This is a genomic window from Bordetella sp. BOR01 (assembly GCF_019218885.1).
Classification (GTDB): domain Bacteria; phylum Pseudomonadota; class Gammaproteobacteria; order Burkholderiales; family Burkholderiaceae_B; genus Bordetella_A.
Genome location: NZ_JAHUWT010000004.1, coordinates 734,828 through 790,026, shown reverse-complemented (window position 1 = coordinate 790,026; position 55,199 = coordinate 734,828). Strand labels below are relative to the sequence as shown.

Genomic DNA, 55,199 nt, shown 5'->3' with positions numbered 1-55,199 from the left:
TTTACCTCGCGGCCACGCTCGCCGATCAGGCCCACCACGATCACGTCGGCGCGCGTATAGCGCGCCATCATGCCCAGCAGCACGCTCTTGCCCACGCCAGACCCGGCGAACAAGCCCATGCGCTGGCCGCGGCCGACGGTCAGCAAACCATTGATGGCGCGCACGCCCACGTCCAGCACGGTGTCGATCGGGGCGCGCGACAAGGGGTTGATGGGCAGCGCCGACAGGGGCGCCAGCTCGGCGCCAGTCAGGGGGCCCAGGCTGTCCAGCGGCCGGCCGGCACCGTCGAGCACGCGGCCCAGCAGGGCATTGCCCACCGGCAGATGGCGGCCCAGCTGGGGCTTGGCATTGCCGTTGAGTTCCGGCTTGCGCGGCAAGGGAATGGCGCGTTGTAAGGGCGGTTCGCCGGGCACCACGCGCGCGCCCGGCGGCAGGCCCGAAATATCGGCTTGCGGCATCAGGTACAGCGTGTGGCCGTCGAAGCCCACGACTTCGGCATCGGCCCAGTGGTCATGGCCGCGTGCGATCTCGATGCGGCAGGCGGCGCCCACGGGCAGGCGCAGTCCGGTGGCATGCAGCACCAGGCCGGTGGCACGGGTAATGCGGCCGCTGGCCAGCCACGGCTCGGTCGAACCGGCGCGTATCGATCCGATGCGCAGCTGGGTTGCCCAGCGCTCGATCACTGGCGCGGTTGCGGCGGCGGTGCTCATGCCTCGGGCTCCCATGCGGCGCTGCGCCCCAGCGAGGCCGCGATGCGGCGCCAGCGCGTCTGCAGCGTCGCGTCGATATCGCCATACGGTGTCTCGGCACGGCAGCCGCCGCGCGCAATGGATTCGTCTGCCAGCACGCGCCAGTGGCCTTCGCGCAATTCTTCGGCCAGGTGCAGGCGCACCAGATCGAGATCGGCGGGATGCACCCACAGCCGCATGGCGCCGCTTGCGGCAGGGTTGATGTGCAGTACTTCGCGCACGGCGGCCAGCATGGTCTCGGGCTGCCCGGCCAGCGTGGTGCGCAGGACCTGTCCGGCGATATCCAGTGCCAGCGTCAACAGCGCCTGGCCCATCTGCGCCTCCAGCGCCGCCAGCGAGGCGCCGCATGCATCGGCCAGGGCATGCAGTTGCAGCGCTTCCTGGCGCGCCTGCTCGCGGCCCTGGGCCAATCCTTCCTGGTAGCCAGCCTCGCGGCCAGCGGCCAGGCCTTCTTCGTGGCCGGCCTGGCGGCCTTCGAGCAGGCCTTGCTCGCGGCCTTGCTCCAGCCCCTCGCGGCGGCCGCTGGCCTGGGCCTGCGCACGCGCTTCGCGCAGCAGTATCTCGGGGTCCGGCCCGGGTTCGGGCTCGGGTTGGGGCATGACTTCGACGGCATCTTCCACCGGCAGGTCGAACGACGACATCTGCCAGCGCCGCCAGGCGGTGCGGGGCAGGGCGTCCGGCACGACCCGGCGGGGGTCAGACATAAGCGTCGTCTCCCTGGTTGCCCAGCACGATCTGGCCGCTTTCGGCCAGTCGACGTGCGATCTGCAGGATCTTCTTCTGCTCGGACTCGACCTTGGACATGCGGATCGGGCCCTGCGCTTCCAGGTCTTCGCGCAGGATGTCGGCGGCGCGGCTGGACATATTGCGCAGGAACTTGTTGCGCAGTTCCTCCGAAGCGCCCTTCAGGGCCACCATCAGGCTGTCGTTGTCGATTTCCTTCAGGATCAGTTGCAGCGCGCGATCTTCCACGTCGACCAGGTTGTCGAACACGAACATCTCGTCGATGATCTTCTGCGCCAGGTCGTTGTCGCGCTCGCGCAGGCTTTCCACCACGGCTTCTTCGTCGGCCGAACTCATCATGTTCAGGATCTCGGCCGCGGTGCGCACGCCGCCCATCTTGCTGCGCTTGGCACCCTGGCCGGCCAGCACCGAATTGAGCACGTCGGTCAGTTCCGACAGTGCCGCCGGCTGCACGCCGCCGAAAGTGGCGATGCGCAGCATGACGTCGTTGCGCAAGCGGTCGGTCAGCAGGGCCAGCACGCCGGCCGCGCGGTCGCGTTCCAGGTGTACCAGGATGGTGGCAATGATCTGCGGATGTTCGTCGCCGATCAGTTCGGCCACGGTGTGCGGGTCGAGCCAGTTCAGGGCATCGATGCCGCTGGCGCCTTCACCGGCCTCCAGGATGTCTTCGATCAGGCCGGCGGCGCGATCGCTGCCCAGGGCCTTGGTGAGCACGGTGCGGATGTATTCGTCCGATCCCAGCGTGACGGCCATGAACTGGTCGGCTTCCTGGCGGAATTCCTCCAGCACCACGGCAACGTCGCCGCGCGTGACCTGCTTCAGGTTGGCCATCGAGGCGCCCACCTGCTGCACTTCGCGCGCCGTCAGGTACTTGAAGACTTCTGCCGCGGCGTCCTCGCCCAGCGACAGCATCAGGACCGCGCTGCGTGTGACCCCGTCCAGCGGCTTTCCGTCATTTCTCATCTTTGGTCATCCAGGCACGCATCACCATGGCGACAGCGCGCGGGTCTTTGTTGGCCATGTCGCGGGCGCGCTGCATATTGTCTTCGTAGCGGTCGACTTCCTTGGCGCGGGCGGCTGCCTGGGCTTCGCGCTGCGCGTCCTGGCGGCGTGCCTCCACTTCCTCGGGGTCGACCGGCGGGTACAGGTAATTGACCACCGCGGGCCGCAGCCTGCGGTACAGCCACAGGGCCAGCGCCAGGCCCAGCACCCAGGCCAGCACGGTCTTGACCAGGTCGATCAGCTCGGGGTCGCGGTAGAAGGGCGGCTGCACGGGCTGGTCGTTGAATTGGCTGTTGACCAGGTTCAGCGAGTCGCCGCGCGATTCCGAATAGCCCATGGCTTCGCGCACCAGATTGGTCAGTTTGGTCAGTTCTTCTTCCGGCAGGGGTTGCAGGTCACCGCTGGCGTCGGGCAGATAGTTCACCACCACGGCTACTGACAGGCGCTTGAGCAGGCCCACCGGTTGCTTCACATGGCTGATGGTGCGGTCGACCTCGTAGTTGATGGTGGCGTCGCTGCGATTGTTGCTGGGCAACTGCGTTGCGGCCTGGCTGGTCGTGGCCTGAGCGGCGCTCTGGCCCGCTTGGCCAGCCTGGGCCGCCTGGGGCGCGGCCGGCGGGTTGACGATGGGCGCCTGGGCGGCCGCGGGCGGCTGGTTGCTGAGCGCGCCGGGCACGCCTTGGGCAGGATCGACGCCGGTCTGCAGCGAATCGCTGGTTTGCTTGCTGCGCACGGCTGCCTGGCCGGGGTCCTGGTTGGGACGATAAACTTCCGAGGTTTGCTCGCGCCGCGCGAAATCTACCTCGGCACTGGCCTGGGCCTGGACGTTGCCGGGCCCGACCAGGGGATTCAGAATCGTGAGAATGCGTTCGACGGTGCGTTGCTCGATGTCGCGCCGCAAGCGCGACTGGTCGGCGTCCATGCCCCGTCCTTCGCCCAACGGCGCCGATAGCAGGCGGCCATTCTGGTCGACGACGGAAATGTTCTCGGCGGTCAGGTCCGGTACGCTGGATGCCACCAGCCAGGCCACCGCGGCCACTTGCGCGTCGCTGAGGCTGCGGCCGGGATACAGGTGCAGCAGCACCGAGGCCGTGGGTGCCTGGCGATCGCGCACGAAAAGCGACTGGCGCGGCAGCGCCAGGTGCACGCGGGCGCTCTGCACTGTGTTCATGGCCTCGATCGAGCGGGCCAGTTCTCCCTCCAGGCCCCGCTGGTAATTGACCTGCTCGGCGAACTGGCTGGCGCCGAAGCGGGTATTGTCCAGTAATTCGAAGCCCACCGAGCCGCCGCGCGGCAGGCCCTGGCTGGCCAATTGCATGCGGATGTCGTACACGCGGTCGGCCGGGACCAGCAGGGCCCGCCCGTCGCCGCTGAACTGGTACGGTACGTTCATCTGGCCCAGCGCGCTGACGATGGCGCCGCCATCGCGGTCGTCCAGGTTGGCGAACAGCACTTTGTACTCGGGGCCGCGGCTCCACATTGCCAGCACGACCACGATTGCCACCAGCGCGGCAGCGGCACCCAGCAACAATGGCTTGGGCAGCGCGCGCACTTTTTCCAGCATCGGGAACTTGGCCAGCAATGACGTGCTCAGGGTGGCCTGCTGGTTCATCGGGGGCTCCGGCAAGCTTCGCGGAGCATCAAGGCGTACAACATGGGCAGAAGAGGCAAGTTACGCATGCAACATGCTTGGTATCGGGGGAGCGTGAATTATGGCGGCCGCCCCGGGCTTCCCAATCGATGAAAACAGCCGGTTTTTGGCGTTACTTGTTCCCTATGTGTCGCGCGTTTCCGGGCCGTTCGGCGCCGGGGTGCCGGCTGATGGGCATGCGGCGAACTGTCGGGTGTTTTGCCGGCTATTGCAGGCTATGGATGCGCGTGTCCGCGCGTAGTCTTGCAGCCTTATCGTGTTCTGGACGCAAGGAAGCTAGGCCATGGCGGTGTCGGGTTTGTCGGGTATTGAAAGCATGCTGCAGCAGATGCGCGCCGTCGTGCATGCCGCGCAGAACAATGGCGCCAGTGTCAGTGACCTGGCGCCCGCGCACACCAGCTTTGCCGCCGAGCTGCACCGCTCGGTGCAGCGCATTTCGGCAACCCAGACCGCCGCCAGCAACCAGGCCAAGGCCTACGAACTGGGCGCGCCGGACATTTCGCTCAACAACGTGATGATCGACCTGCAGAAGAGTGCGATCGCCTTCCAGACCGCCGTGCAGGTACGCAACCGCCTGGTGGCGGCCTACAAAGAGATTTCTTCCATGGCCGTGTAGCCGCGCCGCCCTAGATATCGGCCGGCGCGGACACCCCCTGGTACCAGATCATGTCTGGAAAACCGGACAGCATGGCGGCGCTGCTGTCGGCAAAGTGCATGACCAGCGGGCGCGATACCCGGAAGCGGATGTCGTCGCCGTCCGGCGTGGTGGCCGTGAAATCAAGCATGACCCCATGCAGGGCGGGACTGGCGCGCAAGTGGGCCTCGAAGACATCGAGCTCGTGCGGCCGCCAGAAAAAATGCCGCAGTTGCCAATCGGGGCCCAGTATGCGTGCTTCGCAGGAATGATGGTCTTGCCCTGCGCTGGTGGCGCAGACGAGCACGCGGCTGTCCGGATGCATCAGTTCCCGCAACACCGAACGGATTTCGTCGGTGCGGTTGATCAACGCGCCGGTGGTTACGGACTTCATGGCGGAATCGGCGTCTCAGGGCGTTGCTGGCGCGACGGGCGAGCCATTGCCATCCGGCGATACGCCGGCTTCCAGGCGATAAAGCCAGGCCAGCAACTCGGCCACGGCAGCATAAAGCTGCGGCGGAATGTGCGCATCCAGATCCACCTGCATCAGCAGTCCTACAAGTTCGCGCGACTCGTGCACATACAGGCCGTGTTCGCGCGCGGTACGCACGATGGTGTCGGCGATCTGGCCGTATCCCTTGGCCACGACGCGCGGCGCCGTGTCGTGCTCACCGTAGCTTAGCGCAACCGCAGCGCCGCGGTGCGGATTGGCGGCATCCGGATCGTTGCGAGTCATGGATGTGCGTCGCCTGGTTGCGGCGCGACCGCGCCCACCGACAGGTGGCTGAGCGTCAGGCCCGCGCGCTGCAGGCCGTCGCGCAGGGCCTGGGCCGCGCCGTTGATCTCGCGTGCGCTGCGGGGCGCGACCAGTTGCATGACCAGTTCGTCGCCGGCCAGGCTCAGACGCGCCTCGACCAGACCCAGGCGAGGCAGCTCCAGCTTCAGGCGCGTGGCCCAATGCGTCTCGGCTTCGGCGGCGCCTTCGCGGGCGTCGCGGCGGACTTCCCATTCCATTGGCGTGCCGGGCCAGGCCTCGCCCTGCCAGGCCAGCGCCTGGTTGGCCAGAATGTCGAGCTGCTGGCGTACCAGCGGCGCAGCGTCGGGATGTATCCCTGCGGGTGCGGACAAGTGCGTGCCGGCCGAGCTTGCGCCATGGCTGCTGCCGGCGCCGGGCATTTCGCCCGCTGCCGACGCCGCCGGGGCTGCCTGGCCCGACCGGTTCTCGAAGGCCGTCGGCGTGGCGGGTGGGCGCGGCAGCGAGGCCTGGGGTTCGCTGCGGACCTGGTCGACCGTGCGTTGGCCGAATGCCAGGTCGCCAAGGTGCGATTCATAGAACAGGCCGCTGCCTTGCAGCGCCTGGCGCAAGGCGCCCGCCAGCATGGCGGCAGGGGGCATTGGCAGGGCATGGCTTCCCGCGCGTGCGGCCTGTGCCATGGCTTGCGGCTCGGCGCGGCTTGCCGTGGTCGGATCGGCACGCGTGCCCATGGCGGGCGCGGGGCGGGTGGCGTCACCTGTGCCCGGCCGCGCCGTCGCCGGGGTGTCGGGCTGGGGCGCGGGCTGCCAGAGCGGGGCTTTGCCTTGGGCGGCTGGCGCCTGGTCGGGATAAAGCGCCAGCAAGGCCAGGATGGTGCGCGCGGTCTGGCCCAGCGTAGTGGGCGCCGACGTGGTCGTGTCGCTGCGCGTCACCAGCGTGCGCGCGGCGCGCTCCAGCGCGTCGGCATTCTTGGCGTCGGGAACGGTGTTGCCGCGCTCGCCGCCAGCCCCGGCCGGGTCGACCGGCTGGCGCGGCGCGCGGCCGGCGGCGTCGGTCTGGCCGGGGCGCACCGCTTCGCCGGGCTGCATCACCGCGTTCGCGCGCGCGCCGGTAATCAGGTTGGCGTGCGCCGCCATCGTCGTGCCTAGCACGGCATCCAACCGCTGCACCAATACGGTACCCAGCGCCGAGGGGCCGACGCTCATGCGTGCTGTCCTTCAGTGGCCCGGGGGCTGCGCGCCGGCTTCATGCCGCCGAGGCCCGTGCGCCGTATGTGGACAGCAGCGATTGCTGGCGTTTCATGCGTCCCAGCAGGTCCGTCAGGCGCGCCATCTGGGGAACGGCCAGGTCGCGCGTGGCGGCATCGTTTTGCAGGATGCGCACCAGCAGTTCGTACTTGGCTTCGCGGCCCGCATTGTCCAGCGGCATCATGGAGTCGATGCGGCGCAACTGCTCGACCCATTCGCAATAGCGTTGGCCCAGGACCAAGACGGCGCTCCAATCGCCCGCCTGGGCGGCCGCGAGCATTTCGCCGGTCAGGTTGGCGATTTCCCGGTAGATATCCAGGACAGGAGAGGGCCGGGGAGCGGACGTCATAGGGGTAAGGTCTCGCGCAAGAGGCGATACGGCTGCGATGCGGCCGTGAGTCAGGGTCAGGCCGGCACGGGGACGGCGGGAGGATCGTTGGCCGCTTGCCATGCTTGGGCCAGTTCGGCCAGCAGGCGATCGGCGGTATCCAACTGCGCCACATCGCCTTTCAGGTTCGCCAACAGCAGGGTGCGGACAATGTAGTCATACAAGTTGGCCAGGTTGGCCGCCATTTCGCCGCCGGCCTCCAGGTTCAGGCCGGTTTTCAGGCCTTCATCCACGATGCGGGTAGCCTTGGAGATGGCCGCGCCGCGCTCGGCTATCCGGCCGGCCTGCAAATGCAGGCGGGCCTGGGCAATGGCTGCGCGGGCGCCATCGAACAACAGCGTGATCAGTCGTTGCGGGCTGGCGCTCAAGACTTGCGTCTCGAGGCCGATATCGGTGTAAGAGCGGGCGGAATGGCCCGCGGGGCGGCGAGCGGCGTAAGTCATGGTCTACAGCCTGCGTATATGGTGGAATCAGCTTTGCTTGGACATGGCTTCGAACTGCTGCGTCAGGTAGCTGCTGATGCCGTTCATCTGCGCTACCAGCGCATCGAGTCGCGTGAATTGCGCACGATAGTTGTCCATGGTTGCCTGGATGGATATTTTGGTGCGGTCGTATTGGTCTTGCAGCGAATCGACGGTGTCCTGCAGGCCGTCGGTGCGTGCCTTGATCGCGCCGTCGCTGCCCAGGATGTTGTCGGTGGCGGCCTTCATTTTTTCCGCCAGACCGCCGGCACCGCCAAACAGGCGCGACACATCGGCCGGATTGTCGGCCAGGGCCTTGTCCAGCTTGGTCTGGTCGAGTTCCAGCTTGCCCGTGGTGGGGTTGGTGGTGATGCCGATCTGGCTCAGCGTACGCACCGTGCCTTCGCCGCCCACGACCCTCAATGCGGCTGCCATGGTGGATTGAATGTTGCGGGTCGTGCCGTCGCCGGTCAGCGCGCTTTGCGATTCCGTGCTGACATCGAAGGCCGTCAGGTCGACGATGGTCGACTGCAGGCTGTTGTAGGCATCCACGAACGACTTCGCGGCCTTGGACAGCACCGATGGGTCGTTGGTGACCGACACGTTGATGAACTTGTCGGGTTCGGTGGTGGCAGTGAGCTCCAGCGTGATGCCATCGATGGCATCGCTGATGGTGTTGGACTGGCTTTCCACCGTGATGCCGTTGATGGTGATCAGGGCATTCCGGGCAGGCTCCTGTTCGCTCATGGGCGAGGCGCTGCCTGCCTGGTAGCCCACCACATCCTGGACCGCGCCGTTGTCCGAGGTGATGCTGCGTATCGCCGCGTCTTCGCCAGTGGTCTTGCTGGTCAGCATCAGGTAGCTTTCGCCATTGCCATCGGTAATGATGGTGGCGCGCACCCCCGCCTGGTCGTTGCTGTTGATGGCCTTGGCCACGCCGTTCAGCGAGGTATCCGACCCCAGCTCGATGCTGACGGTTTCATTTTCGTCGCCTTCCAGCGTGATCTGGATACTGCCGCCAGTGCCCATCTTTTCGGTGCGGTCGCTCACGGCTCCCGATTTCAGGGTCTGCGCGGCGGCCAGCTCGGTAATACTTATCTTGTAGTTGCCGGCTACCGCGCCGGCGGCGGTCTTTGCCGTCAGCCCTTCGCCGCTGACCGAGCTCTTGACCGCGCCCAGCGTGGCCGAATCGCCCAGTGCCGCGGCCGCCTTCTGCACGGCTTCCACGGCGCTCTGGATCTTGCTGTAGGCAGAGATGCGCGTCTTGAAGCTGGACTGCCGGGTGGTGATCTGCGTCAGCCGGGTCTCTTCAGCCTTCTGCAACTGGTCAAGCATGTCTTCCAGGTTGGTCAAGCCAGACCCGGAACCGAGCGAAGTGATAGAGGCCATGGTGTGTTCCTTACGAGCTATGCGATTCTGTCAAAACGCCGTACTGCGCGATTGGCCGGGCAAGGGCACAACGGCGGCCTACTTTGCCGCTTTCAGGCTGTGGTCTGTACGGCATTGCCCTGCATTTGCACGATCATCCGGGCGATACGCAACAGCGCTTCGGACGGAATGGTGCGGATCTTGTCTCCTGTTTCCGAGTCGACGATGCTGACCACCACCTGGTGGACGTCCGGGTCGATCTCGAACTGCAACTGGGTTTTCCAGGCGCGCAATTGCTGGTTGATTTCTTGCAGCGCGCGTTCCAGCGGCAGGGGCGGCTGGCCGGTGCCCGCCGCCGCATCTTGCGCGCCGCCGCTATCGGTCGATGGAGCCGCTGGGGTCACGGCCACAGCCGGCTCTGGCGGAGCCGGCGCGACGGCCACGGCGGGCAGCGCAAGAGGGGCGGGGGCGAGCGGGCTGACAGCCATGGTCACTCCTGTCGAATGAACGCCAGGGGCGCTCGAGCGAGGGTTTGCGGGAATTTCTCAGCTACCATAACGGCACCCCCGGGCGAAACTTTAGGTATACGCCCGTGCAACGGTTCTTGCCTTTCACCTAGCCCCGAGCCCATGAGCGTCAAGACGGCCCTGCGAGTCATCGAAATCATCGAGACCTACGCCCGCGAACGGCGCGCCTTGCCGTTGTCCGAACTGGCGCGGCTGCTCGAAGTACCCGTTTCCAGTTGCCTGGCGCTGATCCGTACCTTGTCCGACCTGGGTTATCTGTACGAGACCGGCCGGCGCCAGGGGTACTATCCCACCGGGCGCCTCTTGGCCATGGCGCAGCGTATTGCCCGCGCCGATCCGGTGCTGGACCGGGTTTATCCCAGCCTGGTCGAATTGCGCGACGCCACCCAGGAAACCGTGGTGTTCGGCAAGCTCAGTGGCGAGGGCCGGGTGGTGTACCTGGAAGTGCTCGATTCTCCTCACACCATCCGGTATGCGCCGGTGGCGGGCGAATTCCGCGAGCTGCATGCCAATTCGCTGGGCAAGGCCCTGATTTCGATGCTGGACCCCGACGCCCGCCACGCCTTGCTGGCCCGCCGTGCGCTGACCCGCCACAACGAACGTACGCTGGACTCGCCCCAGGCGGTCGACGCCGACCTTGAATTGTCGCGCCAGCGAGGCTGGTTCATGAACCTGGGCGAGTCCATTCCCGATGTCTGTGCCATTGCCTGGCCCGTGACGCTATCGGGGGAAATCTATGCCATCTCGGTGGGCGGCCCCATCTACCGCATCGAGCCCCAACAAGAAGAATACGCCCGCATCTTGCGGGCGGCTTGTACCGCGCTTGAGCAGCGGGGGTGAATCGGTGGCGGTTGTCGGGCAAGGTGTAGGCCGCCCTGCGCGGCCTTGCACGTGAAGCCGAACCAGCCACCAGGCCCCCGGCCCGACGGCAGAAAAACCATGCCTTCCAGCAACAAAAGCGCTGAATGAGCCCGAGCTAGTAAGACTTGGGCAAGCCAAGCACCTTCTCGGCAATGAAGCACATGATCAATTGCGGGCTGACCGGCGCAATCCGCGGGATATAGCTTTCTCGCAACAGCCGTTCCACGTGATATTCCTTGGCATACCCCATGCCCCCCAGGGTCAGCACGGCGGTCTGGCAGGCGTTGTGGCCGGCCTCGGCGCCCAGGTATTTGGCGCTGTTGGCGTAAGGCCCGCAGGACAGGCCGGCGTCATACAGGCTGGCGGCCTTGAATACCATCAAGTCGGCTGCCTCGAGTTGCATCCAGGCCTGTGCCAGCGGATGCTGGATGCCTTGGTTCTGGCCGATGGGGCGGCCGAATACCGTGCGTTCGCCGGCGTACTGTACTGCCCGGTCCAGTGCCGCGCGGCCCATGCCCACCGCTTCGGCGGCGATCAGGATGCGCTCGGGATTCAAGCCATGCAGTATGTACTCGAAGCCACGGCCCTCTTCGCCGATACGGTCGGCCACCGGGATGCGCAGCCCGTCGATGAACAGCATGTTCGAGTCGACCGCCTTGCGGCCCATTTTCTCGATCTCGCGCACCTCGACCTTGTTGCGGTCCAGGTCGGTATAGAAGAGCGACAGGCCCTGGGTGGGCTTGGCCACGTCGGCCAGTGGCGTGGTGCGTGCCAACAGCAGCATCTTGTGGGCAACTTGCGCGGTGGATATCCAGATCTTGCGGCCCTGCACCACGTATTCATCGCCGTGGCGCTCGGCCCGGGTCGAGAGCTTGGTGGTGTCCAGGCCGGCATCGGGTTCGGTGACCGCGAAGCAGGCTTTCTCGCGGCCGGCGATCAGGGGTTCCAGCCAGCGGCCGCGCTGCTCGTCGGTACCGAATACCACCACCGGGTTCAGGCCGAAAATATTCATGTGCACTGCCGAGGCGCCGGTGAACCCGGCCCCCGAGGCGGCGACGGTTTGCATCATCAGGGCCGCTTCGGTCATGCCCAGCCCGGCACCGCCATATTCCTGGGGCATGGCAATGCCCAGCCAGCCGTCGTTGGCCAGGGCGGCATGAAAGTCGTGCGGAAAGCCGCCGTCGCGATCGCGCTCCAGCCAGTATTCGTCGGGGAATCGTTCGCAAACGCGGCCTATGGCGTCGCGCAAGGCCAATTGGTCGGATGAAAATTCGAAATCCATCAAGAGGCTCCTTCTTGGGTGGCGCGCGCGGCGATCAGTGCGTCGATCTCGGCATCGGTGCAGCCCGCTTCGCGCAAGATTTCGCGGCTGTGCTCGCCCAGGCGCGGTGCCGGGTGGCGTATGGCCGTGGGCGTGCCGTCGTAGCGCCCCAGCGGCGCTGGCGTGCGCAAGCGGCCCTCGGTGGGGTGTTCCAGCGTGTGCACGAAGCCGGTGGCTTGCAGATGCTCGTCTTCAACCAGATCGTCCACGGAATACAGGCGTGCCGCGGGAATGTCGGCGCGCGCCAGGTCGGCCAGCCAGCCGGCGCTGCTGCGCGTGCGCATGACTTCGGCGACGAACGCATAGGCCTCGTCGATGTGGTGCGCACGCGCCGTGTGCGTGCAGAAACGCGGGTCGTGTTCCAGCTCGGGGCGGCCGATCAGGGTAAAGAAATTGCGCCAGTGCTTGTCGTTGTAGATCAGCAGGCACAGATAACCGTCGGCCGTGGCGTAGGGCCGGCGGTGCGCCGCCAGCAGGCGGGTATAGCCGGTGGGGCCCAGCGGCGGATCGAACGTGGCGCCGCCCAGGTGGTCGCCCAGCACCATATGCGCCATGCCCTCGAACATGGGAATCTCGACTGCCTGGCCGCGCCCGTGGCCGCGGGCATGCAGCACCGCCGACACCAGCGCGATGGCCACATGCAGGCCCACGGCGCGGTCGGCCAGCGTCAAAGGCGCATAGCGGGGCACGTCGCCGCTTTGGCGGCTGAACAGGTCGGCGATGCCGGTCTGCCCCTGGATCAGGTCGTCATAGGCCGGGCGCCCGGCGTAGGGCCCGGCTTCGCCGAAACCATAGGCGCCTATATAGACCAGTCGCGGATTGCGCGCGGCCACGGCCTGGTACGACAGCCCCAGCCGCGCCATGGCTTGCGGCCGTATGTTGTACAGCAGCGCGTCGCAGCCTTCGGCCAGCTTCAGGCAGGCTTCGCGGCCGCCCGCGGTTTTCAGGTCCAGCACGATCGAGCGCTTGTTGCGGTTCAGGTGCAGGTACAGGTGGCCCATGCCGGCGTTGCGCATGGGCCCCACCGCCCGCATATTGTCGCCGGCGGGGGATTCGACCTTGATGATGTCGGCCCCCAGGTCGCCCAATACCTGCGTGGCATAAGGCCCCATGACGACTGAACTCAGGTCCAGGATACGTACGCCGGCCAGCGGGCCGGCGGTCTCGGCAATTGCGGTCATTGTGGCTGGATACCTGCGTCCTTGATCAGCTTGCCCCACAAGTCCCGCTGTTCGCTGACAAAGGTGGCGAAGCTCTCGGGCGTGCCGCTGAAGGCATCAAAGCCCAGGCCGGCCAGGCGCTTGCGCACGTCGGGGTTGGACACGATCTGGTTGATGGCGGCATTGAGCTTGGCCACGATCTCGGGCGGCAGGCCGGCCGGGCCGAAATAGCCGTTCCACGAGTTCAGGTCGAAGTCCGCCACGCCCGCCTCGCGCATCGACGGCAGGTCGGGCACGATGCTGCTGCGTTCGGCCGTCGATACTGCCAGCGCGCGCAATTGGCCCGACTGCACGAACGGCAGGCCCGATGCCAGGTCGGTAAACATGAAGTCCACCTGGCCGCCGACCAGGTCGGTCAGCGCCTGGGGCGTGCCCTTATAGGGCACATGCAGGATGTCGATGTCCGCGCGGCGCGCCAGCGTGCCGCCAGCCACGATGCCGGTGCTGTTGCCGGTGGCATAGGTGACGCGGCCGGGGTTCTTGCGCGCGTAGTCCACCAGTTCCTGCACGCTCTTGTACGGGCGCTGCGGGTTGACCACCAACAAGAACGGCAGGTTGCCGCCGCGCGCGATGGGCGTGAAATCTTTCACCGGGTCGTAAGGCACGTTCTTCATCAAGAAGGGCGCTGCCGAATGCGAGGTGTTGGTGGTGACGAACAGCGTGTAGCCATCGGGCTTGGCGCGGGCCACGTAGTTGGCGGCAATGGTGGCGTTGGCGCCGGGCTTGTTTTCCACGACGACTTGCTGGCCCAGGATATTGCCCAGTTCGGCCGCGAAAATGCGGCCTACCGCGTCGGTGCCCGAGCCCGCCGGAAACGGCACCACCAGGTTGATCGGCTTGTCGGGATAGGCGGCGTGCGCGGGGCCGGCGGCGGCCAGCGCGGCGCCGGCCAGGGCGGCGGCGCGCAGAGAGCGTAAGAACATGGGTGTGTCTCCTGGTAGTGCGGCGGCGTCTGTCGGCCGCCTGGTCGGGAAAGGGTGGCCCGCTCAGGCGGGCGCCGTGGATGCCGCGAAGCCGCGTATGACGCGATCGGACGATTCTTCGTAGGGGGGCGAGTAAATGACCAGCAGCCGCGCGGGCGCGTCGCTGGTCACGGTAAACACATGCGGGATATCGGGTGGAAAATAGCAGCAGTCGCCAGCCACCATGTCAGCCGATTCATCGCCGACCTGGGCGCGTGCGGTGCCGGCCAGCAAGTAGCAAACCTGCTCGATGCCGGGGTGGGCGTGGGGCAGGGCGCCTTGCCCCTTCTCGATCACGCCCAGCAGCATTTCCACATGGCGGGCACCGACGGTTTCGGCGCCGATCAGGCGCCGGTTAAGCGTGCCGGTATGGTTCGCGGGGTGGTAGCCGGGCACATCGGCCTCGCGCACCAGCCAGCGGGGGGAATGCGACATGCGGTGTCTCCTGGATTTCCTGTCTGTGAAATTATTTTCATACATGCGAAAAAAACAGGCAAGTGGATTTTCCCTGATAGCACTGCAGCGGGGTGGGGTATCGGCGTGGGCCACGGGGCCGGCTGCTAAACTGCCGCCTCTGTCATTTGTGTGTGCCTTCATGCCTGCCCCCCGTCTCGATGCCGCTACCCCGTTGCCGCAGTGGCTGCAGTATCTCGAGTCTATTCATGGCAAGGCCATCGACCTGGGCCTGGACCGGGTCAGGCAAGTCGCCGAGCGACTGGCGCTGCAGCTGGACGGCATCAAGTTCGTCGTGGGCGGCACCAATGGCAAGGGGTCTACCTGTGCCATGCTCGAAGCCATCCTGTTGGCAGCTGGCTACCGGGTGGGGCTGTATACCTCGCCGCACCTGATCGATTTCAATGAACGGGCCCGCATCAACGGCGAGATCGCCAGCGATGCCGCACTGACCGAACAATTCGCCGCGGTCGAAGCCGCCCGCGGTGCGGTCACGCTGACCTATTTCGAATTCACCACACTGGCCATCCTGCGCCTGTTCTCGCAGTCGAAGCTGGACGCCGTGGTGCTCGAGGTCGGCCTGGGTGGCCGGCTCGACGCTGTCAATATTGTGGATGCCGACTGCGCCGTCATCACCAGCGTAGACCTCGACCATACCGACTACCTGGGCGACACGCGCGAACAGATCGGCCTGGAAAAAGCCCATATCTATCGCGCTGGCCGCCCCGCCATCTGCAGCGACCCGCAGCCGCCGCAGACCTTGCTGGACCACGCGCAGGCCATAGGCGCCGACTTGTGGCGCTTTGGCCAGGACTTCAATTATTCCGGCGATCGCCAGCAGTGGGCGTATGGCGGCCGCGCCCAGCGGCGCAATGCGCTGGCCTATCCGGCGCTGCGCGGCGCCAACCAGTTGCTCAATGCCGCGGCCGCGCTGGCCGCGCTGGAATCCGTGCGCGACCGGCTGCCGGTGCCGCAGCAGGCCGTGCGCGTCGGCCTGCTGCAGGCTTCGCTGCCGGGCCGGTTCCAGATCCTGCCCGGCCAGCCGGCGGTGATCCTGGACGTGGCGCACAATCCGCACGCGGCGGCGGTACTGGCCCAGAATCTCGACAACATGGGCTTTCATCCTTATACCTATGCCGTGTTCGGCATGCTCAACGACAAAGATGTCGACGGCGTCATCGCCAAGCTGGGCAGCCGTATCGACCACTGGTACTGCGCCGGGCTGCCGGGGCCGCGCGGCGGGTCGGGCCAGGATCTGGCCCGGCGCGTATCGGCCGCCCTGCCGCCTGCGCCGGCCGGGGGAGAGGCCCCTACGGTGCGGGCCTGCACGGACCCCGTCGCCGCCTATGCCGCGGTCCGCGAACAGGCGGGCGAGGGTGATAGAATCGTGGTGTTCGGCTCATTTCTCACCGTTGCCTCGGTTTTGCAGTCGTTGGGCCGCAAAGCATAGGTCTCGGGCAGGCGGGGCGCCGGCCCCGCCCAGGTCGCAAGGAATTCCTGTCCATGGGATTGTTCACTCGCAAAGATTCCGCCTCGCAGGCATCGCCCTCCAGGCCGCGTCCATCGGTCTCCAGCGAAGCCCAAGCGGCGGAACTTCGTGCGCGCGCCCGTCGCCGGTTGGCCGGGGCGGTAGCGCTGGTGCTGGCAGCCGTCATCGTGCTGCCCATGGTGCTCGATTCCGAGCCCGTGCCGGTGGCTGACGATATCCCCATCCGCATCCCCGACCGAAACACGCCTTACCAGCCTTCGGTGTCGCCGCCGGCCACGGCCGAGTCCGGCGCCACGGGTACGCCGGAAACCACGGCGCCGGCCCAGCCGCCAGATGCGCAGGCCCCGGCCACGCCACCCACCCCGCCCGACCTTTCCACGCCGCCCGCGCAACAGCCGCCGGCCACGGCGCAGGCCGAGCGCCCCGATCCCGCTGCCGCGCCACAACCGCCGGCCGCCAAGCCGCCGGCGCAGCCGGCCAAGCCGCCGCGCGATGAAGATGGCGAGCGCGCCCTGGCGCTGCTGGAAGGCCGCAGCTCGAACGCGGCCAATCCGCCCGCGGCCAAGCCGCCGGCGCCGGCCGCCAAGGGCAATTTCGTATTGCAGATCGCGTCCTATAGCAGCCAGGCCGACGCGCAGTCGCGGCGCACCAAGCTGCATCAGGCCGGTGTCACCAATGCCTTCGTCGAACAGGCCGCGGTGAGCGGCAAGCAGCAGTACCGCCTGCGCGTGGGGCCGTTCCCGTCGCGCGATGCCGCTCAGGCGGCCCAGGCGCGGTTGCGCACGCTGGGCTACGACAACGGCTTCATCGCCAGCCAGTGACCGGCTTCGATTTCGTCGTGATGGCGATCCTGGCGGTGTCGGGCCTGCTGGGCCTGCTGCGCGGCCTGCTGAAAGAAGTGTTGTCGCTGATGGCGTTCGTACTGGCGTTCATTGCTGCGATCTGGTGGGGGCCTACGGTATATGGCTGGCTGGAAGCCTATATCGAGACTGCCATGCTGCGCATGGGCGTGGCCTACGCGGCGGTGTTCATCGTGGTGCTGTTGGGCGTGGGGCTGGTCAACATGACCTTGGCGGCCCTGATCCGCACCACTGGCCTGACGCCCGCCGACCATGGCCTGGGAGCCATTTTCGGGCTGGCGCGCGGGCTGCTGATCGTGCTGGTACTGGTGGCGCTGGGCGGCTATACGCCGCTGCCGCAAGAACCCTGGTGGCAGGACGCCATGTTTTCGCATTCGGCCACCGAGGCCGTCAAGCAGGTCAAGTTGTGGCTGCCTCCGTCGCTGGCGACGTGGCTGCCCTACTAAGTTTCGTTTAACGGGAAATCACCATGTGTGGAATCGTAGGGGTCGTCGGGCGCGGGCCGGTCAACCAATTGCTCTATGACAGCCTGCTGCTGTTGCAGCATCGCGGCCAGGATGCCGCCGGCATCGCCACGTCGCAAGGCAGCCATTTCAATATGTTCAAGGCGCATGGCCTGGTGCGCGACGTTTTCCGTACCCGCAACATGCGCTCGCTGCCGGGTGTCAGCGGCATCGGCCATGTGCGCTATCCCACGGCCGGCTCCAGCGCCAGCGAAGAAGAGGCCCAGCCGTTCTACGTGAACGCCCCGTTTGGCATCACCTTCGCGCACAACGGCAACCTGACCAACTGGCGCGAACTGCGCGAATCGCTGTACCGCGTCGATCGGCGCCATATCAATACCAACTCCGATTCCGAAGTATTGCTCAATGTGCTGGCGCACGAACTGCAATCGGCCGCCAACGGGGTCTCGCTCGACGACGACACGATCTTCCGCGCCGTTGCCGCCCTGCACAAGCGGGTGCGTGGCGCCTATGCGGTGGTGGCGCAGATTTCCGGCTACGGCCTGCTGGCTTTCCGCGATCCGCATGGCATCCGGCCGCTGTGCATCGGCCGCCAGGAAACCGAAGAGGGCGTCGAATGGATGGCGGCATCCGAATCGGTGGCCCTGGAAGGCAGCGGCTTTGTCTTCGTGCGCGATGTCGAGCCCGGCGAGGCCGTGTTCGTCGACCTGGACGGCCGCATGGTCAGCCGTCAGTGCGCCGACAACCCGCAATTGGTGCCGTGTATTTTCGAATATGTGTACTTCGCCCGGCCCGATTCGCTGATCAATGGCGTGTCGGTGTACGACGCGCGGCTGCGCATGGGCGAGTACCTGGCCGATAAGGTCGCGCGCAATATGCGCCTGGGCGATATCGACGTGGTGATGCCCATTCCCGATTCGTCGCGGCCGGCCGCTATGCAACTGGCCGCGCGCCTGAACCTGGATTACCGCGAGGGCCTGATCAAGAACCGCTACGTGGGCCGCACTTTCATCATGCCGGGCCAGGCGGTGCGCCGCAAGTCGGTGCGCCAGAAGCTCAATGCCATCGGCATGGAATTCAAGGGCAAGAACGTGTTGCTGGTCGACGATTCCATCGTGCGTGGCACGACCAGCCGCGAGATCGTCGACATGGCCCGAGCGGCCGGCGCCAACAAGGTGTATTTCGCTTCGGCCGCGCCACCGGTGCGCTTTCCCAATGTGTACGGCATCGACATGCCTACGCAAAGCGAACTCATCGCCACCGGCCGGTCCGACGAGGAAATCGCCCAGACTATCGGTGCCGATGGGCTTATCTACCAAGACCTGCAAGATATGCAGCAGTCGGTCACCGATATGAATCCGGCGCTCAAGCGCTTCGAGGCCTCGTGCTTCGACGGCCAATACATCACCGGCGATATCACTGCCGAATACCTCGAGCGCCTGGGCCAGTCGCGCCGCAGCTCGAGCGACGAAGAGTCGTCCGGCGGATTGCAGTTCAACATGGGATACGGGTCCAACGACGCCTGAGCCCGTCGTTCATTCGATGCCGGGCCGCCGCGCGGTCCGGCTGCCCAACGGCCTGCCTACCTGCCTAACTGTCACATCCGGTCCACGCCATGCATTCATCCCGCCAACGCTTGTTATTGCTGATAGCTGTTCTTTGTTTCGCCGCCGTGGGGTTGGCGCTCGTTTCCCAGCATTTCTACGACCTGCCGCCCTGCGCATGGTGTGTGCTGCAGCGCCTGATCTACCTGGCGATCGGCGTGGTCGCCCTGGTTGGCGCGTTTGCCGGCGCGATCGCGCGCGTTTGCTCGGCCCTGTGCGTCTTGCTGGGGGTGGGCGGCATCACCGCGGCTTGGTACCAATACGATGTGGCGGCGCAGATGTTCTCGTGCGACCAGACCTTTGCCGACCGCTTCATGAGCGGCTCGGGCCTGGATGGCGGCATGCCCTGGCTGTTCGGGATCTATGCCACCTGCATGGACGCCACGGTCGAGGTGATGGGCGTGGAATACGTGCTGTGGAGCCTGGCGCTGTTTGCCGTGCTGGTGATCCTGAGCCTGCGGGCCTTGCTGCTGCGCCGCTGACCCGCACCCGCGGTGCCGCGGCGCCTACGCGGCGCGGTGCTGCAGCGTGTAGGCGGCGCGGTCGTCCTGCGCCAGCAGCCGCTTCAGCACCGGCATGGATTCTTTCAAGGCCGCGTGCAGCGTCCAGGGCGGATTCACCATGAACATGCCGCTGCCATGCAGCCCGAACCCGTCGCTGGCGGGTTTTTTTACGGCCAGCGACACGTGCAGCCAGTTCTTCACTTGCAGGTTTTCCAGGTGCCGGGGCAGTTCGGTGGCCTCGCGACGCTGCACCAGCGGGTACCACACGGCATACGTGCCGGTGGCAAAGCGTTTGATGCCTTCTTTCACGGCATTCAGGGCGCGCTTGTAATCCTGCTTGTCTTCGTATGACGGGTCGATCAGTACCAGGCCGCGACGCGGCGGGGGAGGCAGCAGCGCCTTCATGCCCTCGAAGCCGTCGGTAGCGTAGATGGTGGTCTGGCGCAGGGCGGTCTTGTCCAGTTGTTCCAGGTTGCCTACCAGTACGTCCGACTCGGTGGGGTGCATTTCAAACAGGCGCAGCCGGTCGCGTTCGCGCAGGGCATCCAGGATCAACCACGGAGAGCCCGGGTAATGACGCAGGCGGCCATTGGGGTTGTAGCGCTGCACCCGCGTCATGTAGTCGGCCAGCAGCGGCGGCAGGTCGTTGCGCTGCCACAGGCGGCCGATACCGTCGGCGAACTCGGCGTTCTGGGCGGCCCAGTCGCTGTCCAGGGCATACAGCCCGGCGCCCGCATGGGTATCCACCACCCAGTAGGGGGCGTCCTTGCGGTTCAGGTAGTCCAGCGTATGGACCAGCAATGCGTGCTTGAGAACGTCGGCATGATTGCCGGCATGGAAGGCGTGTCGGTAACTGAACAAAGCGGGGTCCTGCGTTCAGGCGGGCGGGCCGATGTCGGCCAGCTCGTCGGTGAAAAGGGCATCCAGGCCCCAGGATAGCAATAATCGGGCGCGCGCCGGGTCGTTGATCGTCCAGGCGGCGATGCGGTAGCCGGCGGCGTGCACGGCCTCGATCAGTTCGCGGCTGGCGTCGCGATGGTTGATGTTCAGTGCCGCGCACCCGTAGCGTGCCAGACGGTCGGCCCAGTCGGTGGGCACCTGCTCCACCAGCAAGGCGCGCGGCAGCTCGGGCGCCGCCGCCTGGGCGGCGGCCAGGGCCGCTTCGGAAAACGACGACAACAGCGGTGCCGGCAGCGCGTCTTGCCAGAACTCGCGCGCAGCCAGGGCGATGGCAGTGCCGGTTTCGACGTCCTGGCCAGGGCTGGGCTTGATCTCGACGTTGCACGCTATGCCATTGGCAATGGCGTAGCGGGCGACACTCTGGAAGCTGGGTACGGGCTCGCCGGCGTAGGCGGGCGAATGCCAGCTGCCGGCATCCAGGCGGGCCAGGTCAGCGTAAGACTGCGCCGCCACCGGGCCATGGCCATCGGTGGTGCGCTCCAGCGTGGCGTCGTGCAGCAGGACGGCAACCTTGTCCTGGCTGAGTTTGACGTCGAACTCGAACATGCGGAAGCGGTGCTGGGCGCCGACCCGCATGGCGGCCAGGGTATTTTCGGGGGCCAGGCGGCCGCCGCCGCGATGGGCAATATGGGAAGGATAGGGCCAGGGAGCGGGCATGCCGGGGAAGCACCAGACAAATTCACGGAGGGAAGCATGCAAGGATACTCCTTTGGCCCGGCCGCCCGGCGTCGGCGCGGGCGCCGCCCTGGGGCGACCGTAGTGGGTGCGGCTGTGGCGTACGGGGCGAAAATGGTAAACTCCGGCGGCTTACCGGGTTCGATTCCGGCACCTGGCAAGGGCGGAGCAAGGGCGAATCGGGTTCGCCCTTTTTTATGCGTTTTTTTGCGGCGCGGCGTCCATGTTCGTCGGGCGCGCCGCGTACGGCAAACAGGGAATTCATGTTCGAACTACTACGCAATCATCGCCGCTGGATGCAGTTCATTCTGCTGATCCTGATCGTGCCGTCATTCTTCCTGGTCGGTATCCAGGGCTACGACAGCTTCATCAGCCGCGAACCCGAGCTCGCCACGGTGGCTGGCCAGCCCGTCACGCGCGGTGAATTCGACATGGCCCACCGCAACCAGCTCGAGCAGTTCCGCCAGCGCCTGGGCAGCCAGTTCGATCCCGCCCAGGTCGATACGCCCGCCATGCGCGAGCAATTGCTCAACCAGTTGATCGACCAGCGCCTGCTGGCCCAAGTGGCCTCCGAGAACCGCTTTTCGGTGTCCGATGGCACGCTGCGCAACACCATCGCCGCGATTCCCCAGGTGCAGGACAATGGCCGCTTCTCGCCCGAGCGTTATCGCCAGGTGCTGGCTGCGCAGGGCATGACGCCCACCTCGTTCGAAGCCGGCTTGCGCCGCGACCTGGCGGTGGGCCGCGTGCTCGAACCCGTTACCCAGTCGGCCACGGTGCCGGCTGCGGTTACCGCGAACCTGGAATCCGCCCTGACGCAGCAGCGCACGGTGCAATTGCGCCGCTTCGCCGCGGCCGATCATCGTGCGCAGGTGTCGGTGTCGCCGCAAGACATCCAGGCCTGGTACGACGCCAACAAGCAGCAGCTGGTCGTGCCCGAGCAGGTCAGCGCGCAATACCTGGTGCTGGACGAGGCCGCCGCCACGCAAGAGGTGCAGGTCAAAGACGAAGACATCGCCAGCTACTACGAACAGAACAAGAACCGCTTTGGCCAGCCCGAACGCCGGCGCGCCAGCCACATCATGATCGAAGTGCCCGCGGGCGCCTCGGACGAGGCCCGCAAGGCCGCGCACGCCAAGGCCGAATCGCTGGCCAAAGAGGCCGCTGCCGATCCGGCCAAATTCGCCGACCTGGCACGCGCCAACTCGCAAGACGCCGGCTCGGCCGACAAGGGTGGCGACCTGGGTTGGCTGGCGCCCGGCATGCTGACCGGGCCGCTGGAAAAAGCCGTGTTCAGCCTTTCCAAGGACCAGGTGTCCGGCGTGGTCGAAAGCCCCTCGGGCCTGCACATCGTCAAGATCACCGAGGTGCAGCCGGCTGCCGTCAAGCCGCTGGCCGAAGTGCGCGACGAGATCGCCGCCGAGATCCGCAAGCAGGTCGCCGCCACCCGCTTCTCGGAAATGGCCACCAAGCTGACCGAAACCGTCTACGACCAGCGCGACAGCCTGCAGCCCGCCGCCGACGCGCTGGGCCTGAAGCTGCGCAGCGCCACCGGCATCACGCGCGAAGGGTTGTTGCCGGCCGAGCAGGCCGGTGCCCAGGCGGCAGCCGCCAGCCCCGATGCCCAATTGCTGGACAACCCGCGCGTGCGCCAGGCCTTGTTTTCGCCCGATGTACTGCGCGACAAGCAGAATTCCGGCGTCATCGAGCTCTCGCCGGACACCATGCTGGCGGTGCGCGTGACGCAGGTCCAGCCCGAACACGTTCCGCCGCTGGAAAAAGTCAGCGATTCGATCCGCGAGCGCCTGCTCGACGAGCGTGCCGCCGAGGCCGCCCGCAAGGCGGCCACTACGGCCCTGGAAGGCTGGAAGGCCGATCCGGCCACGCTGCCTGAAGGTTTTGGCGCGACTACCGTGGTGTCACGCCAGCAGCCGCGGCAATTGTCGCAGGCGGTGCTGGACGCCGCCATGCGCTTGCCGGCCCAGCCGCTGCCCGGCTACGCCGGGGTGGCCGATGGCAACGACTATGTGGTGGTGCGGCTGGACAAGATCGAGCCCGGCGCCGCCGACGAATCCGCCCGCGACATGCTGGCGCGCCAGTTGGGCGCGGCCTGGGGCCAGGCCGAAGATGCAGCGGTGCTGCAGATGCTGCGCCAGCAGTACCAGGTGAAGATCCTGCCGGAAGCCGCGGCAGTGCTGCAAAGCCAGGATCAATCGGCCGATTGATCGTTGTCCAGTATGGGCCGCAGCGCGGCCCATACGTTTTCCAGCAGCGCCGGCTGCGCCTGCTCGTTGGGGTGTATGCCGTCGGCCTGGAACATGGCGCGGTCGGTGGCCATGCCGTCCATCAGAAAAGGCACCAGGCCTGCCTGTTCGGCCTTCGCCACCGCGGGGAACACGCCAGCGAAACGTTGAGCGTAATCGCGCCCGTAGTTGGGCGGAATCTGCATGCCCACGATCAGTACCCGGGCACCGGCCTGGCGTGAGCGCCGGGCCATGTCGCGCAGGTTCTGCCCGGTCATTTGCAGCGACAGCCCGCGCAGCGCATCGTTCGACCCCAATTCAAGCACCACGATCGCCGGCTGGTGGCGCTGAAGCAGCGCCGGCAGGCGTGCCACGCCGCCGCTGGTGGTGTCGCCGCTGATGCTGGCATTGACGATCTGGTAGTTGGGGTATTGTTCTGACATCCGCTTGGCCAGCAATGGCACCCATCCGGTGCCGCGGGCCAGGCCATATTCGGCCGACAGGCTGTCGCCCACGACCAGCAGGGTGCGTGTCGCGGAACCTGGAGCCGGGGCAGCGGTCTGAGCGTGGGCGGCCGGTGCGGCAAGGGCGGCGGTCATCGCGGCGGCAACAAACAAACGGAAGAATAAGCGCATGGATAGCAAGGTCTCGATCGAAGTCTCTGGGCTGGGCAAGCAGGTGTCCGACGCGGGCGGCACGCTGTCGATCCTGGAAGGAATCGATTTTACGGTGGCTGCCGGCAGCGCCGTGGCGATTACCGGCAGCTCCGGTTCTGGCAAGTCTACGTTGTTGGGACTGATGGCCGGCCTGGATGTTCCCTCTGTAGGCACCGTCCGGCTGGCCGGCCAGGATCTGTTTTCGCTGGATGAGGACGGCCGGGCGCAGTTGCGGGCACGCCATGTGGGCTTCGTGTTCCAGTCATTTCAACTGCTGCCCAACCTGACGGCGCTGGAAAACGTCATGCTGCCGCTGGAACTGGCTGGCCAGCCGGCCCGCGAGGCCGCGCAGGCCATGCTGCAGCGGGTGGGGCTGGGCGAGCGGCTGCATCACTACCCGCGTACCCTGTCGGGAGGCGAGCAGCAGCGGGTGTCGCTGGCCCGCGCCTTCGTGGTGCAGCCCGACCTGCTGTTTGCCGACGAACCGACCGGCAGCCTGGATGCGGCCACGGGCGCCACCGTGGTGGACCTGATGTTCGACCTGCATCGCGAGCACGGCACCACCCTGGTGCTGGTTACCCACGATGCGCAATTGGCGGCCCGCTGCGGGCGGCAATTGGTATTGGCGGCGGGCAGGCTGGCCGACTGAACCCGCCCGGGCTTCAGGCCGCCTGCGCCGCCAGGCCGCGTGCCCGCTGGTTCGACGCATAGATGTTGTCGCGCGTGGGCATCGCTGCGCCGTTCAGGCCGGCAATCCATTGTTCGGTGCTCATCACCGCCGCGAAGCGGCTTTGCATCACCACGGTCAGCACGCGATGGATTTCCTCGGCCGAGGCCTGGCCTGCGCTGTTCGAGTACGGCACCGAGCCGGTGGCGTCGCCCAGCAGTTCCACCCCCAACCCAGCGTGCACGGCATGCTTCACGGTCGAGTCATCGCAGTTGTGCGTCATGTAGCCCACGACCGTGATGGTATCGATGCCGAGCTCGGCCAGCCAGGCCTCCAGGCCCGTGCCGGCGAAGGCGCTGGGCAGGTTCTTCACTACCCGATGATCGTGCGGGCGCGATACGACGCTGTCGTGCAACTCGGCACCATGCGAACCCTGGGCGAACAGCGGCGACTGGGGCGGCTCGACGTCCTGTACCAGCACGATGGGTACGCCAGCCGCACGGGCTGCATCCATGGCGCGGCCGATATTGGCCAGCGATAGCTGGGGGTCGGGGTATTCGATGGGCAGCTTGCCGCCGAAGTATTCGTTCTGGACGTCGACGACGATCAGGGCGCGCCGGGCTGGGGGCTGGGTCATGGTGGTTCTCCGGTTGGACAGGGGGAATGGATGCATTATTCCCAGCGGTGGCCGTACCTGATAGTGGCCTGAATGACAATATTCGATAAAATCGGGCCATGCCCATCGAATGGGCCTATTGCCGTTCGCCATCCGCTCATCCTGCGTGCCCGCCATGCCGCCCATTGCTTCCCCGTCTTGCCACAGCTTGCGTCCCACTGTCGTTGCTGTCGTGGCGTTCGACCAGATCAGCGCATTTCACCTGACCGTTCCCTGTGCCGTGTTCGAAACGCGCCAGATGCCCGGCATGCCGCCGTTCGACCTGCGCGTCTGCGCCGCCGAGACGGGGATGCTGCGTACCAGCGCCGGATTTGCCGTGCAGGCAGGCTACACGCTGCAGGCCCTGGCCGAGGCCGATATCGTGGTGGTGCCCAGTTGGCGCGATACCGGCGAGGCGGCGCCCGCGGCGTTATTGCAGGCCCTGCGGCAGGCCCATGCGCGCGGCGCCCTGGTCGTGGGTTTATGCCTGGGGGCGTTCGTGCTGGCCGAGGCCGGCTTGCTGGACGGGCGGGCCGCCACGACCCACTGGATGTGGGCCGACGATTTCTCGGCGCGCTATCCGCAAGTACAGCTGGACCGAGACGTGCTGTACGTGGACGCGGGCGATGTGGTTACGTCGGCCGGTACGGTCGCGGGCATCGACTGCTGCCTGCATGTGCTGCGCCGGCGCTGGGGCGCGGAAGTGGCCAACAGCGTGGCGCGCCGGCTGGTGGTGCCGCCGCACCGGCAAGGCGGGCAGGCCCAGTACGTCGAGCAGCCGGTGCCGGCTTCGGTGGGGGCGGATCGCCTGTCGGAAGTGCTGGCCTGGGTATCGGCTCACCTGGATCGCACCCATGACCTGGACTCACTGGCGGCGCGCGCCGCCATGAGCCGCCGCACGTTCACCCGTCATTTCCGGCAGGCCACCGGCGGCACCGTGGGCCAGTGGCTGCTGGCGCAGCGCCTGGCCTTGGCACAGCGGTTGCTGGAAACCAGCACTGCGCCAGTGGAGATCATTGCAACGCAGGCGGGTTTCGGCACGCCGCTATCGCTGCGGCAGCACTTTCGCCGCACCCTGAAAGTGTCGCCGTCGGCGTACCGGCGCGAATTCCGCCAGTCGGCCTGAAGTAAAACCCACCCCCGAAGCGCTGCGCGCTTGCACTTCGAGGGGGCGACGCTGGCGGACCGGCAAAGCCGGCTCCGCGGCGTCCCCGGCCTAGCCGCATCTGTTTCATTGTTTGCGCAGCGCGGCCACGCGGCTGCGCCGCCATTCGATCAGGCCGATGACGATGCCGCTGCCGCAGATGATGGCAATTCCCAGCCAGGTCAGCGCATCCGGGAAATGCCCCCACACCAGCCAGCCCACCGCGGTGGCGCTGACGATCTGCAAATACACGAACGGCGCCAGCGTCGAGGCCGCGGCATTGCGGTAGGCGCCGATCTGCAGCAAGTGGCCCAGTGCGCCGGATACGCCGGTGGAGATCAGCAGCATCCAGTTGCCGGGACTCAATTGGCTGAGCACCGGCAGGGCGGGCGGCAGGGTCAGGGGTAATGCCAGGGTCAGGCAGACGGTGCCCACGGCGCCGCTCCAGATCAGCGAGGTGTATTGATCGTCGCTGGCCACGCGGCGGGTGGCAATGAACTGCGCGGCAAAGCAGCAGGCCGTCAACAGACCGAAGAACACACCCAGCGGATGCAGCCCGCCGCCCGGCCGCACGATGATCAATACGCCGCCGAATGCCACGGCCGCGGCCACCCAGCGCGACAGGCGCGGCGGCTCTTTCAGCACCCAGGGGGCCAGGGCCAGCACGATCAGCGGGGCCAGGAAATTGATGGCCGTGGCCTCGGCCTGCGGCATGTAGCTCAGGGTGGTGAAGAACGCCAGGGTGGCCAGCAGCATCGAGCTGCCCCGCAGCAATTGCTCGCGGGGACGCGTGCTGCGCAGCACGCCCAGGCCGCGCTTGGGCAGCACCAGGGCCAGTACCAGCAGCAGGTGCACCAGATAGCGCACCCAGCACAGGATCAGCAGCGACACGCCGGCTTCCATGACCCATTTGCCGCTGGCGTCCAGGCAGGACAGGGTCCAGGCCGACAGGATCAACAGTACGATGCCGATCACCGGGCGCGCCGAGGGCGGGCGGGCTGCGGCGGATGCTGGCGATGCAGCCGGGGCGGATCCGGCGGCGGCCCGGGACATGCGGGTCTCCTTATCTGGCAGGCGACATGCGCGAGCCGGCGCGGGGCCGGCTCGGCGAAACCGGCACATGATACGCTCATCCTCGCTACATGGATGCGGGCCATGATCGATCTACGAAACATCGAGACTTTTTTCTGGGTATCGACCCTGGGCAGTTTTCGGGCTGCGTCCGAAAAACTCAACACTACCCAGCCGGCGGTATCGCAGCGCATTGCCTCGCTCGAACGCGACCTGGGGGTACGCCTGTTCGAGCGCGACGCGCGCGGCGTGACCCTGACGGGCAAGGGCCACGAACTGTTGTCGCATGCCGAGCGCATGCTGCAATTGCGCCGCGATATGCTGCAGGCCGCGCGCGAACAGAACGTGATGCGTGGCTCCATGCGCATCGGTGTGGCCGAGACCATCGTGCAGACCTGGTTGCCGGCCCTGGTCGAACATGTGCATGCAGCCTATCCCGCGCTGGTGCTCGAGATCGAGGTGGACACTACGCCGGTGCTGCGCAGCCACCTGACCGCGCGCCAGATCGACCTGGCATTCCTGATGGGGCCGGTACTGGAAGCACGCTTCGAGAACCTGCCGCTGTGCGCCTATCCGCTGGCCTGGGTGGCCAGCCCACGGCTGGCCCTCGGCCCAGAGCCACTGACGCTGCAGCGTATCGGCATACTGCCGGTCATCACGTATCCCTCTTCCAGCAGTCCGTATCTGCTGGTGCGCGACATGCTCACGCGCGCGGGCGTGCAGGCACCACGCATGTACGGCAGCGCCTCGTTGTCGATGGTGGTGCGGATGACACTGGACTGCATCGGCACCAGCGTGATTGCGCCGGTATTCCTGGACAAGGAACTGGCCAGCGGCGAACTGCGGCTGCTGGATGTGCGGGCCGATCCGTTGCCCGACCTGGCCTTTACCGCCACTTGGGTACAAGGCCCCGACAGTCATGCGGCGCGTGTCATCGCGCAGTTGGCCCAACAGGCGGCGGCAGGGCGGCTGACACCGCCGTCGCCAGCGGTGTAACGCCGCCCGAGACGCTTCAATGGCGTGGGAAGTATTGGCTGGGAGTGACGCCATAGGTATTCCGGAAGCTGCCGATGAAGGCACTGACGCTTTCATAGCCGATGGCCAGCGCCACTTCAGTAACCGGCTTGCCGGCCGCCAGAAGCTCCAGGGCGCGCAGTAGGCGGGCCTGCTGCCGCCATTGTCCCAGCGTGACCCCCGTCTCGCCGCGAAAGCGGCGCATCAGCGTACGCGAGGACATGTTCAGCCGCTGCGCCCAGGCGTCGATGCCGCGCGCGTCGTCGGGCTGGTCCAGCAGCGACAGGGCCAGTTCGCGCAGGCGGCGATCGCGCGGCATGGGCAGCGGCAGGCGTACTTGCCGGCTCAGGCGCAGTTCGGCGACCAGCACCTCGAACATGCCCGCAGTGTGTGCGCGGTCCAGGCCACCCAGCGGTACGCTGGCCAGCCGTTGCAGCAGCGCTTCCACCAGGGGGCTGGCTGGCCAGACAGTCGATCGCGCGGGCAGGCGGTCGCAGGCATCGGCACGCACATACACGCACAACCCGCGTGCCTGGCCGAACCAGTTGGCCTCGTGCAGCACGCCAGGCGGAATCCAGCCGATACGGCCAGGCGCCATGGCCAGCGCATCTTCGTCGCCATGCACCACGCTGACGCCTTCCCGCACCATCAGCAACATGCCCTGGACATGCCGGTGCGGCGGCACGGTAATGCCGCGATTCTGGCGCGGTCCCTGGACATGGAAGGGCGTCAGCAAATGGGCCGGGTCTATGGCCGGCGGAGCCTGGGCGAGCATGGGTTGGCGGGTTTCAAGCATCGGTTGACGCAATCGCGTTAGTCCTTGTTGATGCAAATGTATATCATTCTCAGGAATGAACTACGGCAATAGCCGTGCTGCGAACAGGGGTGCCATGGCGCAACCCATGTGAAAGGAGTGTTTGAATGAACCCCGATACCTACGTCTTGCATGACTTGACCCACTTTCCGATGATCATGACGCGGCGCCCCACGGTGCAGCGGGGGGCCGTACAAACCTGGGCGCGCGAGATGGACATGTTGCTGGCGGACAGCCCGGTGCCTTTCGTGCTCGTGGCCAGCGACTTGAATGTGGACATGGCAGCCGTCGACCGCCGCGACATGGTGGCCTGGCAAGCCCTGAACATGGCAAGGCTGCGGCGCCGCTGCGCCGGCTTCATTTCCATCGTGCCGGATCCGCGCGCCTTCGGCTTGCCGTTCATGGTGGTGCCCACGCTGGCGCAGGCGCGCGACCATGCGCGCGAGTTGCTGGCCGCGTTTGCCGGCGGGCAGGGCGGTGTTGCCGTGCGACGAGAGGCAGGACACTTGCTCGAGGTTTGACGCACCAGGCCGCCTAGGACTTTCCCTGATGCCTCCGTGCAAACCCGTATCCGGCGCGATGCCGGACGGCGCCTGGCAGTTTTCCTTGCACTGCCCGCAAACCCGCGCAATTGCTGCCTTCGGTGCGGCCTGGCCACAGCTTCTCGCCGAGCCCTAAAAATTATTTATACCTCGGTATCCGAACTTACGATTGGACAGGATCTGGCTCGCCCGGTGCAATGCGCGGCAACGGGGGTTGGGCGCGCAGTGCGGCGGCCGGCCCGGCCGAATTGCAGCGCGCCACCAGGCAACGGGGCCCAGCGCGCGATCGAACCCCGCCTGCAAGGGAGAACCATCCATGAAGAAGTCCTTGATAGTCGCCGCCGTTGCGCTGCTGGCCACCACCGCCCACGCGCAAGACCTGCCCAAGACACACCTGAAGGTGGTGGGCGGGCTGAGCAACCTGACGGCCTACAACGATTACGAAAAACCGTTCTGGACCAAGACCGTGCCCGAGCTGTCCAAGGGGCAGGTCACCGCCGACATCAAGGGCTTCAATGAAATGGGCTTGAAGGGGCCCGAGCTGCTGCGCCTGATGTCGCAGGGCGTGATCGAATTCGGCACGGCCACGCTGTCGTACTTTGCCAGCGACAACCCCATCAACGAAGCCATCGACCTGGCCGGCCTGGCTCCGGATGTGAAGACGGCACGCGCAGTCACCCGCGCGTTCGAACCCATCTACGCCAAGGTGTATGGCGAAGGCGCCAACGTCAAGCTGCTGGGTATTTCCACCTATCCGGCCCAGGTGCTGTTCTGCAATGCCGAAATCAAGAGCCTGGCCGACGTCAAGGGCAAGAAGGTGCGTACCAGCAGCCGCACCACTGCCGAATTCGTCGAGGCGCTGGGTGGGTCCAGCGTCACCATGGCGTTCGGCGAAGTCGTGCCGGCGCTGCAGAACAAGGTGGTGGATTGCGCCATCACGGGGTCGCTGTCGGGCTATTCGGCCAAGTGGTATGAAGTGTCCACCCACCTGTATGCCTTGCCCATCAACTGGAACCAGCAGATCCACGCGGTCAACCAGAAAGCCTGGGACAAGCTCGATCCCAAGGTGCGCACGTTCTTGCAGGCCAATATCGACAAGCTGGTCGACGACATCTGGGACGCGGCAGCGCGCCAGACCCAGGAAGGCTATGACTGCAACACCGGCGCGGCGGCCTGCCCGTACCCGGTCAAGGGCAAGATGGTGCTGGTGCAGCCCACCGACGCCGACCGCCAGCTTCTGAAGAAAGTGCTCAACGATTCCGTGCTGCCGAAATGGGCGGCGCGCTGCTCGGCGCAATGCGTCAAGGACTTCAACGCGACCATTGGCAAAGAGCTGGGCCTGGTCGCGCAGAAGTAAACGGCCGCACACCATACGGCAGTTCGCCGCGCGCCGTGCCGGGGCCTGGCCCCCAGTGCGCGCCGCGTGCGGCTGCGGAGGCAAGCAAGCATGATCCAACCTGAACGTTTCCGGATGCTCGGCGCGCTGTTGCGCCGTGCAGAGACTTTCTCGCGCGTGGCCGTCTGGGTGGGAGGCACGCTTACCCTGGCCAGCGTGCTGCTGATCTCGTTTGACGTGCTGGCACGCAAGTTCTTCGGCTTCAACACGGGCGGGGCCGATGAGCTGTCGAGCTACGCCTTCGCCATCAGCACGTCATGGGCCCTGGCTTTCGCCACCCTGCAGCGCGCCAACGTGCGTGTGGATGTGCTGTACCAATACATGCCGGTGCGCGTGTCGGCCCTGCTGGACTGGCTGTCGCTGGTCGCGCTGGGCGTTTTCATGGTCTACCTGACTTACTTCGCCATGGAGATGGCGCAAACCTCGTGGGTACGCGACTCGGCGGCCAATACGCCGCTGGCCACGCCGTTGTGGATCCCCCAGGGTCTCTGGATGCTGGGCCTGCTGTGGATGTGCATCACCGTGGCCCTGATGCTGGTGCGCGCCTCGCTGGCGCTGGCCACCGGCGACCTGGAACTGGTCAAGGCTATTTGCGGCGTGCGCTCGACCCAGGAAGAGGCCGATGAGGAAGCCGCTGCCGGCGTACGCATGGTGAAAGGAGACGCCGCATGATTGCCACCGCCCTGATCCTGCTGCTGGTGCTGATCGGCATCTCCATTCCGGTGGGCGCTGCCCTGGGCGTGCTGGGCCTGATCCTGGATCCGCTGTATTCCATGCTGCCGCTCACGCGCGCCATCGGCGAAATCTCGTGGAGTTCGAACAATGAATTCCTGCTGGTGGCGATTCCGCTGTTCATCATGCTGGGCGAAGTGCTGCTGCGCTCGGGCTTTGCCGAACGCATGTACAGCGCCATGAGCCTGTGGCTGTCGTGGCTGCCGGGCGGGCTGATGCACGCCAACATCGGCGCCTCGACGCTGTTCTCGGCCACGTCCGGTTCCAGCGTGGCCACGGCGGCCACGGTCGGCACCGTGGCCATTCCGCAGATCAAGAAATACGGCTACAACGAATCGCTGTTCCTGGGCAGCCTGGCCGCCGGCGGTACGCTCGGCATCCTGATCCCGCCGTCGATCAATCTGGTTATCTATGGCGTGCTGACCAACTCGTCGGTGCCCAAGTTGTACCTGGCTGGCATTCTGCCCGGATTCGGGTTGGCGGGGCTGTTCATGCTGACGGTAGTGCTGGCCTGCTGGATCAAGCCCCAGTGGGGCGGACACAAGATCCGCGCCACCCTGGCGCAGCGCCTGACCAGCCTGGTGCACCTGGCGCCGCCGCTGGGCATCTTCTTCCTGGTGGTGGGCTCGATCTACGCCGGGCTGGCCACGCCCACCGAGGCGGCAGCGCTGGGCGTGCTGGGCGCGTTGATCCTGGCCGCCTGCTTTGGCCGGCTGACCTGGACCATGCTGCGCGAAGCCATCGAAGGCACCATGCGTTCCACCGCCATGATCATGCTGATCGTGGTCGCGGCCAGCTTCCTGAACTTTGTCATGGCGGCCACCGGCCTGACCGATGCACTGACCCAGTCGATTACCGGCCTGGGCCTGTCGCCGGGCTGGATGCTGCTGATCGTGATCCTGTTCTACCTGGTGCTGGGCTGCTTCATGGAAACGCTGTCGATGATGATCACCACGATTCCCATCGTGGCGCCCATCATGATCGCGCTGGGCTACGACCCGATCTGGCTGGGCATCGTCATCATCGTGCTGGTCGAGGCCGCGCTGATCACGCCGCCGGTGGGCCTGAACCTGTTCGTGGTGCAGAGCCTGCGCAAGAGCGGCAGCATGGCAGCCGTCATCAGGGGCAGCCTGCCGTTCGTGCTGGCCATGTTCGTGATGCTGGCGCTGCTGGCGGTGTTTCCCGACCTGGCCTTGTGGCTGCCGCGCGTGTTCGGTTGACGCACGGGCCGTCTTTCTTATCGAGTCTCAAGCAGGAATCATCATGAAAGCTGTATTCCAAGTCGAGTCGGATGGCGCCGCGCGCACCATCGAAGCCGATATCCGCAATCTGGTGGTGGCCGGCTGGGCCGGCCGCGACCGCGCCGCCATCGAGCACCACATCGAAGAGCTGGCCGCCATCGGCGTGCCGCGCCCCAGCAGCGTGCCGCTGTACTACCGCATTGCCGACAACCAGCTCACCCAGGCCGGCCGCATCCAGGCCGTGGGCGACGCCTCGTCGGGTGAGGTCGAGACCTTCGTGTTCGCGTCGGCCGGTGAACTGTACGTCAGCATCGCGTCCGACCATACCGACCGCAAGCTGGAATCGCACAGCGTGGCGTTGTCCAAGCAGGTTTGCGCCAAGCCCTTGGGCACGACCGCCTGGCGACTGGCCGAGGTGTCCGATTACTGGGACGAACTGGAAGTGCGCGCCTATATCGTCGAGAACGGTGCCCGGGTGTTGTACCAAGAGGGCACGCTGGCTTCGCTGCGCACGCCCGCCGAACTGATCGCCGGCTACACCCAGGGCACGCCGCTGCCTGAGGGCACGGGCATGACCTGCGGCACGGTGGCGGCTATCGGCGGCATCCGGCCGTCCGCCACCTTCATCATGGAGCTGTCCGACCCGCGGCGCCAGCGTGTGCTGCGGCACCGCTATGATGTCGAGGTCTTGCCTGAAGTGGCCTGAGGCCCGTCACGCCACGACCTGCATCCCTGACTTGCACGCCGCCGCCGCGGCACGAGGATCTTATGCTTGCCACCTTGAACGACACCGCCGCCGCCTTGCAGCAGGGCCGCACCAGCTCCGTTGAATTGATCGAGGCCGCGCTGGCCCGTGCCAAGGATCCGGCGGGCGAGGGCACGCGCGTGTTCACGCGCTTGTATGCCGAGCAGGCCCGCGCCGCTGCGCTGGCGTCCGACACCCTGCGCACGGCCGGCCTGGTGCGCTCGCCCATCGACGGCCTGCCGATTTCCATCAAAGACCTGTTCGACGTGGCGGGCGAAACCACGCTGGCGGGCTCGGTGGCGCGCCAAGGCGAATCCCCGGCCGAGCAACATGCCGTGGTGGTGCAGCGCCTGCTGGCCGCCGGCGCCGTCATCATCGGCCGCACCAACATGGTGGAATTCGCGTATTCCGGCCTGGGCATCAACCCGCACTACGGCACGCCGCTGAACCCCTGGGATCGCGCCAGCGGCCGCATTCCCGGCGGTTCGTCATCAGGCGCGGCGGTGTCGGTGACCGACGGCATGGCCCTGGGCGCCATTGGTTCGGATACCGGCGGCTCGGTGCGCATCCCGGCGGCGCTGTGCGGCCTGGCCGGCTTCAAGCCCAGCGCCTGGCGCGTGTCGATGGCGGGTGTATTGCCGCTGTCGGCCAGCCTGGACTCGATCGGCCCGCTGGCACCCACGGTGCGCTGCTGCGCCACGCTGGACGCCATCCTGGCGGGCGACGAACTGACGGAATGGCAGCCGGCCAGGCTGGACGGCCTGCGCTTGGCCGTGCCCGCCACGCTGGCACTGGATGGCATGGACAGGCACGTGTCGCAGTCGTTCGCCGCCGCGCTGTCGCGCCTGTCGGACGCCGGCGCGCGCATCGAGGAAATCGAAGTCCCCGAGTTCGCGCAACTGGCCGCCATCAATGTCAAGGGCGGCTTCACCGCGCCGGAAGCCTGGGCCTGGCATCGCGACCTGATCGCGCGCGCCGCTGACCGCTACGATCCGCGCGTGGTCTCGCGCATCCGCCGTGGGGCCGACATGTCGGCGGCCGACTACCTGGACCTGCTCGATGCGCGCGAAGCCTGGGTGGCGGCGGTGGAACACCGCATGGCCGGGTACGACGCGCTGCTGCTGCCCACGGTGCCGGTGGCGGCGCCCACGGTGGCCGAAGTCAGTGCCAGCGACGATGCCTACTACGCGGCCAACGGGCTGATCCTGCGCAACCCCACACTGATCAATTTCCTGGACGGCTGCGCTGTTTCCGTGCCATGCCACCAGGCCGGCACGGCGCCCGCCGGCCTGATGCTTGCCGGCGCCAATGGCGCCGACCGCCGTATCCTGTCGATCGGCATGGCCGTCGAAGACTTGCTGCAGTCCTGACCTGGTTCTCTTGGCCGGCGCGGCCCCTGCCTGAGGCCGCGCCGCTGGAATAGCGATAGCGACATGACACATTCTTCTCAACCCGGCCCGGCCCGTCGTGCGCGTCTCGATGCGCGCGCCGGCACGCTGACCGGTCCCACGGCCAGCGTGGCGCCTGGGCACGTGCAGGCCAACCTGGTGATTCTGCCGGCCGACGTGGCGGACGACTTCCTGCGCTTTTGCCAGCGCAATCCCAAGCCATGCCCATTGCTGGCGGTATCCGAACCGGGTGATCCGTCTTTGCCCAGCCTGGGCCATGACATCGACGTGCGCAGCGATATTCCCCGCTACCGCGTCTGGCGCAATGGCCAATTGACGGACGAACCCACCGACGTGCGCGACCTGTGGCGCGACGATCTGGTGGCTTTCCTGATCGGCTGCTCGTTTTCGTTCGAGGAAGCGATGCTGGACAACGGTTTACCGGTACGCCACATCGAGCAGGGCTGCAATGTGCCCATGTACCGCACTTCGATCCCGACCGAGCCGGCCGGCCCGTTCCAGGGGCCACTGGTCGTGTCGATGCGGCCGCTGAAGGCCGCCGATGCGATCCGTGCCATCCAGGTAACGTCGCGTTTTCCGTCGGTGCATGGCGCGCCGGTGCATTTGGGCGATCCGGCCCAGATCGGCATTGCCGACATCGATCGGCCCGATTATGGCGATGCGGTGGAGATCCGGCCGGGCGAGATCCCGGTATTCTGGGCTTGCGGCGTCACGCCGCAATCGGTGGTGGCCGCGGTTCGCCCCGCGTTCTGTATCACCCACGCGCCCGGCCACATGCTGGTGACCGATCTGCTGAACAGCCGGATGGCGGTGCTGTAGAAGGGTGTCCAGGTGTCGCCCGGGTGCCAGGCTCCACAGGTGCCTGGCACCCGTGGACACCTGGCTCGTCCGGTCAGAAAATGTGCCGGAAGCCCACCGCCGCGCCCACCTGGCTGCCGCTGCCGGCGATTTCGTCGCGGGCCGCGTCCTTGACCTTGTTGTAGTCGACGGTGCCGTATACCTGCGAACGCTTGGACAGGGCGTATTCGGCCACTGCCACCAGTGCATAGCGCTTGCCCTTGTCGCCGGATTCGACCACGTTCTTGCTGCGGTCGTAGTAACCCGCGCCCGTGATGGCCCAGCGCGGCGTGGCCTGCCAGGTCACGCCGGCGAAGTAGCCGTCGTCTTCGCGGTCCAGGCCGGGCACGGGCGTGCCGCCCATGACGGCGTTCACGAAGCCGGTTTCATCGCGGCCGCTGAAGTAGCCCGCGAATACCTTGGCGCTTTCGAACTGGTAAGAGGCATTCAGGTTCCAGACGCGCTGGCGATCGTCAGAGGTCGTTTCGGAATAGGTATGCTGGTAGGCGCCGCCCACGGCGAACTGGCCGAAGGTGTAGCGCAGCGAGGCGCCGTACTGCGAGCCCACCTTGCGGTCGTCGTAGTCTTCGCCATTGGCGTAGGACAATACCAGCGCCAGGTCGCCCAGCGTGTTGGCGTACGTGACCATGTTGCTGGTGCGCACGCGCGACATGGCGGCCGGCAGCCAGGCGTTCTGGTCATAGTTGCCCACCGTCAGCGGGTCGAAATGGTCGGCCAGCAGGTTGAACATGGGCGTGTTCTGCAAGCCCAGCGTCAGCGTGCCGATGGCGCCGCCGTCCAGGCCCAGGTAGGCCAGCCGGCTGAACGTCTTGTCGGGGTCCGATCCGTTGCCGTTCTGCATGTTGAAGCCGTTTTCCAGGCGAAAGAACGCTTTCATGCCATCGCCCAGGTCTTCGGTGCCGCGCAGGCCCCAGCGGCTGTTGGAAATGGCGCCGTTGGCCAGGCCGAAGCGGCTGCCGTCATCGTGGCTGCCGCGGCTGAGATAGCGCATGCTGATGTCGGCGATGCCGTACAGCGTGACGCTGGTTTCGGCCGCGGCCGTGCCCGCGGCCAGCCCGCTCAGGGCCAGCAGCGCAATAGCGGTTTTCTTCATGGTGTTTCCTCCGGTACAGCTTTTACTTGCCCGGCTCGTGGCCGGGCGCCTTCTTCACTTACATACGCATGTTCTGGGGCAGCCAGGTGGCGATGCCGGGCAGTACATACAACAGCAGCACCGCGCCGATCATCAGGATGAACATCGGCAGCGATGCCCGGGCAATGTAGGGCAATTCGCGGCCCGTCATACCTGACAGCACGAACAGGTTGAAACCTACGGGCGGCGTGATCTGGGCCATTTCCACCACGAGCACCACGAAGATGCCGAACCAGATCAGGTCGATGCCGGCGGCCTGCACGGTGGGCAGCAGCACGCCCATGGTCAGCACGACGATGGAAATGCCGTCAAGAAAGCAGCCCAGCACGACATAGGAGACCATCAGGGCCATGATCAGCCAGAACTGCGACAGCCCCAGCCCGCCGATCCATTCGGCCAGCGCACGCGGCAGGCCGATATAGCCCATCGACAGCGTCAGGAACTGGGCGCCGGCCAGGATCAGCGCGATCATGCAGTACAGGCGGGTGGCGCCCATCAGCGACTGGGTGAAGGTCGCGATTGTCAGCGAGCCCTGCACGATGGACAGCGCCAGCGCACCCACCACGCCGATGGCGGCGGCCTCGGTAGCCGTGGCAATGCCGGCGTAGATCGAGCCCAGCACGGCGGCGATCAGCACCATTACCGGGATCAGATGGCGCGACTGGTACAGCTTCTGGCGCAACGTCATGTCCTGGTCGGCGGCCGGTACCCGGCCGGGGTTGCGGATGGCCCACCAGGCGATGTAGCCCATGAACAGCGCGGCCAGCATGATGCCGGGCACGATGCCGGCGATGAAGAGCTTGGCGATGGACACATCGGCCGCCACGCCATAGACGATCATGATGATCGACGGCGGGATCAGCAGGCCCAGGGTGCCCGCGCCCGACAGCGTGCCCAGCACCTTGTCTTCGGGATAGCCGCGCCGCTTCAGTTCGGGGATGGTCATCTTGCCCACGGTGGCGCAAGTGGCGGCCGACGAGCCCGAGACCGCCGCGAAAATCGCGCAGCCGATCACGTTGGTGTGCAGCAGCCGGCCCGGCAGGCGGTTCAGCCAGGGCGCCAGGCCCTTGAACAGGTCTTCGGACAGGCGTGTGCGAAACAGTATCTCGCCCATCCACAGGAACAGGGGCAGGGCGGTCAGCGTCCAGCTCGAGGCGGCGCCCCAGACGGTGACCGCCATGGCATCGCCGGCCGGCCGGCTGGAGAAGATTTCCATGCCTATCCAGGCGGTGCCCGCCAGGGTCAGGCCGACCCAGACCCCGCAGCCCAGCAATGCAAAGATCGAGATGACCAGCAGAGTGATGACTAGAGCTTCATTCATGGGTTTGCTGCGAAGTAGGGGCGGGCATGCCGCGCAGGCGGCGCACCAGTTCGTCGACCAGGGACACCAGGAACAGCACGGTGCCTACCGCCATGGCGATCTGCGGGATCCAGAGCGGCGTGGCATCGTTGGCGGTGGATATGTCGTTATAGAGCCGGGAGTCGTGCACCAGCTTGATGCTGAAATAGGCGAACGACGCGGCCAGCGCCGTGCCGACCGCCAGCGCGAAGATATCGAGCCGCCGGCCGTTGCGCCGGGCCAGCGAGTTCAGCAGCAGGGTGACGCGTATATGCTCGCCATGCTTGAACGTGGTGGCCAGCGCCAGGAAGCCGGCCGCGGCCATGAAGTAGCCCGCGTAGGCGTCGGTGCCGGGAATGTTCCAGCCCATCTGGCGGGCGATGATGGCGGCCAGCACCGAAGCCAGCACGCCTATCATGCAGAGGCCGGCCAACAGGCCGGCCATGCTGTACAAGGTATCGAGAAAACGGCGCATGCGGGCTTACATCTTGCGATAGGCTTCGACCATGGCCTTGCCGTCGGCACCGGATCGTTCGAGCCATTCGTCGACCATACGCTCACCGACCTTGGTCATGCCGGATTGCAGCTCGGGCGTGGGCGTGATGATCTGCAGGCCGTTCTTGGTCAGTTCTTGCTGATACCACTTGTTCTTTTCTTCCGACAGCTTCCAGCCGCGTTCCTCGGCCTGCGCGCCGGCCTTCTTCAGGGCTTCCTGGGTGGCGGGGTCCAGCGCGTCGTAGGCTTTCTTGTTGACGATGATGGCGTTCTTGGGCAGCCAGGCCTGGGTGTCGTACCACTTCTTGATGTACTCGTAGGTCTTGGTGTCGTAGCCGGTCGAGGCCGATGACATGTACGAATCGATCACGCCGGTGGCCATGGCCTGGGCCAGTTCGGCCTGCTGCACGGTGACGGGTTGCGCGCCGACCAGTTCGGCGATCTTGGCCGTGACCGGGCTGTAGGCGCGCCATTTCAGGCCTTTCAGGTCTTCGACCTTGTTCAGTTCCTTGTTGGCGAAAATGCCTTGCGGGGGCCACGCCACCGCGTACAGCAGCATCATGCCCTGCGATGCCAGTTTCTTTTCCAGGTAGGGCTTCTGCGCCTGGTAAAGCTTGAACGAGGCGGGGTAGCCGGTGGCCAGGAAGGGCAGGCCGTCCAGCGCGTAGACCGGATCTTCGTTGGCGTAGTTGGTCAGCAGGATTTCGCCGATCTGGGCCTGGTTGCCCTGCACGGCGCGCTTGATCTCGGGGGCCTTGTACAGCGATGCGTTGTTGTGCAGCGTGATCTTCAGCTTGCCGCCCGACAGGCTCTCGACATCCTTGATGAAGGTGTTCAGGTTCTCGACATGGAAGTTGCTGGCCGGATAGGCGCTGGGCAAGTCCCAGGTGGTCTGGGCAACGGCGCCGGTGCTGAAGGCCAGCACGAAGCAGCCGGCCAGCAGGGAAAGGTTCTTTTGCATGGAAGATCCTTGGTAAGGAATCATGGACGGATGGCCTTGCGCCATCAGGAACACCGCCAGGGATGCCTGCGGCGACTGTCACAAACCGTGCAATTCTAAGACGCACGAAGCGCCCTCAGGCCCTGGAAAGGGCCGCGTAGGGGTAATTCCTAGGTCAGCGCCGAGTCTTTCGTCGCTGCCACACGAGCAAGGTGGCAAAGACCAGCCCGGCAGCCAAGCTGGTGTGGCCGCTGTAGCTGACCAGCCCCAGGGCCCAGCCCTGGCCCAGTATGGCCGCGAGCAGTGCCAGCACCAGGGCGAGCCAACCTGTCAGGCGCAGCCATCGCGTCGTCGTGGGTGACAAAGGGCGCTCGAAAAAATCTTCTTGGTGGCGCTCCATGGCCAGTGCCAGCGCGCCGAAAGCCAGTAGCGAAAGCAACTGTACGGCAAGGTGATTCATGTGCCGTCTCCCGCGGCGGGCACCGCTGGGCGTCCGGCCGGCCTGGCCGCCCTGGGCCGGTGTCGCGCGGCGCGGATCGCCAGCACGGTATGCAGGCCGCCCAGCGCCAGCAGCGTCAGATCGAAGCCGGCGTACAGCCAGTCTGCGGCGGCAAGGCTGGCGAACAAGCCCCGGCCGGTTGCAAGTGCATTGAGCACCGGCAGCAGCACCAGCAGCGCCGCGGCCAGCCAAAGTTGTTCCAGCCACGCCCGCTTGGCCGGCCGCAGCAGCGCATGCGCCAACGCCAGCGCCCAGGCGATGAAGAACAGGTGGATCTCCCATTCGCCGCGCCGGGCCATGCCGGTGGGCAACAGCCGGTTGGCCCAAAGGAAGGCGGTCATCGCGATCGACAGCCCGGCGATGCCCGCGATGTTCAGCCGTTCTACGAGCCGGAAGCCGAAGTGGGGCCGTTCGGGATCGGGCAGCCTGGCGCGTCGCTTGACTGTCCACAATACCAGGCCGGTGCCCACCATCGCGGTGCCGGCCAGGCTGACCAGGAAGTACAGCCAGCGTACCGTGGTGTCGGCGAAGCGTCCCAAGTGCAACGCATAGACTACGCCGCGTGTCTCGGCCGTTGGACCGACGTTGTCCTTGACCTGCAGCAGCTTGCCGCTCACGCCGTCGAACACCACGTATTGCGGGCTGACCGAGGCGCGCTGGAGGTCGCCGCGCACCAGTACCACCCGGGCCGCGGCGTCGCCCGGGTTGTTGATCGCTACGCGGCCGATGTTGTCCCGGCCCCAGCGCTCCTGCGCCTGACGGACCATGCCGGCTACCGGCGCGAGCTCGGCCTTTTCGCCGCGCGGTTTGCCGGCTGGCACGAAGGAGTTCATTTCGGCGGTCAGCGCTTGTCGTTCGAGCGGCGTCTTGAACACCGCGTCGCTGCCCCAGGGCATGTACAGCAGCATCAGTGTTACCAGCCCGCTGTAGGTGATCATCAGGTGGAAGGGCAGCCCGAACACCGATAGCGCGTTGTGCGCGTCCAGCCAGGAGCGCTGGCCCTTGCCCCAGCGGAAAGTGAAGAAATCCACGAAGATCTTCTTGTGCGTGATCACGCCGCTGATGATTGCCACCAACATGAACATGGCACAGAGGCCCGCGAGCCAGCGTCCCCACAGCACGGGCATGTAGTGGAAATTGAAATGGAAGCGGTAGAAAAAATCGCCGCCGGTGGTCTCCCGCGCGCTCAGCTTCTGGCCGGTGGACGGGTCGAAAGTGGCGCGCTCGAAACCACGGCGACCGGGAATATCGGGGTTGCGCCAGAATGCATTGGCAACGTTGTTGCGCTCGTCCGGCAGGCTGAAACTCCATTGCGGGCTGGCGGGCGCCAGTTGGGCCAGGGTGCCTGTCAGGCGCTGGGCGACTTCGGCGGCATCGGGCACCTGCTGCTGCGCCGGCAGCTCGGGGCGCATCCATTGGGACATCTCGTCGCGGAAGTAAGCCACTGTTCCGGTCAGGAACATGGCATATAGAAGCCAGCCAACCAGCAGCCCCGTCCAGATGTGCAGGTCGGACATCGTCTGGCGCAGGCCGGGTGCCTTCTTCGCAGAGGCGGTCGTCGAGAGGTGAGGGGGCTTCATGCTGCACCGTTTCCATTCCAGACCGGCCAGGCCGCCAGCAGCAACGGCGCGGCCGCCAGCAGCAGGCCGGCCCAGGCGCGTGTGGCCGAACGCACGGCGAACACCCAGACGACCGCCAACGCATAGACCACGAAGCTCAGCAGCATGCCGGCCAGCACCGCTTCGGTTCGGCTCATCGGCAGTGCCGCTGCGGCCACGCTGGTCAGGGCGGCCAGCGCGTAGCCGCCGAACACGGCGGCCACGATGCGCGAAAGCAGTGGCCCGCTATTGCGGGCCTTTGCAACAGGCGTACTCATGTCATTTATTGGGTTTGGCTTGCGGTCCGGCCGGAATGGGTTCCAGGCCATCGGGCTGGCTGACATGCAGCGTGGTCACATAGTTGATGCCGTCGTACTTCTCGGGGCTGTCCTTGCCAGGACGTTCGCCCGGCTTGCGGTCGATGTGGGCGGCTTCCAGCACGTAGCTGCCTTTCCAGGGCAGGTTGAAGCTGACGACGCCTTGGTCGTCCGAACGGGTTTCCTGGGCCCATCCCGACTGCACCACGATGGCCACCTTGGCCGAAGGCAGCGGCTTGCCGTCGAAGAAGACCTTGAAGGTACCGGGCTGGCCTGCGGGAACGACGTCCAGCGCGAGCTTGGGCGCCTGTTCGGCGAAATCCGCCACGTAGCGTGCCGCCGGGCGGTACCAACTGGTGATTGTCTTGTCGCCCTGCTTGAATGTGCGCAACGGGAACGCGGCGTCTTCGGCCACGATGGTGTCGCCTTCGCCGGCCTTGAAGGGCAGGGTGAAACCGTCGGCGGACTTGGCTGCGTTGGCACTTTGCTCGCCCTTGTCCGAGATCATGGTGGCAGTGGGTTTGCCAAAGTTGTCGAGCAAACCCGGCGAGGTTTCGCGCAGGTTGTCGCCGAACTCGCCAAACCGGATCACGGCGGACTGGCCTTCGGGTTGCTCTATCCAGATCTGGTGGGCATGGGCGCTTGCGGCAAGGCCCAGGGTGGCGATGGCCGTGGACAACAGTTTCTTCATTGCGAATCTCCGGACAGTGGGACTAGAAATCAATGGATGCGGACAACAGGAAAGTGCGCGGTGCGCTCAGTACCGCACCGCCATTGACCCCAATCCAGTAGTTTTTGTTGAATACGTTCTCGACGGTGCCTCGGAAGGTGACCTCTTTGCCGCCGATGCGCGTGGCATAGCGTGCCCCGACGTCGTAGCGGGTCCACCCACTGATCCGTTGGGTATTGGCCGCGTCGAGATAGGCGGCGCCGGTGCGGATGACCCGTGCGCCCAGGGTCAGCCCGGTTACCGCGGGTACGTGCCATTCGATGCCCAGGTTGGCTTGCAGCTTGGGTATGCCGGGAGCCTGGTGGCCCTCGTTGAGCCCGCCCGCCGTCTTGGTCAGTTCGGCACGAACATAGCTGATGCCGCCCAGCACGCTCAGTTGCGGCGTCAGGTCGCCAAACATGTTCCATTCGATGCCGCGGTTGCGCTGCTGGCCGTCCTGGCTGTATTCCCGGGTAATGGGGTCGACCAATTGCGTGGGCTGCTCGATCTGGAACAAGCTGACCGTCGTGGCGAACTCGCCAAAGTCTTTCTTGATGCCCACCTCGTACTGCTCGGCCTTGTAGGGCGGGAACATCTTGCCGTTATCGGGTGAGCTCACATCGCGCACCGTCGACCCCTGCAATAACCCCTGAACGTAGTTGGCATACAAAGAGAGGTCATGCCGGGGCTTGACCACCAGGCCGACCATGGGAGTCCAGGCGTCGTCCTTGTAATGGACAGTTCCGCCGCGCACCGCGCCTTCCTGCTCGACATACTGCTTGCGCACGCCCACGATCAGGTTCACCCGATCTTCAATGAACGACAGGGTGTCGGCCACGGCGATGCTTTCTCGATCGACGGTTCCATTCGAGACCCAGCGGCCCGAGGTGGGCACGGCAGGCAATTGGCCTTCCATCGGTTCGTAGATGTTGCCGGGCATGGTGGGGCCATTGGCCGATCGCCCGCTGGAGCGCATGAAACTGCGCTGGTGGTATCGGTCAGCACTGATGGCCACCTTGTGCTGCACCGGGCCGGTGGCGAAGTTCACATTCGCGCCCACTTGGATGTTCGTGTTGTCCAGGCCGTAGGCGTCGGTGGAAAGCGTGCCCTGGTAGCTACCGTCGGGCATGATGTTGGCAACCTGGGTGTTTACCGTGTCGGAGCGCGACTTCAAATGTCCCGCTGCCACGTAAGCGGAAACCGCGTCGCTGAAGTCGTACTCGGCGCGGAACGCGGCCGTGGTTTCTTCGTGATCGGCCTTGCCGCCCAGCAAGATCGCGCTATCCGATGGGGGCGGGCTGGGAATGTCGGGCGTGGCGAATGTGAATGAAAACGGAGAAACGTTGTCGAGCTTTATATCCTGGTGAATCAGGTCCAGCGACATCCGCAGTTTCTCGCCCTGGTAGTCCAGCCCGACGGCACCCATGGCGAGCCTGCCGCTTTGCTCATCGATCGGGGTGTCTCCGTCGCGATAAACGGCATTGACGCGCACGCCCCAGGCATCGTCTTGTCCAAATCGGCGCCCCAGGTCAAGGTGCGTGCCGTACTCGCTGTCCGACATATAGCCGACGTTCAAACGGGTCAACGGCTCTGGTCCGGCCCGTTTCGGCACAAGATTGATGTCGCCGGCGATGCTGGTTCCCATTCCGTTGAGCAACGCGTTCGGCCCTTTCAGCACTTCGATGCGCTCCAGGGCCTCGACGGGCTGGCGGTAATTGGGAAACACGCCGCGCAGGCCGTTGAACGAGGCGTCGATGGTCGCAAACGGAAGTCCGCGTATGAAAAACGCGTTGGATGCCTGGCCATACTTGCGTCCGGAGTCGCGTACCGACGGGTCGCCGACCAGGACATCGGCAATCATCTGTGCCTGTTGGTTCTCGATCAGCTGGGCGGTATAGCTAGTCTGATTGAACGGCGTGTCCATGAAATCCAGATCGCCCAGCAGACCTACGCGGCCGCCGCGCGCAACCTGCCCGCCGGCGTAGGGCGGTGGCAGCTCCCAGGGCGACGTGACGGCGGTGACGGTCACGGCTTCCAGGGTCGATACAGAGTCGTTCTCGCGCCGGATCGAGACGCCCGATCCGTTGGCGGCGGCGGTCAGGCCCGATCCGGACAGTACGCGGTCCAGCGCCTGGCCCAGGGTCATGGAACCCTGCAGCGCAGGGGCGTTTTTCCCGGTCGCCAGGCTGGCATCCAGCCCGATGCCCACGCCCGATTGCCGCGCCAACGCATCGATGGTCAATGCCAGAGGCTGGGCGGGCAGGGACAGTTGCAGTTGCCGGCTGGTGACGGCCTGCCGGGGGGATTGGGCAACGGCGCTCTCAGGGGTTCCGATCAGGGTCAGCGCGGCAGCGCACGCCACGGTCATGGCGTTGGCGCGGAACTCCCGGGTGCGAAAGCGGGTAAGCCAAGAAACGTTGCTAGCCAGTCGGGCTGGACGGCAGCCGGTTCGCTGTCGGAGCATGAAAATCGTCCTGAGGGGTTGATGTTTCCCCTGAAGACGCTTTCGATCGCGCATCACTGACAAATCAGATGAAACAAAAATTGTCTGCCTGCGCTAGGGGCGAGGGTAAAGCACCAGGGCACCGTTTTGCCGGGCAATGCGCACGGGCAGCATGCCCGGCAGGTTCTGCACGAAGGCTTGGGGATCGCGTGCGGGAAACGTACCGGTAAGGCGCATCTTGCGCAGTGCGGCGCTGTCGGCCAGTTGCAGCGGCTGGGGAAGGTAGTCGTTCCAACGGGCGATGGCTTCGGGCAATGGCGTGCCACTGAAAACCAGCCATCCCTCGCGCCATGCGCCCACGCTTTCTGCCCGCACCTGGGTGCGGTCCCCGAACCCCTGGGCATCGACTTCCATGGCCTCGCTGGCCTCCAGCACCCTGTCCGGCAGGGCATCGGTGCGATGTCCTGCGTCTTGATGTGCGGCCCACACCGCCACCCGGCCCTCGGCGACCTCGACCCGCATGCGCTGGTCTCGCACTGTCACGCTGAAAATCGTGCCCAGCACCGCGATGCGGCCCCATGCTGTAGTGACGATGAAGGGGCGATTCTTGTCGGGCCGCACATCGAAGCGCATCTCGCCGTTCGCGAGTTGAACCTCGCGGCGGTCGCGATAGTAGCCAACGCTCCCCGCGGTGTTGGCACCCAGGTCGATGTGCGAGCCGTCGGGCAGGTTGCGTGCCAGCAATTGGGCGTGGCCAGTGTTCAAGGCATATTGGGTATCGGACTGCAGCCACGCCCATCGCGCGCCGCCCAGCAAGGCAGCCAGGCTACCTATGCCCAACGCTGCCAGCGCGCGGCGGCGGTTTCTTTGCGCCGATGCCGCGCGCTCGGCCCGGCTGTGCGGCAAGGGCACGCTGCTTCTGAACGCGCCTGCCCGGGTAGCGTCCCAGTATTGGCAAGCGGTTTCGAAGGCCGATTGGTGCGCAGGGTCAGCCTGGCGCCATTGCGTCAATTCCTTGCGTGCGGCTTCGGCTTCCAGCGGTTCGCCATGTTGCTGGCGGCCAATGAGCGACAAGGCATACTCCACCAGCCGGCGGGGCGGAGTCGCGGTACAAGAGGCGGATCGAAGCGTGGTCACGGTCGGTACGAAAGGTGCTGCGTCAAGGCGCTTTATGGCGCATGCAGTCCAGCACGCCGCGCACGACGTGCTTGTCCACCGCGGATGCGGCAATCCCCATGAACTCGCCCGCTTCGGCGTAGCTGTAGCCGTAGATGCGGACAAGTATGAATGCCTCGCGCCGTTTGCGTGGCATGACGGACAGGCGCGCCAGCAGACGCTCGAGCTGCAGGCGGGCATCGATCTGTTGTTCGACAGAGGGTGCGTTGTCTATGCTGATCAGTTGCAGCGTATCCAGCATGCGCGTTTCCGCGGCGCGCCGCCTGGCATCGCTCACGATCAAGTTCTTGCCGGTGCGAAAGAGCAATGCCCGCAGATCGAACACTTCCTTGCCGCTGGCGTGCATGGTCAGCACGCGGGCAAACGCTTCTTGCACCACGTCGGCCGCGGCATCGCGATTGCCCAACGACCGGGAGAAGAAGTTCAGGAGTTCCGGATAATAGCGAGCGACCAAAAAAGTACCTCAGCCAGCGCAACAGCACGGCTCGCCTGGGCAAAAGGCGAGCCGTGCCGACAGGAGGATCAAAGCCGAATCGGGGATGGCAAGTCCGGCCATTATAGTTATAAAAATGATAACGATTATCAATCAATAAACGAGGTTAGGTAATGATGGTCTATGGCGTTGCCGGGTTTTCAGTTTTTTATTGATGAAATATCGATAAATTATTAGCATTCCATCCACACCGATTTCCCGGAGCGCTCCGTGAACGCCCATCTCATCGCCTCGTCCGCCCATCTGGCCAGCGGCCGCGCGCCAGATCTTTCCGAAGTGGAATTCGGCCTGATGATCGCCGGCCACGCGTTCGACCGCTGGACAGTGCGTTGCATGGCCGCGGCCGGCTTGCCCGACCTGACGGCCACCGACGTCATGGTGATGCACCATGTCTATCATCGCCAACGCAGCAAGAAGCTGGCCGACATCTGCTTCACGCTGAACGTCGAAGACACGCACATCGTCAACTATTCGCTGAAGAAACTGGAACGCCTGGGTGTCGTTCGCGGCGAGCGTAGTGGCAAGGAAGTGTTCTACAGCGTCACGGACGACGGCGCCGCATTCATCAAGCGCTACACCGAGATCCGCGAACAGTGCCTGATAGACGGCCTGGAAGCGGGCACGGGCGGGGGCGTGGAGTTCACCCGGCAGCTGGCCAAGACCCTGCGCGCGCTCTCCGGCCTGTACGACCAGGCGGCACGGGCGGCCACATCGCTATAACCATGCACGGCCGGCGGCGATCCGCCGCGTCGTTATTCCTACCTGTCGAGGACACTATGAAGTGGCAATTCTGGGTTGACCGTGGGGGTACGTTTACCGATATCGTGGCGCGCCGCCCCGACGGAAGTACCGCCACCGCCAAGCTGCTGTCGGAAAACCCCGAGCAATACCGCGATGCGGCCGTGGCCGGCATCCGCCAGTTGCTGGGCCTGGCGCCGGGCGTACCGGTGCCTGCCGAACAGGTCGAATGCGTGAAGATGGGCACGACGGTGGCCACCAACGCCTTGCTGGAACGCAAGGGTGAGCGTACTTTGCTGGTGACCACGCAAGGGTTTCGCGACGGCTTGCGCATTGCCTACCAGAACCGGCCGCGCCTGTTCGACCGCAATGTGGCGCTGCCCGAGATGCTGTACGAATCGGTGGTCGAAGCCGACGAGCGGGTCGATGCCAGCGGCGCCGTGGTGCGGCCGCTGGATGAAGACGGCCTGCGCCAGAAGCTGCAGCAGGCCTACGACAGCGGCATTCGTGCCGTGGCCGTCATCTTCATGCATGCCTGGCATACGCCCGCGCACGAACAGCGCGCGGCCGCCATTGCGCGCGACATGGGCTTTACGCAGGTGTCGGCCTCGCACGAGGTCAGCCCGCTGATCAAGTTCGTCTCGCGCGGCGATACCACGGTGGTCGATGCCTATCTGTCGCCCATCCTGAAGCGCTATGTCGACCAGGTGGCGACCGAACTGCCGGGTATCCGCCTGATGTTCATGCAATCCAGCGGCGGCCTGACCGATGCCCACCGCTTCCGCGGCAAGGACGCCATCCTGTCCGGCCCGGCCGGCGGCATCGTCGGCATGGTGCGCACCAGCGAACTGGCTGGCTTGCCGCGCGTCATCGGTTTCGACATGGGCGGCACATCCACCGATGTCTCGCACTACGCGGGCGAGTTCGAGCGCGAGTTCGAGACCCTGGTGGCCGGCGTGCGCATGCGGGCACCCATGATGAGCATCCACACCGTGGCGGCCGGCGGGGGCTCCATCCTGCATTTCGATGGCGCGCGCCTGCGGGTGGGGCCTGATTCGGCCGGCGCCAATCCGGGGCCGGCCTGCTACCGGCGCGGCGGGCCGCTGGCCGTGACGGACTGCAACGTCTTGCTGGGCAAGATCCAGCCCGACTTCTTCCCGCGGGTCTTCGGCCCGGCGGCCGACCAGCCGCTGGACCGCCAGGCGGTGCAGCAGCGTTTTGACGCCATGGCGGGCGAAGTGCGCGCGGCCACCGGCCGCGAGATGACGCCCGAGCAATTGGCCGAAGGCTTCCTGGAAATCGCGGTGGGCAACATGGCCGAGGCCATCAAGCGTATCTCGGTGCAGCGCGGCCACGATGTCACCGAATACGCCCTGACGGTATTCGGCGGGGCGGGCGGGCAGCACGCCTGCCTGGTAGCCGACGCGCTGGGCATGACCACGGTGTTCGCCCATCCGCTGGGCGGCGTGCTGTCGGCCTATGGCATGGGCCTGGCGGACCAGACCGAGATGCGCCAGAAAACGGTCGAGAAAGTGCTGGATACGGCGCTGACGGCCGAACTGCAGGCCGAGCTCGACGAGCTCGCGGCGCAGGCCGAAGGCGAACTGCGCCGCCAGCATGTGCCGGCCGACCTGATCCACGTACAGCGCCGCCTGCACCTGAAGTACCGCGGCACCGATACCGCGCTGGAAGTGGCATACGGCGGCCTGGCCCAGGTGCGCCAGGATTTCGAAGCGGCCTATCGCCAGCGCTATTCGTTCTTGATGCCCGGCCGCGAGCTGGTGGTGGAGACAATCTCGGTCGAGGCCACTGGTGGCGGCGAGCCCGCCACCGAAGCGCCGGTCGAGCGCAGCCGTGCCGGCGCGCCGCCGGCCCGTCAGTTGGTCAAGATGTACGGCCAGGGTGCCTGGCGCGACACGCCGCTGTACGTGCGGTTCGACCTGGTGCCTGGCGATGTACTGGCGGGACCCGCCATCATTTCCGAAGCCAACCAGACCACGGTCGTCGAGGCTGGCTGGCAAGCCGAACTGACGGCGCTGGACCATATCGTGCTCAAGCGCGTCGAGGTACGGCCCGAGCGCCGTGTGGTGGGCACCCAGGCCGATCCGGTCATGCTGGAAGTCTTCAACAATCTGTTCATGTCCATTGCCGAACAGATGGGCTACCGGCTGCAGAACACCGCCTATTCGGTCAACATCAAAGAGCGCCTGGACTTTTCTTGCGCCATTTTCGATGCCGGGGGCAACCTGATCGCCAATGCGCCGCACATGCCCGTGCACCTGGGCTCGATGGGCGAATCCATCAAGACCATCATGAACGCCAATGCCGGACACATGCGGCCCGGCGATGCATACGTGGTCAACGATCCGTACCACGGCGGCACGCACTTGCCCGATGTCACGGTCATCACGCCCGTGTTCGACCGGGCCGGCGACGAAATCCTGTTCTATGTGGGCTCACGCGGGCACCATGCCGATATAGGCGGCACCACGCCCGGCTCCATGCCGCCCGATTCCAGGACGGTGGAAGACGAGGGCGTGCTGTTCACCAACTTCCAGCTGGTGCGCGACGGCGAGTTCCGCGACCAGGCCGCGCGCGAGATACTGGCATCCGGCCGCTGGCCGGCACGCAACCCCGACCAGAACATTGCCGATCTGCACGCGCAGATCGCCGCCAATGAAAAGGGCGTGCAGGAACTCTTGCGCATGTGCGATCACTTCGGCCTGGATGTGGTGCGTGCCTACATGGGCCACGTGCAGGACAATGCCGAAGAAGCCGTGCGCCGCGTCATTTCGGTGTTGAAGGACGGCAGCTACGAATATCCGCTGGACAATGGGGCGGTCATCCGCGTGGCCGTGCGCGTCGACCGCGAGGCGCGCACCGCGGTGGTGGACTTCACCGGCACTTCGCCGCAGCTGGACAATAACTTCAACGCCCCTGGCGCGATTGCGGTGGCGGCGGTGCTGTACGTATTCCGCACCATGGTCGATGACGACATTCCGCTGAATGCAGGGTGCCTGAAACCGCTGGACATCATCGTGCCCGACGGTTCCATGCTGCGGCCCAATCCGCCCGCCTCGGTGGTGGCGGGCAACGTGGAAACGTCCATGTGCATCGTCAACGCGCTATACGGGGCGCTGGGCGTGCTGGCGGCCAGCCAGGGCACCATGAACAACTTCACTTTCGGCAATGCGCGCTACCAGTACTACGAAACCATCTCGGGCGGAACGGGCGCGGGTCCGCTGCGCATCGACGCGGCGGGGCCTGGCGACGAGGGCTTTGCCGGCGCCTCGGTAGTGCAGGCGCACATGACCAACTCGCGCCTGACCGACCCCGAAGTCCTGGAACTGCGTTTTCCTGTGCGGCTGGAGTCGTACGAGATCCGTCCCGGCTCGGGCGGGGCGGGCCGTTACCGTGGCGGCGACGGCGGGGTGCGGCGCGTGCGCTTCCTGGAAGACATGACGGCGGCCATTCTGTCGAACAACCGCGTCTATGCGCCATTCGGTCTGGCCGGCGGCGGTGCCGGGGCGGTAGGCCGCAACTATATCGAGCGCGCCGACGGCAGCATCCAGGAACTGGCCCCGCAGGACAGCGCCGCGCTGCGGGCTGGCGATGTATTCGTGGTGGAAACGCCTGGCGGCGGGGGGTACGGGCAGGTGTAGCTCAAGATGGTGGGGTATGGTTTCAGTTCTTGCCCCGTCCCGCGCCGCTCGGGCAGGCGGTGGCGGCGAACGTGCGTCGGGCTCGGGCGCATGCAGGCGCCCTCGGCCTGCTGCGCAGGTTGCCCCGCCGCCCGACTCGCCGCCACCGCCTGCCCGAGCGGCACGGGACTGCGTCTGTGTGAATTCGAACTATCGCCAGTGCGCTGGAACTCAGTTATCTAGGCGTAGCGCAGAATGGTTTTTTTCCCAAGGGTTTTGCGTGCAGGCTCGCCATTGCTAGACACTGACCAGCCTCGGCGTCCTGGGCATGGGGTTGGGCGAGTTGACCGGCGGGGCAGCCTGCGCAGCAGGCCAAGGGCGTCCGTATGCGCCCGAGCCTGACGGGCTTCGCCCGGCCCCATGCCCAGGACGCCGAGGTGATTCAAGAACTCAACCCCCGAAGCCAAACGCCCCAAAACCCGCCTCACTTTACGGTGATGTCCTGTGAGGCGCTGGCCTTGCGGTCGTAGACGCGCAGCGCCACGTGCTCGTCGTCCAGTGTAAAAACGGCGGTGGCCAGCGTGTTCTCCTCGTCGGGGTCGCCGGCCGCGCGGCGCAGGATGGGCAGCGCGCCCTCGGTGTCGTGCAAGGCGGCAACCAGGTCGGCTTCGCCGGTGGCTTCATTCCAGGTGTCGACCAGCGCATCGATGCGGTTCTGCCGCGCGCGCGACGAATCTGTCACGATCTGGGCGATATTCCGGGTGCCCTGGTGAATCAGGTGATTGGCGTGTCCATAGCGGCGCGCCACGGTCTCGACCGAGCAGGCGCCCGGCGTGGCCTCGATGCTCAGCAGCCGTTCGTCGCCCACCGCGCCCAGCGTGTGATGGAAGGCGCCTGCGCGCGGCATGTGTGCCAGCAGTTCGATCGCCTGGTCGAGCGTGGCGCAGTCGAGCACGGCGCGCGCCAGGAACATGCGCGGTACGCCGGCGCGCCGCACGCGGGTGCGCAGGTTGTTGATGGTTTGCGCCAGGCCGGCGCGGTTGGCGCCAAAGGTATGGCCGGGCAGCGAGCCCGGGTAGTAGAAGCTGATGTAGCCTGGTGCATCGTCAGGCTGCACATCGACCACGTGGCACCGGCCATACAGGTAAGGGTCGCCGTCTTCATTGTGGGCGATCCAGCGCTTGCCGTCGGCCGATTGCAATGCCACCGAGGTACAGCCGTCGGTAGTCTTGTGCAGCAGGTCGCCGCGGCAGTGCCATAGCAGCAGGTCGGCGGCCGGCATGCGCAAGCCCTCGGCCAGGCCTTCGAATTCTTCCCAGATGTCGGGCAAGGCCTCTTGCGCATGGCCTGCCAGTTCCTGCAGATAAGCATGGCCGCGCCAAGGGCGCAGCGCCTGCCAGGTGGCGCTCTGGTCCAGGTAGACAGACATCAGCGGCCGGGCCAGCTTGCCCAGCGCCTGGCCGATCTGGCGGCGGGTGCCGGCGATGCGTATGGGCTTGAACGACATGAATGGATCTCCTGCGGATGATCCGATTGTAATTTCCCGGCGCGCGGTTGGCATGGGGACAGATGAGTTAAGATGAGCCGGCAAGCCCGCCGGGCCATCCGCCCGGGCGTGCTGGTTGGCTGCCCCGGTGCACACCAGGGTCTGTTGTCTCTACAGGAGAATTTCGATGATTAAGCGCAAAATCGCTGCCGCGCTGGTGGGCTTGAGCCTGATCGGCGCCGTGTCCACCGCCGCAGCCCAGGACAGAGAACTGATCGTTGCCACCGATACCGCCTTCGTCCCGTTCGAATTCAAGCAGGGCAGTACCTATACCGGCTTTGATATCGACCTGTGGGCCGCCATCGCCAAAGAACTCAACCTGAAGTACAAGCTGCAGCCGATGGATTTCAACGGCATCATCCCCGGCCTGCAAACCAAGAACATCGACGCGGCGCTGGCCGGCATCACCATCCGCGACGACCGCAAGCAGGTCATCGATTTTTCCGATCCCTATTATGAAAGCGGCCTGGCCATCCTGGTTGCCGAGAACAATACCGATATCAAGTCGGCCCAGGATCTGGCCGGCAAGAGCGTAGCGGTCAAGACCGGCACCGCCACGGTCGACTTCATGAAGAAAGAAGTGCCGGATGCCAAGCTGCGCCTGTTCCCCAATATCGATAACGCCTATCTGGAACTGGCTACCGGCCGTGTCGATGCCGCCGTGCACGATACGCCCAACGTCCAGTACTACGCCAACACCGCCGGCAAGGGCCGCGTGAAGGTCGCGGGCACGGTCAAGAGCGGCGATTTCTACGGCATTGCCTTCCCCAAGGGTAGCGACCTGGTCGCCAAGGTGAACCAGGCCCTGGCCACGCTGAAGTCCAACGGCCAGTACGACGCCATCTATACCAAGTGGTTCGGCAAGCAGCCCTGAGCCCACGCGCGTAGCGAAACCGGGCCGCGCGGCGCAAGCCGCAACGGCCCGCGGGCATCACAATATAGGGGAAGACCGTGCAATTCGACTGGTCTGTCATCTGGGCCGCAGTGCCCAATCTGCTCGACGGCACGCTGATGACCGTCAAGATCACCTTCTGGGGTTTGGTGGGCGGCTTCGCGCTGGGAGCGCTGGCCGGTGTGGCCCGTGCCTACGGGCCCAAGCTGCTGTCGGCCATCGCGCAGGTGTATATCGGAGTGATCCGCGGCACGCCCATCGTGGTGCAGGTCATGTTCATCTACTTCGCCTTGCCGCTGATGATGCCCGGCCTGCGGGTGGACGCGCTCTGGGCGGCCATCGCCACCCTGATCATCAACTCGGGCGCGTACATTGCCGAGATCGTGCGCGGCTCGCTGCTGTCGGTGCACAAGGGCCTGAAAGAAGCCGGCCAGGCCATGGGCCTGCCGTTTCACAAGATCCTGGTGCACATCATCGGGCCGGTCGCGTTTCGCCGCATGATCCCGCCGCTGGGCAACCAGTGCATCATCAGCCTGAAAGACTCGTCGTTGTTCATCGTGATCGGCGTGGCCGAACTTACCCGGCAGGGCCAGGAAATCATGGCCAGCAACTTCCGGGCAGTGGAAATCTGGTCGGCGGTGGCCATCATCTACCTGATCCTGACGGGCGCGCTGGCATTGGCGCTGCGCCTGGTAGAAAAAAGGATGCGCATACTATGAGCATGGTCGAGTTCCACAACGTCACCAAGCGCTTCGGTGCGTCCACTGTGCTTGACGGCATCTCGCTGAACATCGATGCCGGCGAAGTCGTGGTGGTGGTGGGCCCCTCGGGGTCGGGCAAGTCCACCTTCCTGCGCTGCATCAATGTGCTGGAAACCATCGAAGGCGGCGACCTGCTGGTCGACGGCCAGAGCGTCAAGGGGCCGCCCACGCAGGTGCGCGCGATCCGCCGCGAAGCAGGCATGGTGTTCCAGCAGTTCAACCTGTTCCCGCAGATGACGGCGCTGGAAAATGTCATGTTCGGGCCCATCCATACGCGTGGTGCGTCGCGCCAGGAAGCCCGCGCCCAGGCGCAGGCGCTGCTGGGCAAAGTGGGGCTGGCCGAGCGCATGAAACACTATCCGTCCGAGCTCTCGGGCGGCCAGCAGCAGCGCGTGG

At 66.0% G+C, this 55,199-nt stretch carries 56 protein-coding genes (2 of these 56 running past the window's edge); 23 read left to right on the top strand and 33 right to left on the bottom strand.

Annotated features, from left to right (window positions below; translation table 11 throughout):
- The 4 genes in view from fliI to fliF are tightly spaced (each overlapping or abutting the next) and all read right to left on the bottom strand, a layout consistent with a single transcriptional unit that may run on beyond the window.
- On the bottom strand, positions 1-725 hold the beginning of the coding sequence (gene fliI / locus KW845_RS25340) for a flagellar protein export ATPase FliI (RefSeq protein ID WP_218372115.1). Its footprint begins 745 nt before the window's first position; 725 of the gene's 1,470 nt are visible here — the first part of the coding sequence; the start codon lies at positions 723-725; its stop codon lies off the left edge, out of view.
- Positions 707-1,453 (bottom strand): flagellar assembly protein FliH, encoded by a 747-nt coding sequence (gene fliH, locus KW845_RS25335; protein ID WP_218372114.1) that lies wholly within the window; start codon positions 1,451-1,453, stop codon positions 707-709. The genes fliI and fliH overlap by 19 nt, the downstream gene beginning before the upstream one ends.
- Positions 1,446-2,456: a flagellar motor switch protein FliG gene (gene fliG / locus KW845_RS25330; RefSeq protein ID WP_218372113.1), complete on the bottom strand. Its 1,011-nt coding sequence runs from the start codon at positions 2,454-2,456 to the stop codon at positions 1,446-1,448. The genes fliH and fliG overlap by 8 nt, the downstream gene beginning before the upstream one ends.
- Entirely contained in the window at positions 2,446-4,107 is a 1,662-nt protein-coding gene (gene fliF, locus KW845_RS25325) for a flagellar basal-body MS-ring/collar protein FliF (protein WP_218372112.1), read from the bottom strand. The genes fliG and fliF overlap by 11 nt, the downstream gene beginning before the upstream one ends.
- A 322-nt stretch (positions 4,108-4,429) precedes the next feature.
- Here fliF and fliE point away from each other — a divergent pair, with 322 nt between their 5' ends.
- Positions 4,430-4,762 carry a flagellar hook-basal body complex protein FliE gene (gene fliE, locus KW845_RS25320; protein WP_218372111.1) on the top strand — a complete coding sequence of 111 codons (333 nt, stop codon included), beginning with the start codon at positions 4,430-4,432 and terminating at the stop codon, positions 4,760-4,762.
- A gap of 10 nt (positions 4,763-4,772) precedes the next feature.
- Here fliE and KW845_RS25315 read toward each other — a convergent pair whose 3' ends face one another.
- The 7 genes from KW845_RS25315 to KW845_RS25285 form a co-directional block, all read right to left on the bottom strand.
- Complete coding sequence (locus KW845_RS25315; RefSeq protein WP_218372110.1) at positions 4,773-5,174, bottom strand: hypothetical protein; 402 nt, start codon at positions 5,172-5,174, stop codon at positions 4,773-4,775.
- Between the two features lie 15 nt (positions 5,175-5,189).
- Positions 5,190-5,516: an EscU/YscU/HrcU family type III secretion system export apparatus switch protein gene (locus KW845_RS25310; RefSeq protein WP_218372109.1), complete on the bottom strand. Its 327-nt coding sequence runs from the start codon at positions 5,514-5,516 to the stop codon at positions 5,190-5,192.
- Positions 5,513-6,739 (bottom strand): flagellar hook-length control protein FliK, encoded by a 1,227-nt coding sequence (locus KW845_RS25305; protein WP_218372108.1) that lies wholly within the window; start codon positions 6,737-6,739, stop codon positions 5,513-5,515. The genes KW845_RS25310 and KW845_RS25305 overlap by 4 nt, the downstream gene beginning before the upstream one ends.
- 40 nt (positions 6,740-6,779) lie before the next feature.
- Positions 6,780-7,130: a flagellar protein FliT gene (locus tag KW845_RS25300; protein ID WP_218372107.1), complete on the bottom strand. Its 351-nt coding sequence runs from the start codon at positions 7,128-7,130 to the stop codon at positions 6,780-6,782.
- Between the two features lie 56 nt (positions 7,131-7,186).
- Positions 7,187-7,612 carry a flagellar export chaperone FliS gene (gene fliS, locus KW845_RS25295; protein WP_218372106.1) on the bottom strand — a complete coding sequence of 142 codons (426 nt, stop codon included), beginning with the start codon at positions 7,610-7,612 and terminating at the stop codon, positions 7,187-7,189.
- Positions 7,613-7,639: 27 nt separating this feature from the next.
- On the bottom strand, positions 7,640-9,019 hold the full coding sequence (gene fliD / locus KW845_RS25290) for a flagellar filament capping protein FliD (protein ID WP_218372105.1): 1,380 nt from the start codon (positions 9,017-9,019) through the stop codon (positions 7,640-7,642).
- 92 nt (positions 9,020-9,111) lie between these two features.
- Positions 9,112-9,486: a flagellar protein FlaG gene (locus KW845_RS25285; protein ID WP_218372104.1), complete on the bottom strand. Its 375-nt coding sequence runs from the start codon at positions 9,484-9,486 to the stop codon at positions 9,112-9,114.
- 141 nt (positions 9,487-9,627) lie between these two features.
- Here KW845_RS25285 and KW845_RS25280 point away from each other — a divergent pair, with 141 nt between their 5' ends.
- Positions 9,628-10,365, top strand: a complete 738-nt coding sequence (locus KW845_RS25280; protein ID WP_218372103.1) for an IclR family transcriptional regulator — start codon at positions 9,628-9,630, stop codon at positions 10,363-10,365.
- Positions 10,366-10,501: 136 nt separating this feature from the next.
- Here the strand turns inward: KW845_RS25280 and KW845_RS25275 are convergent, their stop codons facing one another.
- The 4 genes from KW845_RS25275 to KW845_RS25260 form a co-directional block, all read right to left on the bottom strand.
- Positions 10,502-11,668, bottom strand: a complete 1,167-nt coding sequence (locus KW845_RS25275; RefSeq protein ID WP_218372102.1) for an acyl-CoA dehydrogenase family protein — start codon at positions 11,666-11,668, stop codon at positions 10,502-10,504.
- The gene (locus tag KW845_RS25270) at positions 11,668-12,888 is read right to left on the bottom strand and encodes a CaiB/BaiF CoA-transferase family protein (RefSeq protein WP_218372101.1); all 1,221 of its coding nucleotides are present in this window, start codon (positions 12,886-12,888) and stop codon (positions 11,668-11,670) included. The genes KW845_RS25275 and KW845_RS25270 overlap by 1 nt, the downstream gene beginning before the upstream one ends.
- Positions 12,885-13,850, bottom strand: a complete 966-nt coding sequence (locus tag KW845_RS25265) for a tripartite tricarboxylate transporter substrate binding protein (RefSeq protein WP_218372100.1) — start codon at positions 13,848-13,850, stop codon at positions 12,885-12,887. The genes KW845_RS25270 and KW845_RS25265 overlap by 4 nt, the downstream gene beginning before the upstream one ends.
- A gap of 63 nt (positions 13,851-13,913) precedes the next feature.
- Positions 13,914-14,324: a cupin domain-containing protein gene (locus KW845_RS25260; RefSeq protein WP_218372099.1), complete on the bottom strand. Its 411-nt coding sequence runs from the start codon at positions 14,322-14,324 to the stop codon at positions 13,914-13,916.
- Between the two features lie 160 nt (positions 14,325-14,484).
- Between KW845_RS25260 and folC the strand changes: the two genes are divergently transcribed.
- The 5 genes from folC to KW845_RS25235 all read left to right on the top strand — a co-directional run bounded on the left by folC (position 14,485) and on the right by KW845_RS25235 (position 19,241).
- A complete protein-coding gene (gene folC, locus KW845_RS25255; RefSeq protein WP_218372098.1) occupies positions 14,485-15,792 on the top strand; it encodes a bifunctional tetrahydrofolate synthase/dihydrofolate synthase in 1,308 nt (435 codons plus the stop codon).
- 53 nt (positions 15,793-15,845) lie between these two features.
- Positions 15,846-16,652 (top strand): SPOR domain-containing protein, encoded by an 807-nt coding sequence (locus KW845_RS25250; RefSeq protein ID WP_218372097.1) that lies wholly within the window; start codon positions 15,846-15,848, stop codon positions 16,650-16,652.
- Positions 16,649-17,137: a CvpA family protein gene (locus KW845_RS25245; protein ID WP_218372096.1), complete on the top strand. Its 489-nt coding sequence runs from the start codon at positions 16,649-16,651 to the stop codon at positions 17,135-17,137. Before KW845_RS25250 ends, KW845_RS25245 begins: the two co-directional genes overlap by 4 nt.
- Positions 17,138-17,160: 23 nt before the next feature.
- Positions 17,161-18,681 carry an amidophosphoribosyltransferase gene (gene purF, locus KW845_RS25240; protein WP_218372095.1) on the top strand — a complete coding sequence of 507 codons (1,521 nt, stop codon included), beginning with the start codon at positions 17,161-17,163 and terminating at the stop codon, positions 18,679-18,681.
- Positions 18,682-18,770: 89 nt separating this feature from the next.
- On the top strand, positions 18,771-19,241 hold the full coding sequence (locus tag KW845_RS25235; RefSeq protein ID WP_218372094.1) for a disulfide bond formation protein B: 471 nt from the start codon (positions 18,771-18,773) through the stop codon (positions 19,239-19,241).
- Positions 19,242-19,265: 24 nt separating this feature from the next.
- On the opposite strand, the gene KW845_RS25230 is transcribed toward KW845_RS25235, so the two are convergent.
- Together KW845_RS25230 and ugpQ are read right to left on the bottom strand one after the other, a co-directional pair.
- Positions 19,266-20,123: a 23S rRNA (adenine(2030)-N(6))-methyltransferase RlmJ gene (locus tag KW845_RS25230; protein WP_218372093.1), complete on the bottom strand. Its 858-nt coding sequence runs from the start codon at positions 20,121-20,123 to the stop codon at positions 19,266-19,268.
- Between the two features lie 15 nt (positions 20,124-20,138).
- Positions 20,139-20,879, bottom strand: a complete 741-nt coding sequence (gene ugpQ, locus KW845_RS25225) for a glycerophosphodiester phosphodiesterase (protein ID WP_218372092.1) — start codon at positions 20,877-20,879, stop codon at positions 20,139-20,141.
- Between the two features lie 281 nt (positions 20,880-21,160).
- Between ugpQ and KW845_RS25220 the strand changes: the two genes are divergently transcribed.
- Positions 21,161-23,122, top strand: a complete 1,962-nt coding sequence (locus tag KW845_RS25220; protein ID WP_255592914.1) for a SurA N-terminal domain-containing protein — start codon at positions 21,161-21,163, stop codon at positions 23,120-23,122.
- Here KW845_RS25220 and KW845_RS25215 read toward each other — a convergent pair.
- The gene (locus tag KW845_RS25215) at positions 23,107-23,775 is read right to left on the bottom strand and encodes an arylesterase (RefSeq protein ID WP_218372090.1); all 669 of its coding nucleotides are present in this window, start codon (positions 23,773-23,775) and stop codon (positions 23,107-23,109) included. The genes KW845_RS25220 and KW845_RS25215 overlap by 16 nt on opposite strands.
- On the opposite strand from KW845_RS25215, the gene KW845_RS25210 reads away from it, so the two are divergent.
- Positions 23,774-24,445, top strand: a complete 672-nt coding sequence (locus tag KW845_RS25210; protein WP_218372089.1) for an ABC transporter ATP-binding protein — start codon at positions 23,774-23,776, stop codon at positions 24,443-24,445. The two genes, KW845_RS25215 and KW845_RS25210, sit on opposite strands and share 2 nt — an antisense overlap.
- A gap of 13 nt (positions 24,446-24,458) precedes the next feature.
- On the opposite strand, the gene KW845_RS25205 is transcribed toward KW845_RS25210, so the two are convergent.
- Positions 24,459-25,100, bottom strand: a complete 642-nt coding sequence (locus KW845_RS25205; protein WP_218372088.1) for a cysteine hydrolase family protein — start codon at positions 25,098-25,100, stop codon at positions 24,459-24,461.
- A gap of 154 nt (positions 25,101-25,254) precedes the next feature.
- On the opposite strand from KW845_RS25205, the gene KW845_RS25200 reads away from it, so the two are divergent.
- Entirely contained in the window at positions 25,255-26,244 is a 990-nt protein-coding gene (locus KW845_RS25200; RefSeq protein ID WP_218372181.1) for a GlxA family transcriptional regulator, read from the top strand.
- 105 nt (positions 26,245-26,349) lie between these two features.
- Here KW845_RS25200 and KW845_RS25195 read toward each other — a convergent pair whose 3' ends face one another.
- On the bottom strand, positions 26,350-27,315 hold the full coding sequence (locus KW845_RS25195) for a DMT family transporter (RefSeq protein WP_218372087.1): 966 nt from the start codon (positions 27,313-27,315) through the stop codon (positions 26,350-26,352).
- Between the two features lie 102 nt (positions 27,316-27,417).
- Here KW845_RS25195 and KW845_RS25190 point away from each other — a divergent pair, with 102 nt between their 5' ends.
- Complete coding sequence (locus tag KW845_RS25190) at positions 27,418-28,329, top strand: LysR family transcriptional regulator (protein WP_218372086.1); 912 nt, start codon at positions 27,418-27,420, stop codon at positions 28,327-28,329.
- A gap of 16 nt (positions 28,330-28,345) precedes the next feature.
- On the opposite strand, the gene KW845_RS25185 is transcribed toward KW845_RS25190, so the two are convergent.
- Positions 28,346-29,122 (bottom strand): AraC family transcriptional regulator, encoded by a 777-nt coding sequence (locus tag KW845_RS25185; RefSeq protein ID WP_218372180.1) that lies wholly within the window; start codon positions 29,120-29,122, stop codon positions 28,346-28,348.
- Positions 29,123-29,268: 146 nt separating this feature from the next.
- On the opposite strand from KW845_RS25185, the gene KW845_RS25180 reads away from it, so the two are divergent.
- The 7 genes from KW845_RS25180 to KW845_RS25150 all read left to right on the top strand — a co-directional run bounded on the left by KW845_RS25180 (position 29,269) and on the right by KW845_RS25150 (position 36,045).
- Positions 29,269-29,682 carry a hypothetical protein gene (locus tag KW845_RS25180; protein WP_218372085.1) on the top strand — a complete coding sequence of 138 codons (414 nt, stop codon included), beginning with the start codon at positions 29,269-29,271 and terminating at the stop codon, positions 29,680-29,682.
- Between the two features lie 337 nt (positions 29,683-30,019).
- Positions 30,020-31,060 carry a TRAP transporter substrate-binding protein gene (locus tag KW845_RS25175; protein WP_218372084.1) on the top strand — a complete coding sequence of 347 codons (1,041 nt, stop codon included), beginning with the start codon at positions 30,020-30,022 and terminating at the stop codon, positions 31,058-31,060.
- Between the two features lie 90 nt (positions 31,061-31,150).
- On the top strand, positions 31,151-31,771 hold the full coding sequence (locus tag KW845_RS25170) for a TRAP transporter small permease subunit (protein ID WP_218372083.1): 621 nt from the start codon (positions 31,151-31,153) through the stop codon (positions 31,769-31,771).
- Positions 31,768-33,051 (top strand): TRAP transporter large permease, encoded by a 1,284-nt coding sequence (locus KW845_RS25165; protein ID WP_218372082.1) that lies wholly within the window; start codon positions 31,768-31,770, stop codon positions 33,049-33,051. The genes KW845_RS25170 and KW845_RS25165 overlap by 4 nt, the downstream gene beginning before the upstream one ends.
- A 43-nt stretch (positions 33,052-33,094) precedes the next feature.
- Positions 33,095-33,778 carry a DUF2848 domain-containing protein gene (locus tag KW845_RS25160; protein ID WP_218372081.1) on the top strand — a complete coding sequence of 228 codons (684 nt, stop codon included), beginning with the start codon at positions 33,095-33,097 and terminating at the stop codon, positions 33,776-33,778.
- 62 nt (positions 33,779-33,840) lie between these two features.
- Entirely contained in the window at positions 33,841-35,187 is a 1,347-nt protein-coding gene (locus KW845_RS25155; RefSeq protein ID WP_218372080.1) for an amidase, read from the top strand.
- A gap of 63 nt (positions 35,188-35,250) precedes the next feature.
- Positions 35,251-36,045, top strand: coding sequence for a putative hydro-lyase (locus KW845_RS25150; protein ID WP_218372079.1), 795 nt, complete (start codon positions 35,251-35,253; stop codon positions 36,043-36,045).
- Between the two features lie 73 nt (positions 36,046-36,118).
- Here KW845_RS25150 and KW845_RS25145 read toward each other — a convergent pair whose 3' ends face one another.
- From KW845_RS25145 to KW845_RS25095, 11 genes are all read right to left on the bottom strand, one after another.
- Positions 36,119-37,177, bottom strand: coding sequence for a porin (locus tag KW845_RS25145; protein WP_218372078.1), 1,059 nt, complete (start codon positions 37,175-37,177; stop codon positions 36,119-36,121).
- A 58-nt stretch (positions 37,178-37,235) separates the two neighbouring features.
- Positions 37,236-38,537, bottom strand: coding sequence for a TRAP transporter large permease (locus KW845_RS25140; protein ID WP_218372077.1), 1,302 nt, complete (start codon positions 38,535-38,537; stop codon positions 37,236-37,238).
- Complete coding sequence (locus tag KW845_RS25135) at positions 38,530-39,030, bottom strand: TRAP transporter small permease (protein WP_218372076.1); 501 nt, start codon at positions 39,028-39,030, stop codon at positions 38,530-38,532. Before KW845_RS25135 ends, KW845_RS25140 begins: the two co-directional genes overlap by 8 nt.
- Positions 39,031-39,036: 6 nt before the next feature.
- Positions 39,037-40,011, bottom strand: coding sequence for a TRAP transporter substrate-binding protein (locus KW845_RS25130; protein ID WP_218372075.1), 975 nt, complete (start codon positions 40,009-40,011; stop codon positions 39,037-39,039).
- Positions 40,012-40,165: 154 nt separating this feature from the next.
- On the bottom strand, positions 40,166-40,450 hold the full coding sequence (locus KW845_RS25125) for a DUF3325 domain-containing protein (protein ID WP_218372074.1): 285 nt from the start codon (positions 40,448-40,450) through the stop codon (positions 40,166-40,168).
- Positions 40,447-42,069, bottom strand: a complete 1,623-nt coding sequence (locus tag KW845_RS25120; RefSeq protein WP_255592913.1) for a PepSY domain-containing protein — start codon at positions 42,067-42,069, stop codon at positions 40,447-40,449. Before KW845_RS25120 ends, KW845_RS25125 begins: the two co-directional genes overlap by 4 nt.
- Complete coding sequence (locus KW845_RS25115) at positions 42,066-42,365, bottom strand: DUF3649 domain-containing protein (protein WP_218372073.1); 300 nt, start codon at positions 42,363-42,365, stop codon at positions 42,066-42,068. The genes KW845_RS25120 and KW845_RS25115 overlap by 4 nt, the downstream gene beginning before the upstream one ends.
- A 1-nt stretch (position 42,366) precedes the next feature.
- Positions 42,367-43,095 carry a DUF4198 domain-containing protein gene (locus KW845_RS25110; RefSeq protein WP_218372072.1) on the bottom strand — a complete coding sequence of 243 codons (729 nt, stop codon included), beginning with the start codon at positions 43,093-43,095 and terminating at the stop codon, positions 42,367-42,369.
- A gap of 22 nt (positions 43,096-43,117) precedes the next feature.
- Positions 43,118-45,577, bottom strand: a complete 2,460-nt coding sequence (locus KW845_RS25105; protein ID WP_218372071.1) for a TonB-dependent receptor — start codon at positions 45,575-45,577, stop codon at positions 43,118-43,120.
- 93 nt (positions 45,578-45,670) lie between these two features.
- A complete protein-coding gene (locus KW845_RS25100; RefSeq protein ID WP_218372070.1) occupies positions 45,671-46,630 on the bottom strand; it encodes a FecR family protein in 960 nt (319 codons plus the stop codon).
- Between the two features lie 85 nt (positions 46,631-46,715).
- Positions 46,716-47,186: an RNA polymerase sigma factor gene (locus tag KW845_RS25095; protein ID WP_218372069.1), complete on the bottom strand. Its 471-nt coding sequence runs from the start codon at positions 47,184-47,186 to the stop codon at positions 46,716-46,718.
- 249 nt (positions 47,187-47,435) lie between these two features.
- On the opposite strand from KW845_RS25095, the gene KW845_RS25090 reads away from it, so the two are divergent.
- Positions 47,436-47,945, top strand: coding sequence for a winged helix DNA-binding protein (locus KW845_RS25090; RefSeq protein ID WP_218372068.1), 510 nt, complete (start codon positions 47,436-47,438; stop codon positions 47,943-47,945).
- A gap of 56 nt (positions 47,946-48,001) precedes the next feature.
- Complete coding sequence (locus tag KW845_RS25085) at positions 48,002-51,625, top strand: hydantoinase B/oxoprolinase family protein (RefSeq protein ID WP_218372067.1); 3,624 nt, start codon at positions 48,002-48,004, stop codon at positions 51,623-51,625.
- 463 nt (positions 51,626-52,088) lie between these two features.
- Here KW845_RS25085 and KW845_RS25080 read toward each other — a convergent pair whose 3' ends face one another.
- Positions 52,089-53,111, bottom strand: coding sequence for a C45 family peptidase (locus KW845_RS25080; RefSeq protein WP_218372066.1), 1,023 nt, complete (start codon positions 53,109-53,111; stop codon positions 52,089-52,091).
- A 166-nt stretch (positions 53,112-53,277) separates the two neighbouring features.
- Here KW845_RS25080 and glnH point away from each other — a divergent pair, with 166 nt between their 5' ends.
- From glnH to glnQ, 3 genes are all read left to right on the top strand, one after another.
- Complete coding sequence (glnH, locus tag KW845_RS25075) at positions 53,278-54,024, top strand: glutamine ABC transporter substrate-binding protein GlnH (protein WP_218372065.1); 747 nt, start codon at positions 53,278-53,280, stop codon at positions 54,022-54,024.
- Between the two features lie 77 nt (positions 54,025-54,101).
- Positions 54,102-54,761 (top strand): glutamine ABC transporter permease GlnP, encoded by a 660-nt coding sequence (glnP, locus tag KW845_RS25070; RefSeq protein ID WP_218372064.1) that lies wholly within the window; start codon positions 54,102-54,104, stop codon positions 54,759-54,761.
- A protein-coding gene (gene glnQ, locus KW845_RS25065) for a glutamine ABC transporter ATP-binding protein GlnQ (RefSeq protein WP_255592912.1) crosses the window boundary here: on the top strand, positions 54,758-55,199 show its 5' portion. 287 nt of this gene lie beyond the right edge of the window; only the first 442 of its 729 coding nucleotides appear in the window; the start codon lies at positions 54,758-54,760; the stop codon falls past the right edge of the window. Before glnP ends, glnQ begins: the two co-directional genes overlap by 4 nt.

Excerpts from the sequence above, each read along its gene's own strand:
- fliG (WP_218372113.1), bottom strand. The coding sequence starts at position 2,456 with ATGAGAAATGACGGAAAGCCGCTGGACGGGGTCACACGCAGCGCGGTC.
- fliH (WP_218372114.1), bottom strand. The coding sequence starts at position 1,453 with ATGTCTGACCCCCGCCGGGTCGTGCCGGACGCCCTGCCCCGCACCGCC.
- KW845_RS25130 (WP_218372075.1), bottom strand. The coding sequence starts at position 40,011 with ATGCAAAAGAACCTTTCCCTGCTGGCCGGCTGCTTCGTGCTGGCCTTC.
- KW845_RS25180 (WP_218372085.1), top strand. The coding sequence starts at position 29,269 with ATGAACCCCGATACCTACGTCTTGCATGACTTGACCCACTTTCCGATG.
- KW845_RS25160 (WP_218372081.1), top strand. The coding sequence starts at position 33,095 with ATGAAAGCTGTATTCCAAGTCGAGTCGGATGGCGCCGCGCGCACCATC.
- KW845_RS25200 (WP_218372181.1), top strand. The coding sequence starts at position 25,255 with ATGCCGCCCATTGCTTCCCCGTCTTGCCACAGCTTGCGTCCCACTGTC.
- KW845_RS25190 (WP_218372086.1), top strand. The coding sequence starts at position 27,418 with ATGATCGATCTACGAAACATCGAGACTTTTTTCTGGGTATCGACCCTG.
- KW845_RS25115 (WP_218372073.1), bottom strand. The coding sequence starts at position 42,365 with ATGAGTACGCCTGTTGCAAAGGCCCGCAATAGCGGGCCACTGCTTTCG.
- KW845_RS25300 (WP_218372107.1), bottom strand. The coding sequence starts at position 7,130 with ATGACGTCCGCTCCCCGGCCCTCTCCTGTCCTGGATATCTACCGGGAA.
- folC (WP_218372098.1), top strand. The coding sequence starts at position 14,485 with ATGCCTGCCCCCCGTCTCGATGCCGCTACCCCGTTGCCGCAGTGGCTG.
- KW845_RS25175 (WP_218372084.1), top strand. The coding sequence starts at position 30,020 with ATGAAGAAGTCCTTGATAGTCGCCGCCGTTGCGCTGCTGGCCACCACC.
- KW845_RS25085 (WP_218372067.1), top strand. The coding sequence starts at position 48,002 with ATGAAGTGGCAATTCTGGGTTGACCGTGGGGGTACGTTTACCGATATC.
- KW845_RS25275 (WP_218372102.1), bottom strand. The coding sequence starts at position 11,668 with ATGGATTTCGAATTTTCATCCGACCAATTGGCCTTGCGCGACGCCATA.
- KW845_RS25145 (WP_218372078.1), bottom strand. The coding sequence starts at position 37,177 with ATGAAGAAAACCGCTATTGCGCTGCTGGCCCTGAGCGGGCTGGCCGCG.
- KW845_RS25215 (WP_218372090.1), bottom strand. The coding sequence starts at position 23,775 with ATGCGCTTATTCTTCCGTTTGTTTGTTGCCGCCGCGATGACCGCCGCC.
- KW845_RS25140 (WP_218372077.1), bottom strand. The coding sequence starts at position 38,537 with ATGAATGAAGCTCTAGTCATCACTCTGCTGGTCATCTCGATCTTTGCA.
- KW845_RS25250 (WP_218372097.1), top strand. The coding sequence starts at position 15,846 with ATGGGATTGTTCACTCGCAAAGATTCCGCCTCGCAGGCATCGCCCTCC.
- KW845_RS25155 (WP_218372080.1), top strand. The coding sequence starts at position 33,841 with ATGCTTGCCACCTTGAACGACACCGCCGCCGCCTTGCAGCAGGGCCGC.
- KW845_RS25235 (WP_218372094.1), top strand. The coding sequence starts at position 18,771 with ATGCATTCATCCCGCCAACGCTTGTTATTGCTGATAGCTGTTCTTTGT.
- KW845_RS25270 (WP_218372101.1), bottom strand. The coding sequence starts at position 12,888 with ATGACCGCAATTGCCGAGACCGCCGGCCCGCTGGCCGGCGTACGTATC.
- KW845_RS25120 (WP_255592913.1), bottom strand. The coding sequence starts at position 42,069 with ATGAAGCCCCCTCACCTCTCGACGACCGCCTCTGCGAAGAAGGCACCC.
- KW845_RS25210 (WP_218372089.1), top strand. The coding sequence starts at position 23,774 with ATGGATAGCAAGGTCTCGATCGAAGTCTCTGGGCTGGGCAAGCAGGTG.
- KW845_RS25195 (WP_218372087.1), bottom strand. The coding sequence starts at position 27,315 with ATGTCCCGGGCCGCCGCCGGATCCGCCCCGGCTGCATCGCCAGCATCC.
- fliS (WP_218372106.1), bottom strand. The coding sequence starts at position 7,612 with ATGACTTACGCCGCTCGCCGCCCCGCGGGCCATTCCGCCCGCTCTTAC.
- KW845_RS25280 (WP_218372103.1), top strand. The coding sequence starts at position 9,628 with ATGAGCGTCAAGACGGCCCTGCGAGTCATCGAAATCATCGAGACCTAC.
- glnH (WP_218372065.1), top strand. The coding sequence starts at position 53,278 with ATGATTAAGCGCAAAATCGCTGCCGCGCTGGTGGGCTTGAGCCTGATC.
- fliF (WP_218372112.1), bottom strand. The coding sequence starts at position 4,107 with ATGAACCAGCAGGCCACCCTGAGCACGTCATTGCTGGCCAAGTTCCCG.
- KW845_RS25315 (WP_218372110.1), bottom strand. The coding sequence starts at position 5,174 with ATGAAGTCCGTAACCACCGGCGCGTTGATCAACCGCACCGACGAAATC.
- KW845_RS25205 (WP_218372088.1), bottom strand. The coding sequence starts at position 25,100 with ATGACCCAGCCCCCAGCCCGGCGCGCCCTGATCGTCGTCGACGTCCAG.
- KW845_RS25220 (WP_255592914.1), top strand. The coding sequence starts at position 21,161 with ATGTTCGAACTACTACGCAATCATCGCCGCTGGATGCAGTTCATTCTG.
- KW845_RS25185 (WP_218372180.1), bottom strand. The coding sequence starts at position 29,122 with ATGCTCGCCCAGGCTCCGCCGGCCATAGACCCGGCCCATTTGCTGACG.
- fliE (WP_218372111.1), top strand. The coding sequence starts at position 4,430 with ATGGCGGTGTCGGGTTTGTCGGGTATTGAAAGCATGCTGCAGCAGATG.
- KW845_RS25110 (WP_218372072.1), bottom strand. The coding sequence starts at position 43,095 with ATGAAGAAACTGTTGTCCACGGCCATCGCCACCCTGGGCCTTGCCGCA.
- KW845_RS25265 (WP_218372100.1), bottom strand. The coding sequence starts at position 13,850 with ATGTTCTTACGCTCTCTGCGCGCCGCCGCCCTGGCCGGCGCCGCGCTG.
- KW845_RS25170 (WP_218372083.1), top strand. The coding sequence starts at position 31,151 with ATGATCCAACCTGAACGTTTCCGGATGCTCGGCGCGCTGTTGCGCCGT.
- KW845_RS25105 (WP_218372071.1), bottom strand. The coding sequence starts at position 45,577 with ATGCTCCGACAGCGAACCGGCTGCCGTCCAGCCCGACTGGCTAGCAAC.
- ugpQ (WP_218372092.1), bottom strand. The coding sequence starts at position 20,879 with ATGCCCGCTCCCTGGCCCTATCCTTCCCATATTGCCCATCGCGGCGGC.
- KW845_RS25165 (WP_218372082.1), top strand. The coding sequence starts at position 31,768 with ATGATTGCCACCGCCCTGATCCTGCTGCTGGTGCTGATCGGCATCTCC.
- purF (WP_218372095.1), top strand. The coding sequence starts at position 17,161 with ATGTGTGGAATCGTAGGGGTCGTCGGGCGCGGGCCGGTCAACCAATTG.
- KW845_RS25310 (WP_218372109.1), bottom strand. The coding sequence starts at position 5,516 with ATGACTCGCAACGATCCGGATGCCGCCAATCCGCACCGCGGCGCTGCG.
- KW845_RS25150 (WP_218372079.1), top strand. The coding sequence starts at position 35,251 with ATGACACATTCTTCTCAACCCGGCCCGGCCCGTCGTGCGCGTCTCGAT.
- KW845_RS25260 (WP_218372099.1), bottom strand. The coding sequence starts at position 14,324 with ATGTCGCATTCCCCCCGCTGGCTGGTGCGCGAGGCCGATGTGCCCGGC.
- KW845_RS25305 (WP_218372108.1), bottom strand. The coding sequence starts at position 6,739 with ATGAGCGTCGGCCCCTCGGCGCTGGGTACCGTATTGGTGCAGCGGTTG.
- KW845_RS25285 (WP_218372104.1), bottom strand. The coding sequence starts at position 9,486 with ATGGCTGTCAGCCCGCTCGCCCCCGCCCCTCTTGCGCTGCCCGCCGTG.
- KW845_RS25080 (WP_218372066.1), bottom strand. The coding sequence starts at position 53,111 with ATGTCGTTCAAGCCCATACGCATCGCCGGCACCCGCCGCCAGATCGGC.
- KW845_RS25125 (WP_218372074.1), bottom strand. The coding sequence starts at position 40,450 with ATGAATCACCTTGCCGTACAGTTGCTTTCGCTACTGGCTTTCGGCGCG.
- KW845_RS25135 (WP_218372076.1), bottom strand. The coding sequence starts at position 39,030 with ATGCGCCGTTTTCTCGATACCTTGTACAGCATGGCCGGCCTGTTGGCC.
- fliD (WP_218372105.1), bottom strand. The coding sequence starts at position 9,019 with ATGGCCTCTATCACTTCGCTCGGTTCCGGGTCTGGCTTGACCAACCTG.